The 57,671-nt window shown below is 38.6% G+C and carries 61 protein-coding genes, 1 tRNA gene, 1 other RNA gene, 1 pseudogene and 1 other annotated feature (1 of these 65 running past the window's edge); of the genes and pseudogenes, 60 read left to right on the top strand and 4 right to left on the bottom strand.

Annotated features, from left to right (window positions below; translation table 11 throughout):
* A protein-coding gene (gene radA / locus J3U54_RS00320) for a DNA repair protein RadA (RefSeq protein ID WP_267384303.1) crosses the window boundary here: on the top strand, window positions 1–863 show its 3' portion. Its footprint begins 514 nt before the window's first position; only the last 863 of its 1,377 coding nucleotides appear in the window; the start codon falls outside the window, past its left edge; its stop codon occupies window positions 861–863.
* 75 nt (window positions 864–938) lie between these two features.
* Window positions 939–2,438, top strand: coding sequence for a glutamate--tRNA ligase (gene gltX / locus J3U54_RS00315; RefSeq protein ID WP_103752441.1), 1,500 nt, complete (start codon window positions 939–941; stop codon window positions 2,436–2,438).
* A 91-nt stretch (window positions 2,439–2,529) separates the two neighbouring features.
* Here gltX and J3U54_RS00310 read toward each other — a convergent pair whose 3' ends face one another.
* Window positions 2,530–3,360: an SDR family oxidoreductase gene (locus tag J3U54_RS00310; RefSeq protein ID WP_267384299.1), complete on the bottom strand. Its 831-nt coding sequence runs from the start codon at window positions 3,358–3,360 to the stop codon at window positions 2,530–2,532.
* Between the two features lie 336 nt (window positions 3,361–3,696).
* Here J3U54_RS00310 and cysS point away from each other — a divergent pair, with 336 nt between their 5' ends.
* The 18 genes from cysS to rplL all read left to right on the top strand — a co-directional run bounded on the left by cysS (window position 3,697) and on the right by rplL (window position 16,223).
* Complete coding sequence (gene cysS, locus J3U54_RS00305) at window positions 3,697–5,121, top strand: cysteine--tRNA ligase (RefSeq protein ID WP_267384297.1); 1,425 nt, start codon at window positions 3,697–3,699, stop codon at window positions 5,119–5,121.
* The gene (locus J3U54_RS00300; RefSeq protein WP_103752444.1) at window positions 5,114–5,557 is read left to right on the top strand and encodes a Mini-ribonuclease 3; all 444 of its coding nucleotides are present in this window, start codon (window positions 5,114–5,116) and stop codon (window positions 5,555–5,557) included. The genes cysS and J3U54_RS00300 overlap by 8 nt, the downstream gene beginning before the upstream one ends.
* Window positions 5,544–6,299 (top strand): 23S rRNA (guanosine(2251)-2'-O)-methyltransferase RlmB, encoded by a 756-nt coding sequence (gene rlmB / locus J3U54_RS00295; protein WP_220232189.1) that lies wholly within the window; start codon window positions 5,544–5,546, stop codon window positions 6,297–6,299. Before J3U54_RS00300 ends, rlmB begins: the two co-directional genes overlap by 14 nt.
* A gap of 221 nt (window positions 6,300–6,520) precedes the next feature.
* Window positions 6,521–7,075, top strand: coding sequence for an RNA polymerase sigma factor (locus J3U54_RS00290; protein ID WP_103752446.1), 555 nt, complete (start codon window positions 6,521–6,523; stop codon window positions 7,073–7,075).
* Between the two features lie 72 nt (window positions 7,076–7,147).
* Complete coding sequence (locus J3U54_RS00285) at window positions 7,148–7,363, top strand: hypothetical protein (protein ID WP_103752447.1); 216 nt, start codon at window positions 7,148–7,150, stop codon at window positions 7,361–7,363.
* Between the two features lie 208 nt (window positions 7,364–7,571).
* The gene (rpmG, locus tag J3U54_RS00280) at window positions 7,572–7,721 is read left to right on the top strand and encodes a 50S ribosomal protein L33 (RefSeq protein WP_103752448.1); all 150 of its coding nucleotides are present in this window, start codon (window positions 7,572–7,574) and stop codon (window positions 7,719–7,721) included.
* A gap of 6 nt (window positions 7,722–7,727) precedes the next feature.
* Window positions 7,728–7,898: a preprotein translocase subunit SecE gene (gene secE, locus J3U54_RS00275; RefSeq protein WP_103752449.1), complete on the top strand. Its 171-nt coding sequence runs from the start codon at window positions 7,728–7,730 to the stop codon at window positions 7,896–7,898.
* Window positions 7,899–7,999: 101 nt separating this feature from the next.
* The gene (gene nusG / locus J3U54_RS00270; RefSeq protein WP_267384292.1) at window positions 8,000–8,548 is read left to right on the top strand and encodes a transcription termination/antitermination protein NusG; all 549 of its coding nucleotides are present in this window, start codon (window positions 8,000–8,002) and stop codon (window positions 8,546–8,548) included.
* Between the two features lie 126 nt (window positions 8,549–8,674).
* Window positions 8,675–9,100, top strand: coding sequence for a 50S ribosomal protein L11 (gene rplK / locus J3U54_RS00265; RefSeq protein ID WP_034980336.1), 426 nt, complete (start codon window positions 8,675–8,677; stop codon window positions 9,098–9,100).
* 71 nt (window positions 9,101–9,171) lie between these two features.
* Window positions 9,172–9,864 carry a 50S ribosomal protein L1 gene (gene rplA, locus J3U54_RS00260; protein WP_103752451.1) on the top strand — a complete coding sequence of 231 codons (693 nt, stop codon included), beginning with the start codon at window positions 9,172–9,174 and terminating at the stop codon, window positions 9,862–9,864.
* A gap of 137 nt (window positions 9,865–10,001) precedes the next feature.
* Window positions 10,002–10,868 (top strand): phosphate ABC transporter substrate-binding protein, encoded by an 867-nt coding sequence (locus tag J3U54_RS00255; protein ID WP_103752452.1) that lies wholly within the window; start codon window positions 10,002–10,004, stop codon window positions 10,866–10,868.
* Window position 10,869: 1 nt separating this feature from the next.
* Window positions 10,870–11,862, top strand: a complete 993-nt coding sequence (pstC, locus tag J3U54_RS00250; protein ID WP_267384283.1) for a phosphate ABC transporter permease subunit PstC — start codon at window positions 10,870–10,872, stop codon at window positions 11,860–11,862.
* Window positions 11,863–11,869: 7 nt separating this feature from the next.
* Complete coding sequence (gene pstA / locus J3U54_RS00245) at window positions 11,870–12,763, top strand: phosphate ABC transporter permease PstA (RefSeq protein ID WP_103752454.1); 894 nt, start codon at window positions 11,870–11,872, stop codon at window positions 12,761–12,763.
* A gap of 11 nt (window positions 12,764–12,774) precedes the next feature.
* Complete coding sequence (pstB, locus tag J3U54_RS00240) at window positions 12,775–13,575, top strand: phosphate ABC transporter ATP-binding protein PstB (protein ID WP_103752455.1); 801 nt, start codon at window positions 12,775–12,777, stop codon at window positions 13,573–13,575.
* 12 nt (window positions 13,576–13,587) lie between these two features.
* Window positions 13,588–14,343, top strand: coding sequence for a phosphate ABC transporter ATP-binding protein PstB (gene pstB / locus J3U54_RS00235; protein ID WP_103752456.1), 756 nt, complete (start codon window positions 13,588–13,590; stop codon window positions 14,341–14,343).
* A gap of 15 nt (window positions 14,344–14,358) precedes the next feature.
* Entirely contained in the window at window positions 14,359–15,105 is a 747-nt protein-coding gene (gene phoU, locus J3U54_RS00230) for a phosphate signaling complex protein PhoU (protein WP_220220000.1), read from the top strand.
* 33 nt (window positions 15,106–15,138) lie between these two features.
* Window positions 15,139–15,263 (top strand) — a sequence feature (ribosomal protein L10 leader region).
* Between the two features lie 36 nt (window positions 15,264–15,299).
* Window positions 15,300–15,809, top strand: a complete 510-nt coding sequence (gene rplJ / locus J3U54_RS00225; protein ID WP_103752458.1) for a 50S ribosomal protein L10 — start codon at window positions 15,300–15,302, stop codon at window positions 15,807–15,809.
* A 48-nt stretch (window positions 15,810–15,857) separates the two neighbouring features.
* The gene (gene rplL / locus J3U54_RS00220; RefSeq protein ID WP_103752459.1) at window positions 15,858–16,223 is read left to right on the top strand and encodes a 50S ribosomal protein L7/L12; all 366 of its coding nucleotides are present in this window, start codon (window positions 15,858–15,860) and stop codon (window positions 16,221–16,223) included.
* A 1,295-nt stretch (window positions 16,224–17,518) separates the two neighbouring features.
* Here rplL and J3U54_RS00215 read toward each other — a convergent pair.
* Window positions 17,519–17,851, bottom strand: a complete 333-nt coding sequence (locus J3U54_RS00215) for a hypothetical protein (protein WP_267384261.1) — start codon at window positions 17,849–17,851, stop codon at window positions 17,519–17,521.
* Between the two features lie 1,403 nt (window positions 17,852–19,254).
* Between J3U54_RS00215 and J3U54_RS00210 the strand changes: the two genes are divergently transcribed.
* The 23 genes and pseudogenes from J3U54_RS00210 (at window position 19,255) to tsaD (ending at window position 35,233) form a co-directional block, all read left to right on the top strand.
* Window positions 19,255–19,329, top strand: a tRNA-Phe gene (locus J3U54_RS00210).
* 71 nt (window positions 19,330–19,400) lie between these two features.
* On the top strand, window positions 19,401–20,123 hold the full coding sequence (locus tag J3U54_RS00205) for a hypothetical protein (protein ID WP_267384259.1): 723 nt from the start codon (window positions 19,401–19,403) through the stop codon (window positions 20,121–20,123).
* Window positions 20,124–20,200: 77 nt separating this feature from the next.
* A pseudogene (locus J3U54_RS00200) lies at window positions 20,201–20,302 on the top strand (helix-turn-helix domain-containing protein); the annotation flags it as partial.
* 266 nt (window positions 20,303–20,568) lie between these two features.
* Complete coding sequence (locus J3U54_RS00195; protein ID WP_267384257.1) at window positions 20,569–21,012, top strand: hypothetical protein; 444 nt, start codon at window positions 20,569–20,571, stop codon at window positions 21,010–21,012.
* Window positions 21,013–21,950: 938 nt separating this feature from the next.
* Window positions 21,951–22,853, top strand: coding sequence for a C39 family peptidase (locus J3U54_RS00190; protein WP_267384255.1), 903 nt, complete (start codon window positions 21,951–21,953; stop codon window positions 22,851–22,853).
* Window positions 22,854–22,933: 80 nt separating this feature from the next.
* The gene (locus J3U54_RS00185; RefSeq protein WP_267384253.1) at window positions 22,934–23,926 is read left to right on the top strand and encodes a C40 family peptidase; all 993 of its coding nucleotides are present in this window, start codon (window positions 22,934–22,936) and stop codon (window positions 23,924–23,926) included.
* Between the two features lie 137 nt (window positions 23,927–24,063).
* On the top strand, window positions 24,064–24,684 hold the full coding sequence (locus J3U54_RS00180; protein WP_267384251.1) for a class I SAM-dependent methyltransferase: 621 nt from the start codon (window positions 24,064–24,066) through the stop codon (window positions 24,682–24,684).
* A complete protein-coding gene (gene tadA, locus J3U54_RS00175; protein ID WP_103752464.1) occupies window positions 24,684–25,214 on the top strand; it encodes a tRNA adenosine(34) deaminase TadA in 531 nt (176 codons plus the stop codon). Before J3U54_RS00180 ends, tadA begins: the two co-directional genes overlap by 1 nt.
* Before the next feature lie 25 nt (window positions 25,215–25,239).
* An RNA gene (gene ffs, locus J3U54_RS00170) (signal recognition particle sRNA small type) lies at window positions 25,240–25,339 on the top strand.
* A gap of 53 nt (window positions 25,340–25,392) precedes the next feature.
* Window positions 25,393–27,207 (top strand): DNA polymerase III subunit gamma/tau, encoded by a 1,815-nt coding sequence (dnaX, locus tag J3U54_RS00165; RefSeq protein ID WP_267384248.1) that lies wholly within the window; start codon window positions 25,393–25,395, stop codon window positions 27,205–27,207.
* A gap of 18 nt (window positions 27,208–27,225) precedes the next feature.
* Window positions 27,226–27,555, top strand: a complete 330-nt coding sequence (locus tag J3U54_RS00160) for a YbaB/EbfC family nucleoid-associated protein (protein ID WP_103752466.1) — start codon at window positions 27,226–27,228, stop codon at window positions 27,553–27,555.
* Entirely contained in the window at window positions 27,556–28,155 is a 600-nt protein-coding gene (gene recR / locus J3U54_RS00155) for a recombination mediator RecR (protein WP_103752467.1), read from the top strand.
* Window positions 28,155–28,385, top strand: a complete 231-nt coding sequence (locus tag J3U54_RS00150; RefSeq protein WP_103752468.1) for a YaaL family protein — start codon at window positions 28,155–28,157, stop codon at window positions 28,383–28,385. Before recR ends, J3U54_RS00150 begins: the two co-directional genes overlap by 1 nt.
* Before the next feature lie 103 nt (window positions 28,386–28,488).
* Complete coding sequence (tmk, locus tag J3U54_RS00145; protein WP_103752469.1) at window positions 28,489–29,136, top strand: dTMP kinase; 648 nt, start codon at window positions 28,489–28,491, stop codon at window positions 29,134–29,136.
* 6 nt (window positions 29,137–29,142) lie between these two features.
* Window positions 29,143–29,466 (top strand): cyclic-di-AMP receptor, encoded by a 324-nt coding sequence (locus tag J3U54_RS00140; protein WP_103752470.1) that lies wholly within the window; start codon window positions 29,143–29,145, stop codon window positions 29,464–29,466.
* A complete protein-coding gene (locus tag J3U54_RS00135; protein WP_220232181.1) occupies window positions 29,466–30,326 on the top strand; it encodes a DNA polymerase III subunit delta in 861 nt (286 codons plus the stop codon). Before J3U54_RS00140 ends, J3U54_RS00135 begins: the two co-directional genes overlap by 1 nt.
* 8 nt (window positions 30,327–30,334) lie before the next feature.
* Window positions 30,335–30,673, top strand: coding sequence for a DNA replication initiation control protein YabA (gene yabA, locus J3U54_RS00130; RefSeq protein WP_103752472.1), 339 nt, complete (start codon window positions 30,335–30,337; stop codon window positions 30,671–30,673).
* 12 nt (window positions 30,674–30,685) lie between these two features.
* Window positions 30,686–31,540 carry a 16S rRNA (cytidine(1402)-2'-O)-methyltransferase gene (gene rsmI / locus J3U54_RS00125; protein WP_267384214.1) on the top strand — a complete coding sequence of 285 codons (855 nt, stop codon included), beginning with the start codon at window positions 30,686–30,688 and terminating at the stop codon, window positions 31,538–31,540.
* A 14-nt stretch (window positions 31,541–31,554) separates the two neighbouring features.
* Window positions 31,555–32,292 carry an acyl-[acyl-carrier-protein] thioesterase gene (locus J3U54_RS00120; protein ID WP_267384212.1) on the top strand — a complete coding sequence of 246 codons (738 nt, stop codon included), beginning with the start codon at window positions 31,555–31,557 and terminating at the stop codon, window positions 32,290–32,292.
* Window positions 32,293–32,344: 52 nt separating this feature from the next.
* Window positions 32,345–32,863 (top strand): folate family ECF transporter S component, encoded by a 519-nt coding sequence (locus J3U54_RS00115; protein ID WP_267384209.1) that lies wholly within the window; start codon window positions 32,345–32,347, stop codon window positions 32,861–32,863.
* Window positions 32,864–32,890: 27 nt separating this feature from the next.
* The gene (gene tsaB / locus J3U54_RS00110) at window positions 32,891–33,631 is read left to right on the top strand and encodes a tRNA (adenosine(37)-N6)-threonylcarbamoyltransferase complex dimerization subunit type 1 TsaB (RefSeq protein ID WP_103752476.1); all 741 of its coding nucleotides are present in this window, start codon (window positions 32,891–32,893) and stop codon (window positions 33,629–33,631) included.
* Window positions 33,615–34,181 (top strand): ribosomal protein S18-alanine N-acetyltransferase, encoded by a 567-nt coding sequence (rimI, locus tag J3U54_RS00105; RefSeq protein ID WP_267384204.1) that lies wholly within the window; start codon window positions 33,615–33,617, stop codon window positions 34,179–34,181. Before tsaB ends, rimI begins: the two co-directional genes overlap by 17 nt.
* 2 nt (window positions 34,182–34,183) lie before the next feature.
* Window positions 34,184–35,233, top strand: coding sequence for a tRNA (adenosine(37)-N6)-threonylcarbamoyltransferase complex transferase subunit TsaD (tsaD, locus tag J3U54_RS00100; protein WP_103752478.1), 1,050 nt, complete (start codon window positions 34,184–34,186; stop codon window positions 35,231–35,233).
* A 34-nt stretch (window positions 35,234–35,267) separates the two neighbouring features.
* On the opposite strand, the gene J3U54_RS00095 is transcribed toward tsaD, so the two are convergent.
* The gene (locus J3U54_RS00095) at window positions 35,268–35,672 is read right to left on the bottom strand and encodes a GNAT family N-acetyltransferase (RefSeq protein WP_174683350.1); all 405 of its coding nucleotides are present in this window, start codon (window positions 35,670–35,672) and stop codon (window positions 35,268–35,270) included.
* Between the two features lie 337 nt (window positions 35,673–36,009).
* On the bottom strand, window positions 36,010–37,935 hold the full coding sequence (gene abc-f, locus J3U54_RS00090) for a ribosomal protection-like ABC-F family protein (RefSeq protein WP_267384199.1): 1,926 nt from the start codon (window positions 37,933–37,935) through the stop codon (window positions 36,010–36,012).
* A gap of 313 nt (window positions 37,936–38,248) precedes the next feature.
* Here abc-f and J3U54_RS00085 point away from each other — a divergent pair, with 313 nt between their 5' ends.
* The 17 genes from J3U54_RS00085 to J3U54_RS00005 all read left to right on the top strand — a co-directional run bounded on the left by J3U54_RS00085 (window position 38,249) and on the right by J3U54_RS00005 (window position 57,548).
* Window positions 38,249–38,890 carry a redox-sensing transcriptional repressor Rex gene (locus J3U54_RS00085; protein WP_103752480.1) on the top strand — a complete coding sequence of 214 codons (642 nt, stop codon included), beginning with the start codon at window positions 38,249–38,251 and terminating at the stop codon, window positions 38,888–38,890.
* Window positions 38,891–39,071: 181 nt separating this feature from the next.
* Window positions 39,072–39,356 carry a co-chaperone GroES gene (gene groES / locus J3U54_RS00080; RefSeq protein ID WP_103752481.1) on the top strand — a complete coding sequence of 95 codons (285 nt, stop codon included), beginning with the start codon at window positions 39,072–39,074 and terminating at the stop codon, window positions 39,354–39,356.
* A gap of 16 nt (window positions 39,357–39,372) precedes the next feature.
* The gene (groL, locus tag J3U54_RS00075; RefSeq protein WP_103752482.1) at window positions 39,373–41,004 is read left to right on the top strand and encodes a chaperonin GroEL; all 1,632 of its coding nucleotides are present in this window, start codon (window positions 39,373–39,375) and stop codon (window positions 41,002–41,004) included.
* A gap of 180 nt (window positions 41,005–41,184) precedes the next feature.
* Entirely contained in the window at window positions 41,185–42,384 is a 1,200-nt protein-coding gene (locus J3U54_RS00070) for an SLAP domain-containing protein (RefSeq protein WP_103752483.1), read from the top strand.
* A gap of 190 nt (window positions 42,385–42,574) precedes the next feature.
* Window positions 42,575–43,243 (top strand): DUF969 domain-containing protein, encoded by a 669-nt coding sequence (locus tag J3U54_RS00065; protein WP_267384192.1) that lies wholly within the window; start codon window positions 42,575–42,577, stop codon window positions 43,241–43,243.
* A gap of 80 nt (window positions 43,244–43,323) precedes the next feature.
* Complete coding sequence (locus J3U54_RS00060; RefSeq protein ID WP_103752500.1) at window positions 43,324–44,235, top strand: DUF979 domain-containing protein; 912 nt, start codon at window positions 43,324–43,326, stop codon at window positions 44,233–44,235.
* Between the two features lie 20 nt (window positions 44,236–44,255).
* Window positions 44,256–44,903: a pyroglutamyl-peptidase I gene (gene pcp, locus J3U54_RS00055; RefSeq protein ID WP_103752485.1), complete on the top strand. Its 648-nt coding sequence runs from the start codon at window positions 44,256–44,258 to the stop codon at window positions 44,901–44,903.
* 173 nt (window positions 44,904–45,076) lie between these two features.
* On the top strand, window positions 45,077–47,659 hold the full coding sequence (gene mutS, locus J3U54_RS00050) for a DNA mismatch repair protein MutS (protein WP_103752501.1): 2,583 nt from the start codon (window positions 45,077–45,079) through the stop codon (window positions 47,657–47,659).
* Between the two features lie 2 nt (window positions 47,660–47,661).
* Window positions 47,662–49,554, top strand: a complete 1,893-nt coding sequence (mutL, locus tag J3U54_RS00045; protein WP_267384187.1) for a DNA mismatch repair endonuclease MutL — start codon at window positions 47,662–47,664, stop codon at window positions 49,552–49,554.
* 3 nt (window positions 49,555–49,557) lie between these two features.
* Window positions 49,558–50,142, top strand: coding sequence for a Holliday junction branch migration protein RuvA (gene ruvA, locus J3U54_RS00040; RefSeq protein ID WP_103752487.1), 585 nt, complete (start codon window positions 49,558–49,560; stop codon window positions 50,140–50,142).
* Between the two features lie 46 nt (window positions 50,143–50,188).
* Window positions 50,189–51,202, top strand: coding sequence for a Holliday junction branch migration DNA helicase RuvB (gene ruvB / locus J3U54_RS00035; RefSeq protein WP_103752502.1), 1,014 nt, complete (start codon window positions 50,189–50,191; stop codon window positions 51,200–51,202).
* Window positions 51,203–51,267: 65 nt separating this feature from the next.
* Window positions 51,268–51,711 carry a preprotein translocase subunit YajC gene (yajC, locus tag J3U54_RS00030; RefSeq protein ID WP_228706338.1) on the top strand — a complete coding sequence of 148 codons (444 nt, stop codon included), beginning with the start codon at window positions 51,268–51,270 and terminating at the stop codon, window positions 51,709–51,711.
* A 160-nt stretch (window positions 51,712–51,871) separates the two neighbouring features.
* Window positions 51,872–53,320, top strand: a complete 1,449-nt coding sequence (zwf, locus tag J3U54_RS00025; protein WP_267384178.1) for a glucose-6-phosphate dehydrogenase — start codon at window positions 51,872–51,874, stop codon at window positions 53,318–53,320.
* On the top strand, window positions 53,313–54,449 hold the full coding sequence (gene dinB, locus J3U54_RS00020; protein WP_267384176.1) for a DNA polymerase IV: 1,137 nt from the start codon (window positions 53,313–53,315) through the stop codon (window positions 54,447–54,449). The genes zwf and dinB overlap by 8 nt, the downstream gene beginning before the upstream one ends.
* 54 nt (window positions 54,450–54,503) lie before the next feature.
* A complete protein-coding gene (locus J3U54_RS00015; protein WP_103752490.1) occupies window positions 54,504–55,460 on the top strand; it encodes a DHH family phosphoesterase in 957 nt (318 codons plus the stop codon).
* Window positions 55,453–56,814, top strand: coding sequence for a DEAD/DEAH box helicase (locus J3U54_RS00010; RefSeq protein ID WP_267384173.1), 1,362 nt, complete (start codon window positions 55,453–55,455; stop codon window positions 56,812–56,814). The genes J3U54_RS00015 and J3U54_RS00010 overlap by 8 nt, the downstream gene beginning before the upstream one ends.
* Window positions 56,815–57,026: 212 nt before the next feature.
* On the top strand, window positions 57,027–57,548 hold the full coding sequence (locus tag J3U54_RS00005) for a hypothetical protein (RefSeq protein ID WP_103752492.1): 522 nt from the start codon (window positions 57,027–57,029) through the stop codon (window positions 57,546–57,548).
* The last annotated feature ends 123 nt before the right edge of the window (window positions 57,549–57,671 follow it).

Genomic DNA, 57,671 nt, shown 5'->3' with positions numbered 1-57,671 from the left:
TCGTAATCGACTCAATTCAAACAATGAACGAACCTAGTCTTGATTCAATGACCGGTTCGGCCTCGCAGGTACGTGAAGTGACCAGTGAATTAATGAAAATCGCGAAAATGGATGCGATTACGGTTTTTGTGATCGGGCACGTTACTAAAGAAGGTGCCATTGCGGGTCCCAAGATTCTTGAGCACATGGTTGACACAGTTCTGTATTTTGAAGGCGATGAGCATCATGCGTACCGGATTCTCCATTCGGTTAAAAATCGTTTTGGTGCTGCCAATGAAATCGGGATGTTTGAAATGGTCAATAAGGGGTTGCAAGAAGTAACCAACCCGTCAGCAATCTTTCTTGATGAGCGCTTGCCAAATTCAACTGGTTCGGCCATTGTCGTATCACTAGAAGGTACTCGCCCAATATTAGCTGAAATTCAGGCACTGGTTACACCAACAGCCTTTGGCTATGCGAAAAGAACAACTTCTGGAATTGACTTTAACCGCGCGGGCTTATTATTAGCGGTGCTAGAAAAAAGGGGCAATTTAATGCTCCAAAACCAGGATGTCTACTTAACAGCTACTGGTGGTATTCGGTTAAATGAACCGGCTGTCGACTTAGCAGTAGTAATGGCAATTGCTTCCAGCTATAAAAATGAAGAAATTTTACCGACAGACTGTTTTGTCGGTGAAGTTGGTTTAACCGGTGAAGTGCGTCGGGTCAATCAAATCGATGCCCGCATTAAAGAAGCTGCTAAAACAGGTTTTAAGCGCATTTTTATTCCTAAACACAACATGCGGGCTAGTCTGCAGAACCTTGGCATTGAAGTGATACCAGTGGCTAGCATCCCACAGGCATTGAAATTGGTTTTAGGATAAGCAACCATTGAACTTTTATGGTTCAACCGTTAAACTTAGTTTATTGAGATTTACTTTTTGAAAGAGGCATGAATTTTGGCAAAACAAAAAATTCGGGTAAGATATGCCCCAAGTCCAACGGGACATTTGCATATCGGTAACGCGCGTACTGCATTATTTAATTATCTATTTGCGCGCCATAATAAAGGTACTTTTGTATTAAGAATTGAAGATACCGACCAAAAGCGGAACGTTGAAGGTGGTTCTGAGTCTCAGATGGATAACCTTCGCTGGCTTGGAATTGATTGGGATGAAGGTCCTGATAAGGGCGGTGACTTTGGTCCTTACCGGCAATCAGAACGTAAAGATATTTACAATAAGTACATCAAGCAATTAATTGATGAAGGTAAAGCTTATTATTCATATAAAACTGAAGAAGAGCTTGAAGAGCAACGTGAAGAGCAGCGTGCAATGGGGATTGCACCGCACTACACCTATGAATATGAGGGCCTGACAGCTGACGAAATTGCGCAAAAGCAAGAAGAAGCTAAGGCCAAGGGCTTGAAGCCAGTTGTTCGGATTCACATTCCTGAAATGGAAACTTATTCCTGGGAAGATATTGTTAAGGGCCATTTGAGTTTTGAATCAGACACGATCGGTGGCGATTTTGTTATTCAAAAACGTGATGGTATGCCAACTTATAACTTTGCAGTTGTTATTGACGATCACTTGATGGAAATTACTCACGTGTTGCGTGGGGATGACCATGTTTCCAACACGCCAAAGCAATTAGCAGTTTATGAAGCGCTTGGCTGGGAACCACCAAAATTTGGTCACATGACATTGATTATCAATTCTGAGACTGGTAAGAAGCTTTCCAAGCGTGACGAATCAGTTTTGCAATTTATTGAGCAATACCGTGATATGGGCTATTTGCCAGATGCCATGTTTAACTTTATTACTCTTCTTGGTTGGTCACCTGTGGGCGAAAATGAGATTTTCACTCAACGTGAATTGATTAAACAATTTGACCCAGCACGATTATCAAACTCTCCTGCTGCTTTTGACCAAAAGAAGCTTGAGTGGATTAATAACCAATACATTAAGAAGGCCGATCGTGACACCTTGCTTGATTTGGCTTTGAATAACTTACAAGAAGCTGGGCTAGTTGAACAAGATCCAAATCCAGAAAAGATGGAATGGGTTCGGCAACTGGTAAATATTTACTCAGTGCAAATGTCATACACTAAGCAAATTGTTGATTTGGCCAAAATTTTCTTTGATGCACCGAAGAACTTGAGTGAAGAAGAAATCGATGAAATTCGCAAAGACGAAGCTAGACCTGTAATCGAAGAATTTAAGAAGCAAGTTGATCTGATTCCACGGTTTACTTCTCCCCAAATCATGAATGCTGTTCAAGCAACACGTCAAGAAACGGGCATTAAGGGTAGAAGACTGTTTATGCCAATCAGAATTGCAACCACTAGATCAATGGTTGGCCCTGGCATTGGTGAAGCAATGGAACTTTTAGGTAAGCAAAGAGTGATGCAGCACTTGGACTTAACCTTGAAGCAAATGAGCGAAAACGGCTTATAATACCATCTTATAATAGAAATAAAAAGCACATCATCTCGAAACGAGGTGGTGTGCTTTTGCGTTTTAGCGGTAATTTGGCTTTGGACTGGAATTAATTGTCAGCTTGCTGGCCATAAAAGTAATTTGCCGTAGCTCCGCCATCAATTAGAAAAGTTGAGCCGGTAATAAATGCACCTTGCTGTGTCATTAACAACTCCGCTACATTCGCTACTTCATCTGCAGTTCCTGGACGTCCAGCAGGGGACTGGGCAAACATTTTTCGGTAAAAGTCGCCCCTGATGCCGTTAAATTCATCTAGAGCAAGAGGCGTTACGATGATTCCGGGAGCAATTGCATTCAGTCGTGCTCCTCTTTTAGCCCAGTTAATTGCTTCTGCCATCACTCTTTTTTCATTACACCTTTTTGCTAACTGGTATGCTTGGAGCGTATCGGCGATGTTTTCTGGTTGCAGGATTGGCAATTGCAATAATTTACTGGTTGGAGTGGTAGCGAGTTGACGATCTTGCTCAGTTGTTAAGGCGTGAAGACGGTGACCAGATTGACTAGAAATAGTAATCCCAACGCCGCCTTTCGCAATAACTTTGCCTACTTCCTCAAGTAGGACCGCTGTGCCGTACAAGTCTACTTTTAAAATATCTTCGGTCTTGGCCTGACTTGGTGATAATCCGGCACCATTAACTAAAGCTTTAATTTCACCAAAGGTCGTAGCAAATTTAATGGTTTCTTTGATTGAATCTCGTGATGCTAAATCCATTTCGCTTGCTTTAGCATTAAAGCCGGCTTCTGTTAAAGTCTGTTCGAACTTTTGGGCATGTTCTAAGTTCTTGTCACCAACAATAATTTGGTAATCATCCCCTAATCTTCGTGCAATCGCAAGACTGATTTGCCCTGCACCAACAACTAGCATTACTTGTTTTTCCATCTTGGCTCCTTCAAATATTCACTGCGTAGCATGTGAAGTGCTACTGTTAGTTTAGGATTTTTAATAATTTGATTATTTTTCATTTTATGACTTAAACCATACTCGAAGGCAAGAACCATTTGTCTAATTTAGCAAAAAATAGGTTGGTAAAAGGAGAAGGGCCATCATCAAATTTGTGTGCAGTGCGTCAATTTATGGTTACCACGTGTTTTTTGAAGGTAAAAAAGCTAAGCTGGCCAGGCACAATCCGCTATTTTCTCATAGTCCATGCTAGAATATGCGCCACTTTCTGTTAAAATGAAGATAAATGTTTTTTAGAAAGGCAAGCTGGCCATCGTGAAAATTTATAATACTCTGACCAAAACAAAAGAAGAATTTCAGCCGATTCGCCCTGGACAAATTACGATGTATGTCTGTGGCCCCACTGTTTACAACTACATTCATATTGGGAACGCTCGTAGTGCCATTGCATTTGACACTATCAGACGCTATTTTGAATATCGGGGTTATCACGTTAACTTTGTTTCTAACTTTACCGATGTGGACGACAAGATGATTAATGAAGCATGGCGCGAAAAGACCACGGTGCCTGAATTAGCAGAGCGGTACATTAAAGCCTATCAAGAAGATACTGCAGCCTTAAATATTGAGCCAGCAACCAAAAATCCGCGTGCCACTCATGAAATAACGGCAATTATCAATTTTATTAAGCAACTGATTGCTCAAGGTTATGCCTATGAAGCCGATGGGGATGTTTATTATCATGCTAAAAAATTTGCGCATTATGGCGAATTAAGCAGTCAGAATATCGCTGAACTGGAAGAGGGTGCCTCCGAGCACATCAACGAAGAGGAACAAAAAAGAAAGCAGGATCCAATCGATTTTGCATTATGGAAAAAGCAGAAGCAGCCAGATGAAATTGCGTGGAATTCGCCTTGGGGCAAAGGCCGCCCAGGTTGGCACATTGAGTGTTCTGTGATGGCTACAAAGTACTTAGGCGAGACAATCGATATTCATGGCGGTGGGCAAGATTTAGAATTTCCGCACCATGAAAATGAAATCGCACAAAGTGAAGCCGCAACTGGCAAAAAATTTGTTCATTATTGGATGCATAATGGGTTTGTAACTGTTGGTGCAGAAGCAGAAAAAATGTCAAAATCGCTGCATAATTTTGTGACAGTTCATGATTTGCTGAAAACAGTTGACCCGCAAGTTCTGCGCTTCTTGATGGCTAGCGTGCAATATCGCCGCCAAATCAATTATTCCAAGGAAAACCTGCAGCAAGCAGAAATTATTTTGCAACGCTTCAAAAACACACTGAATAACTTGGAATATCGACTTAGCGATCAGACGAGCAGTGTTCAGGCAGCTGCTTTAGAAGAGGCAATTAAGAAAACGAAAACGGCATTCATCACGGCTATGGATGACGATTTTAACGTGCAAAATGCGCTAGCCGCAATTTATGATTTATTGCCAGTTGTTAATGCTAATATTGCTGCGGAAAATGCTGATAAAGAGGCTTTAAAAGAAGTAAAACAATTGCTGCATGATTGGCTGGCGGTTTTTGGTATTGAAACGACGCAGTTAACCGCAACAACAACTGCTGAAGACGAAGATGAGATTACCGCGTTGATTAAAGAACGCGAACAAGCGCGGAAAAATAAGGATTGGGCTAAAAGCGACCAATTGCGCGCGCAATTAAAAGAAATGGGAATTACAGTGGAGGACACCCCACAAGGAACAAGGTGGATACGTGAATAAAGTAAAGAAGTTAGTTGAAAGTGCTGTGAATCCGGATACGTTAAATGGCCAAACACTGGCTTATTTAGGGGATGCAGTTTATGAAATTGCAATCCGCCAGCACCTAATTAAAGGCGGAATTGTTAAACCGCAGGTTTTACAACGGCAGGCAACGCATTATGTTTCTGCGAAAGCTCAGGCAGCATTAATTACAAAACTGCAAGATGAAAATTTACTTAGTAGCGATGAAATTGCCACGTTTAAGCGAGGACGCAATTCGAAAACGTATACTAAAGCCAAAAATACCAGTTTAGCCACATACCAATTGTCCACTGGTTTTGAAGCAGTTTGGGGCTACTTGGAATTATTGAATAAAACAGACCGCATTGCCGAATTGAATGCATGGTGCATTAAGACAGTAGAGGAAGGTGGCATTGATCAATATGACTTCAAATGATAAAGATTTTGTTTTTGGTAAGCATGCAGGGCTTGATTTTCTCAAAACGCAAGACGCTGACCGCATTAATAAGGTGTTTTTACAGCAGGGAGTCCAGGAAAGTTTTGCTAATGAAGTATTTGGGTTAGCGAAAAAGAAGGGTATTATTGTCCAAACAGTCCCTAAAAATAAACTTGATCGGTTGGTTCAAGGCGGCAATCACCAAGGTTTGGTTCTAACTGTTGCTAGCTTTGAATACGCCGCTTTGGATGATTTGCTTGCTCAATTCGATCGTGACGAAAAAGAGCCATTTCTGTTAATGCTCGATTCAATTGAAGATCCGCATAACTTGGGCTCAATTTTACGGACAGCCGACGCTACCGGAGTTGACGCTATCATCATTCCTAAACGGCATGCGACCGGGTTAACTTCGGTTGTAGCTAAGACTTCAACTGGGGCAATTGATCACGTGCCAGTTGCTCGCGTTAATAACTTGGTTCAGACAAGTCAAATGCTAAAAAAACGTGGTTACTGGCTTTTTGGAACAGATATGAAGGGAACGGATTATCGTCGGTGGGACAGTAACGGTAAGACCGTGCTTGTCATCGGAAATGAGGGTAAAGGAATTTCGCGTCTGCTTAAAGAACAGATGGATCAAATGTTAACTTTGCCAATGGTCGGTCACGTCCAATCGCTCAATGCCAGTGTCGCAACCGGTGTGCTGCTCTACCAGATGCTCAATAGTCGTAATCCACTTAATTAATTAAAAAACATTCTACTGAGATAGTAGAATGTTTTTTTGTTTATTTTTACTTAGCAAATGACAGAATGATTTTTCTGCAATGCGCCTTTTCGACATTTCAACTTGCTCGTGCCAAATAAACATAGGTTCTGTCAAGTTTATGACCAATTTTTTCTATTCTTGAACCTGGGCATAACTAAATGCTCTGAAAATAGAATCAAAATGAAGGTTGAGCAAGTAAAATGAGACAGGAAGCAATTTTAATTAGAAAAATCAAAGCGGGAGACCAAGATGCATTACCAGAACTCTACAATTTATATCGCCCATTAATAAACCATGTTAAGCAGCAATATTATGTTCGTTATTATGATGAGCAGGATTGGAACCAGGAAGCCTTGATTGTGTGTCACGAAGCAGCACTAAAATATCAAGAAGGAAAAGGGACATTCGGCAGTTATTATAAAGTTCGTCTGCTTAACCGTGTTCGTTCTGTCTTACGTTATCACATGGCATATCGTAGACGAGCTTCGACACAAGCAATTTCACTGGAAACGGCAATTACCAATGGGCTGAAGCCTGTCCGCCGTCCAGCAGTTTTAGTTTCTTGTGTGCCATTATCTGAAAGCGTAGAGGAAGCTATTAGTAATCTCTCGTTGTTAGAAATATGGACTTTATTAATTATTCTTGGCGTTTATCGGCAAGAAGAAGTAATCAACTATCTAAAAGTAAGTCAGCTTACCTTAGTTCGGGCGCGTTCGCGCTTGGTCAGAAAAATGCGCGCAAGCCTATTAAAATAATATTTTAATAGCTATGGCTTTGGAAATAGGATATAATCTTTAATGTAGAATAATTTTAGGAGGTAGATTAAGATGGCAGAAGAAATAAAGACTGCATTGTTAGATCGTCACATGAAAGAAGTTTTTGACTGGAGTGATTCAGATATTCCAGTTAGAGATGCCCTTTGGGACTACTTCATGGAAAAGAATGGTAGAGATACCATGAAGACGGAAGAAGAAATGCTTCCGTTTCTCGATTATTCTGACGATAAAATCGAATCCTTCGTAAATGAAAATCTTAAGAAGTAAATCCGACTATACAATGTTCTACGCCCAGTGGTCACGCTTTGTTTGACCACTTAAAAGCAGTTGTCCGATGATGGGCAACTGTTTTTGTTTAATTGCATTAAAAGCAGATATTTTGACTAAATGGCTAGTTAATTATTTAATTTTAATTTGTACTTAATTGCGTACATTATCTTTTTTTGTTAAAATACAATAGTTTGGAAGTGAGATTATGGCAGTGAAAAAAGCATCATTAGCCTGCAGCATTTGCGGCTCGCGTAACTACTCAATCACCGCAAGCAAGAATCGCACCCAGCGGCTTGAATTAAAAAAATTCTGTAAGCATTGCGGTAAAATGACGGTGCATAAGGAAACGAGGTAAAGATTAATGATTAAGTTTTTTAAGAGTGTAGGACATGAAATGCGGTTAGTCACTTGGCCAAGTGCTAAGCAAAACCGTCATGATACGGGCATTGTAATTACTACCTCTGTCTTATTCGCTTTATTCCTTGGATTACTGGACTACTTGTTCAGTATTTTGACGCAGATGTTTATGTAAATAGCAATGATTTTCTATTCGTGATATAATGAAGTTAATTAAGAAGAACCTCTTACTTGGAGGTTTTTTTGTTTGCCAAATTTAAAAGGAGAATTTATGTAATGGTTGAAACAACTAAAAAGCAATGGTTTGTACTTCACACTTATTCAGGCTATGAAGACAAGGTTAAATCTGACCTCTTATCTCGTGCTCAAAGCATGGGAATGCAAGATTACATTTTTCGGGTAATGGTTCCTGAACAAGAGAAAATCGAGAAAGTTAACGACAAGAAAAAAGAAGTCGAAGAAAAAATCTTTCCTGGTTACGTTTTAGTTGAAATGGTTATGACCGATGAAAGCTGGTTTGTTGTTCGTAATACACCTAATGTAACTGGCTTTGTTGGTTCACATGGTGGTGGCTCTAAGCCTTCGCCTCTACTAGATGAAGAAGTTAACCGCTTATTGCGTCAACAAGGTGAGCCAGCTAAACGGCCACAAATTGACTATGAAGTTGGTGAAACCGTGACAATTATTGACGGCGCCTTTAATGGTGTTGAAGGTAAGATCACGGAAATTCAACCAGATAAGTATAAGTTGTTTGTTTCTGTTGATATGTTTGGCCGGGCAACCACTACAGAACTTGATTACGATCAAGTAAAGGAAATTAGCTAAAATTTCGTCGGATATTGCAAATCTAATTAATCGATGGTACCATATTAAGGTACTTTTATTATTGTGGGAGGAAAAGTAGGTAACTTTTCCATTCTAACCACGCACGGAATCAAGGAGGTTTTGACCGTGGCAAAAAAAGTTATTAACGTTGTCAAATTACAAATACCAGCTGGTGCTGCAACACCCGCACCTCCAGTTGGTCCTGCTTTGGGTCAAGCAGGTATTAACATTGTTGGTTTTACTAAGGACTTCAATGCTAGAACTGCTGACCAAAAAGGCATGATTATTCCTGTAGTCATTACAGTTTACGAAGATCGTTCATTCGAATTCGTTACTAAGACTCCACCAGCTCCAGTACTTCTGAAGCAAGCTGCTAAAATTGACAAGGCTTCTGGTGAACCTAATACCAAGAAAGTTGGTAAGGTAACCAAGGATCAAGTTAAGGAAATCGCTGAAACTAAGATGAAGGACCTTAACGCTGCTGATGTCGAAGCTGCTATGCGGATGATCGAAGGTACTGCTAGAAGCATGGGTATCGAAGTCGAAGACTAATCCTGTTATTTATAACAATTTAGGTGGGAGAGCCATTGGCTCGCTTGACCACATATTAAGGAGGAAATCACATGCCAAAGCATGGTAAAAAATATGTAGAAGCTGCTAAAAAAGTAGATTCAAAGAAATTATATTCAGTTGCTGAAGCAATGAAGCTTGTTAAAGAGACTTCATATGCTGGCTTTGACGCATCAGTTGAAGTTTCTTACAACTTGAGCGTTGATCCTAAGCAAGCTGACCAACAAATCCGTGGCTCAATTGTTTTGCCAAACGGTACTGGTAAGACCCAAAAGGTTATTGTCTTTGCTGAAGGTGCACAAGCTGAAGAAGCTAAGGCTGCCGGTGCTGACGAAGTTGGTTCAGACGAATTAGTTGAAAAAGTTCAAAATGGTTACTTAGACTTTGACGTTGTTGTTGCAACACCAACAATGATGGCTAAAGTTGGTCGTTTGGGTCGTGTATTAGGACCTAAAGGTTTGATGCCAAACCCTAAGACCGGTACTGTTACAATGGACATTGAAAAGGCCGTTAAGAATGTTAAGGCTGGTCAGGTTGAATACCGTGTTGACCGTCAAGCTGCTATTCATGCTGCTATCGGTAAGGTTTCATTTACTGATGAACAATTAATTGAAAACTTTGATGCACTTCGTGACGTTATTTTACGTGCACGTCCATCAGCAGCTAAGGGTCAATACATTAAGAGTGTTGCAGTTGCTGCAACCTTTGGCCCAGGGATCAAGCTTGATCCATTAAACTTGGACTAATAAATAACAATTAAAGAGCAACTCTGCCGTTTAGGCGAGTTGCTTTTTTTATCGACTTTTTGATGTTTATTATTTATCAATTGCAAAAGATTTGTTAAACTAAAGCATAATCCAATTGTCTAATTGAGGGAATTATCATGCGTAAAAATAATGTGGGCAAATTGCTGGCAATCCTTTTGTTTGTGCCGCTTTTTTTAGTTGGTTGCAGTCAAAACCGCCAAAAAATCACAATCGTAGGCTCAAGTGCTTTGCAGCCGTTAATTGAGCAAGCTGGCAATGACTATCATTTAGCCCATCTTGACAGTAATATTGTTGTCCAAGGTGGTGGCTCTGGTACCGGACTTAGTCAAGTACAAGCGGGAGCCGTCCAGGTTGGTACGTCGGATGTTTTTGCTGAAACGCAAAAGGGAATCGACGAAAAGAAACTGAAGGACTATCAAGTTGCAATCGTTGGGATTGTACCTATTGCTAATAAGGGTGTAGGGGTTAAAAATTTAACTAACCAGCAATTAGCAGATATCTTTACCGGTAAGATTAAAAACTGGCGCCAGGTTGGCGGTAAAAATCTGCCAATCATTGTCATCAACCGTTCTCGTGGTAGTGGTACTAGAACTACCTTTGAAGATTTGATTTTAAAGGGCAAGGATGCCATTAATTCACAAGAACAGGATTCTAACGGTACGGTTAAGAAAATCGTCAATTCGACGCCGGGAACCATCTCTTATATTTCCTTCCCGTATGCTAATGATGAAAACATTCAAAAAATTAGCATTAACCATGTACAGCCAGTTAATAAGAACATTCCTACTAACAAATGGCCATTATGGTCGTATGAGCATATGTACACTAAAGGAGAGCCTAACAAAGCAACGGCTGCCTTTATTAAATATGTATTGAGCAAAAAGGTCCAAAAAGATTTGGTTCCAAAGATTGGCTATCTTAGTATTCATGAAATGAAAGTTTATCGTGATAGTCAAAATAAAATTACGAAATTAGGTAATTAATATGGCTAAAAAAGAACAAGATTTGCAAGAGGTTGTTGAACAAGCGATTGCTCAGCAAAAAGTTCCTCATGTTAAGATTAAGGGCATTAATCCCCGTAATATCGATATTGCGCGGTTGACTAAGCCGTCCAAAGAAACTAGGCAGGAGCGCTGGGGCAAAGGCTTGACCGCTTTGGCAATCGCCTTAATCGGAGTCTTGATTGTGGCAATTATCGGCTTTGTTGGAATGCATGGTCTTGCCACTTTCTTTACAGATAAAGTAAATATCTTCCACTTTTTATTTTCTTCGGATTGGAATCCTAGTGCCGGTCCTGAGCACGTGGGTGCGGCAGCAATGATTGTTACTTCATTTGCAGTAACTTTACTGGCAGCAATAATTGCGACGCCTTTTGCAATTGCCGTTGCTTTATTTATGACAGAATATGAATCTGGTAAAAAGGCTAACTTTCTTCAGTCCGTGATGGAATTACTAGTTGGAATTCCATCAGTTGTTTATGGCTTTTTGGGATTAACCGTAGTCGTACCAGCTATTCGGACAATTTTTGGTGGAACTGGATTTGGCATTTTAACGGCAACATTAATCTTATTCGTAATGGTTTTACCAACGATTACGTCATTAACTGTTGATGCCTTTAAGGCAGTGCCAAAAGAATTGCGCAAATCATCCGCTGCACTTGGTGCAACCCAATGGCAAACCATTTTTCACGTTGTTTTAAGGGCTGCTCGCGCACGGATTATGACAGCGATTATTTTTGGAATGGCACGGGCCTTCGGTGAAGCTTTAGCAGTTCAAATGGCAATCGGAAATGCCGTGTTAATGCCATATAACCTAGTGAGTCCAGCTGCCACTTTAACCAGTCAGCTGACTAGTCAAATGGGTAATACCGTTATGGGCACTTTACCTAATAATGCTTTGTGGTCACTGGCATTGCTGCTTTTGATTATGTCGTTAGTGTTCAACTTTTTAGTACACTTAATTGGAAAGAAGAGTTAGTGGCATTATGAATTCAAAAAGAAATGATCGGATTGCTACTTGTGTAATTTACTTTTTAGTAGGCATCGTAATCTTACTTTTGGCCGGTATTATCGGAAATATTTTAATTTCTGGTGTTCCGCACCTATCGTGGCACTTTTTAACTTCCGTTTCTTCATCGTTTGAAGCAGGCGGTGGGATTAGAGACCAATTATTTAATTCACTTTATTTGTTATTGCTGACGCTAATAATTTCTCTCCCCATTGCTTTGGGAGCAGCAATTTACCTGGCCGAATATGCAGCTGATAACTGGTTAACGCAACTAATCAGAACAACAATTGAAATCTTGAGCTCACTGCCTTCAATTGTTGTTGGGTTATTTGGTTATTTACTGTTTGTAGTTCAATTTGGCTTAGGCTTTTCGATTATTGCTGGTGCCTTGGCACTAACTTTTTTCAATTTACCTATTTTAACTAGCAACATTGAAGAAGCCATAAAAGGTGTGCCACAAACGCAGCGTGAAGCTGGCTGGGCACTGGGGCTATCTAATTGGAAAACAATTCGTGGAGTTGTTCTACCTGCTGCTCTTCCAGGGATCATTACTGGTGTAATTCTTAGTGCTGGTCGTGTCTTCGGTGAAGCGGCCGCCCTAATTTATACGGCAGGTCAAAGTGGCTCAACGGTTGATTATTCTAATTGGAATATGTTCAGTCCAACTAGTTTTTTAAACGTAATGCGTCCTGCTGAAACTCTGGCTGTTCATATTTGGAAAGTTAATACGGAAGGAATTATTCCCGACGTTAATGTTGTTTCAGCCGCCACTTCAGCTTTACTCGTAATTGTTGTAATTATTTTTAATTTTGGCGCACGGGCTCTTGGTAATTGGCTCTATAATCGGTTAACGGCCGCTAAAATTAAATAAGGGAATTTTTTATGGAAAATTGGCAAACGCAAAAGACTTACATTAAGACTTTTCCTGAAGAAGATTGTGCCGTATACACAGAGGACTTAAGTGTCTTTTATGGCGGTACAATTCAAAAGTTGTTTGATGTTAGTCTTGGATTTAAGAAAAATACCATTACTGCTTTAATTGGTGCCTCGGGCTCTGGTAAATCAACATTTTTACGTTCTCTGAACCGGATGAATGACCGGGTTGCTCGGGTAGACGGTAAGATTATGTTTCATGATCTTGATGTTAACCAGAAAAAGATTAATGTTTATGAATTACGTAAGGCAATCGGGATGGTTTTCCAAAAACCAAATCCATTCCCGAAATCAATTCGGGAGAATATTGTTTACGCTTTAAAAGCAAATGGCCAACAGGACAAGCAAAAGTTAGACCAGATAGTTGAAGAAAGCTTGCGGGCTGCTGCTTTATGGGACGAAGTTAAAGACAAATTGGATAAAAGTGCCTTAGCTTTGTCAGGTGGACAGCAGCAGCGACTTTGTATCGCACGTGCAATTGCGTTAAAACCAGAAATTTTGCTTTTAGATGAGCCAGCAAGTGCGCTTGATCCGGTCTCAACTGCTAAGCTTGAAGATACGTTAAAGCAGTTGCGGAAAAAATACACAATGGTGATGGTTACGCATAATATGCAGCAAGCTTCTAGAATTAGTGAGTATACCGCGTTTTTCCATTTGGGACATGCACTGGAATACGATACGACTACTAACATTTTCACTAATCCGCAAGGCGAGATCACTGAGAAGTATATTCAGGGTAGTTTTGGCTAAAGGAGCGGTAAAATGACAAATATCATGGAAGCCGAGAACGTTAAATTAAGTTACGGCGATTTTGAAGCATTGCACGGAATTACGCTTGCTTTTCCAACTAAGAAACTGACGGCACTGATAGGCCCATCGGGTTGTGGTAAGTCAACTTTTTTACGGTGCTTGAACCGGATGAATGATGATATTGAAAATATTAAGATCACTGGCAAAATTTTGCTGGAAGGGCAAGATATTTATCGAACTCATTTGGATCTAGTAGCTTTAAGAAAAAAAGTAGGCATGGTTTTTCAACAACCAACACCGTTTCCGTTTTCGGTGTTTGATAATGTTGCTTATGGCTTGCGTGTCGCTGGCGTCAAAGACAAAGAGCTGATTGAACAGCGAGTAGAAGAAAGCTTGAAACAAGCAGCCATTTGGGAGGAAACCAAAGATAGCTTGCAACGAAATGCTCTTGCATTTTCTGGTGGACAGCAGCAGCGAATCTGTATTGCGCGCGCTTTAGCGGTAAGACCAGAAGTGGTTTTACTCGATGAGCCTACTTCGGCACTAGACCCAATTTCTAGCTCAGAAATTGAGGAAACCTTGATGGGGTTAAAGAAAAAATATACCTTTATCATGGTTACGCACAATTTGCAGCAAGCCAGTCGGGTATCTGATCAAGTTGCCTTTTTAATGAATGGTGAATTGATTGAATCTGGTACAACTGAGCAGATGTTCTTGGCACCAGAAAAGGAAATAACTAGTAATTATCTTAACGGCCGTTTTGGCTAATTATGGAGGTGGATTATGCACGAAATATTTTTAGACGAACTGAAAAAGCTAAACACGCAATTTATGGAAATGGGTGTCCAAGTTAATGATTTAATTGACCAGGGAACCCGGTCATTCGTCGATCACGATAAAAAGATGGCGCAGGAAATGATTGAAGAAGATAAGGTTGTGGCCAAAGAAGCAATTAAGATTGAGAAAAAAGCACTCGACCTAATGGCATTACAACAACCTGTCGCTACAGATTTTCGCGTTGTAATTAGTATTTTAAAGGCCACAACTGATTTGGAAAGAATCGGTGAAAATGCCAATAGTATTGCGGTTGAAACTGTTCGCGTTAAAGGTAACCCGCGGATTTCCGAAGTTGAAAAAATCATTTCTGGCATGACTCATCAAGTTCGGACAATGTTAATTCAAGTTTTGACTGCCTATGTTCAAGATGATGAAAACACTGCTCGGTCAATGCTTAATGGACATGAAGATGTTTACCAAGATTACCGCAAAGCCCGGCAAATGATTATTGATGGTGTTGAGCAAGATCCAAATGTTGCCGTCGCCTCGGCCAGTTACTTTGTCATCATTAGATTGTTAGAGCGAATTAGCGATCACATTGTCAACTTAGCAAGTTGGGTAATTTACAAATCATCCGGTGAACTTTTTGAACTAATTAGTGCTGATAAGAAAAAAACACAAGCGAAAAAAAGGACAAAAACTGCTAAGGCTAAGGCAACTACTAAGAAAAATAGCAAGACTAAAAAGGAATAATTGTCTTGCAATTAAATATTAATCCTGTTATAGTTAATAAAGTAAATTCTACCTAAGACTCGGGTGGCACAACGCCTTAATTTCCCGCCGAGGCCGGAAGATAATGAAGATTTTAATGCTCCATGTCTTGCTTGGCATGGAGTTTTTTTAGGCCTTATGGAATTTATTAATGAATTTTATGGAGGTGAATTCGATTGAGTAAAGCTGCTATTGCTGAAAAAGAAAAGTTCGTTGACGCATTTGCTGAAGAACTTAAATCTGCAAAAGCTATCTTAGTAATTAATTACCTTGGTTTGACTGTTGAAGAAGTTACTAACATGCGTAAGGAACTTCGTGAAAACGATGTTAAGATGAAGGTTGTTAAGAACACATACTTAAGACGTGCTGCTGCTAAGGCTGGCATTGAAGGTCTTGATGACGCTTTTGTTGGCCCTACTGCTGTTGTTTATACTGATAATGCTGATGACATCACAGAACCAGCTCGTATTGTTTCAAAATATGAAGATGATTTTGATGTAATCGACATTAAGGGTGGTATGCTAGAAGGCAAGTTGACTTCTAAAGAAGACATTAAGTCTCTTGCTGCTATTCCTGGACGCGAAGGCTTGCTATCAATGCTTGTTTCTGTATTACAAGCTCCTGTACGCAACGTCGCATACGCTGTTAAAGCTGTTGCTGATTCAAAAGATGAATCTGCTGAATAAAATATAGTAATTTATATCTAATAAAAATATTTCGGAGGATATATAAATATGGCTTTAGATACTGAAAAGATTATTGAAGACTTAAAGAATGCTTCAATTCTTGAATTAAATGACCTTGTAAAGGCTATTGAAGACGAATTTGGCGTTTCTGCTGCTGCTCCAGTTGCTGCTGCAGGTGCTGCTGGCGGTGACGCAGCTGCTAAGTCAAGCTACGATGTAGAATTGACTGAAGCTGGTCAAGAAAAGGTTAAGGTTATTAAGGTTGTTCGTGACATCACTGGACTTGGCCTTAAGGACTCAAAGGATCTTGTTGATGGCGCTCCTAAGAACGTTAAGGAAGGCGTTTCTGAAGACGAAGCTAACGACATTAAATCTAAGCTTGAAGAAGTTGGTGCTTCAGTAACTTTGAAATAGTTACGGTCCAACTGGACAAGCTAAATAAAAAGACGCGTATCTGCGAATTGCAGATGCGCGTTTTTTGTATTTTAACTTTTAGGACATTTTCTTTTTTTATTTCATCAATTTCTGAAATAGATAGAAATTGGGTTTTGTCTTTTCGAGTGTTTTTGTTATTGCCAACTATTTTAGTGCTGGGACGATTGATTTTTCACGATATATCTTATACCAATTTCAGAAATATTCTGTAAATACGGGATTTTAAACGATATTAATACCTGAGTTATGCTTAGATCTAGCTTCAGGTATCTAGTCTGTATTTCCTGCTTTTTTTTTGAACCCATCTTTAGTTTTGCTATGTCTTATATTAGCACTACCTTTCTCAAAAACGAGCTTGCCATGTTTTGCATCGTTTTGCTATATCCATATTTAGAAATTATCCCAGTTTGTATTAAAATTAAATAGACTAAAGGCGTAAACCTGAAGTCACTTTCATTAAGCTCTTAAGAATGAATTTTCCAGACCAGTTCTTAAGAGCTTTTTTGTTTGCATTTCTATTTAATATTAACTTTGAATTTTGCGGATTTAGAATCAAAATCCCCAATTGGCTTAAGTCGAAACTCAAATATACCTAATGTTTTCAAACCAAATCCTTCAAAGACAATGGCCTCTTTACCTAGCGCAATTGAATCAAGAGATGTGTGATCAACTGGGCAACTCTTTAGCTTGATATTGTCTGGTCCTTAGGCCTCCACTTTACTGCCTATAGGTAGGTTACTCCGTGCCATCATTTTTCACATGATAGGTAATATTAATCACATTTTTTGGTTTACTTTCTTCAAACTGATTACGCTCAGTGCTAGTAACAGCAGATTGGAGCGTATATTCAACCTTGCTGACTTTTACAGTGTCGCCAATTTTGTAGTAATTTAATTTTTAGTCTGCTAGCTCTTTTCGTTACTGTAGTGCCACCTTGGGTATCATTGTTAGCTCCGCTACAAGCTGTTAAATTAGTGGTTGGTAAAACAACAGCTGTTGCCATTATTAGTTTGTTCCTCATTTATTTTTCTTAAAAATTAAATTACGGTAGGTTTCATGTCGCAGGTGTTGTGGACAATTAAAAGGGGGCTTAAAGCAATTGTTTAGAATGGAGTGACAAATAATGTCGAATTTTAAGATTGTCGAAAAAACAAGAATCACACATTAGCTTAGATGAAAAAATCAAAATGTTTGATAGAAAAGTTATTGTAATTATTTAATTCCAATTTTCGTAAGCGTAATCGCTACTTTACTTAACTTGGCTGTAATATACGTTAAATAAATGGGATTAAATGGGTAGTTAATAAAGCTGTTAAAACAGATACAACAATGGGAACTAAAACGCTTTTAAATAGAAAGTTTTTAATTTCTTCATGCCTTTTTTGAAAATAGTGTTCTCCTTCAGGAGTAAGAGCGTAAGCGCAATCATTCGCATATGTAGTAAAGGTTCTAATTGCTGTATTCGAAACGATTTTAACAAGTCCCTTATTTTGAAGGTCTTTGATTAAATAAGGGTCTTTCGTAATTATTGGATCATTAGGTTTTATTACTTTGCGTTTGGCTAGTTTTTTTAGAAGAATGCGTTCAGTTCTGATAGTTTCAGTCATTTAATTACCTACTTTCATATAAATAATTTTAACAAAAGAATGGGGAGTTAAATATACAACTAACGATAGAACTTAAATGGTATCGTCTCCCAAACCTGTATCTATTTCAGCTTTAAAGTGTAGTCCTGCTAAAATTGGTCTATCTTTACGCTAATTAAATAGACTTTGTTGAATAAATTAAAGAGCTTGTTTAAGAAAGAAAATAACAATTACTTTATAATCTAATTCACCAATTAGAAAACCAATTTGGATCGCTTACTCATGTGCCAGAGAGTAATCTAACTCTAAAAAAGAATATTTGCTGCAGAAGCTGAAAGTAAACGGGTTTCACTGATTAAAGACGAGAAATTAGTTGCAGATATGCTGAATGAAGGATATGGTTTTGACAAAATTGTTGGCCAAATTGGGCTTCCAATTAAAAAGGTTCGGTACATAGCTAAAAAGCTACACATTAGCGCAAAACCACATTTCAAATATAAGGTAATAGTAAGCAAGACAGGACAGCTAATTTATTTTGAAAATTATCGAAATTAAGGCATGCTAATGCATCATGGCTGTGATTGCTTTGAATATACCAGACGTTATCTGAAAAACGAAGGGTATAAAATTGGAACGGTTACCGGAATTAATGCCTTGGAGAAAGCTTGAAAATGTGGATCAATACATCTCACACCGTAGGATTATCACGAAAGGATTAGATTAGATGGAGCAAATGGGTTTCTGGACAGATCCAGATATTAAAGCTACAGTGGAGAATGCTAATATATTTCTCTATAAACAATGCCAAAGGTTGAGCTTACGTGCTGGTGTTAGTCTATCAAGCTCTCAATTACTAATTAGTAAGTATTTAGAACTTAAAAAAGAGTGATAAGTCAGACAAGACATTCATATCGGTCATAATGCTTATTCTAAATATTGGAAAAAGCACTGTATGAGTTTGTTGAAAGCTGGAATAATGCACAAGAAGAATTCGGTTTTGATAATAAAGTTAAGTTGATAATATATCAAAAAATTCTGGAAGAATTTACAAGGAAGATTTGAGAAAATCTTGAGGAACGCAATAAGATTGAAAAATGCCAAAATAAATATAGTCGAAAGATTAGGCTAATTCTTAATTAGCTATTAAGTTTTATCATTATTAAACCACCCATTTATGTGTGTGAAAATTTGAGTCGATATCATTGGCGACAGTTACGGTAATGATTGTAGCCGGGTTTGAATCCCGACGCCGCAACTAACATACAATGACTTATGTGTTGGCCTAAGAGTGCCAGTATTAAACATAGTGAGCATTTCACGATCAACCAATATGGGAATCAAGTTATATATTTTGGGGATTGCACCTATGATTAATCGTTAAAGTTAGCATTAACAAATTAGTAATTATCTTTTTTGCTTACAATGGACAAATAGCTCAATCGGTAGGGCAGAGGAGTGAAGTTCCTTGTGCAACGGTTCGATTCCGTTTTTGTCCACCACATTTTATATTCATCAATAGAAAATTGATAAAAACGCTGGATTTTAGTACTATTATTTTGGGGTGAATATAATGAATTTCGGAACTGTTGCAGATTGGTTTAGTAGTCTATTATCTTTTTTTGCTATCATCTTTGCTTTCTGGCAAATTTGCCAACAAAAAAAGCAAATGGACGAACAAATAAGAGAGTACGAAAATGACAAAAAAAGAGAAAAAGAACTTGAAGAATTACACAATAGACCATTCTTTTCTTTGGAAATAAATGACAAACTTACTTATGGCATGAATGTTGTGTGGACAAATATAAAATATATCAAAAAACTTGCTGAATGCTTTGATAAATTGTATACATTAAAAGGAAAATTATGGTGTTACCAGGTTAAGGAAAAAGGATATATGTATGAATTGAAGAACATTTCAAAAAATTCAGCAATTAATATAACTTTAGCTATTACTTATATAGATAATTCTTCGAAAGAAAAAACTATAGCTAATAAAGATTCTATGACTGTAAACAGAGGAGTAGAGCAAAGCAAATCTATTACTTTTATGACACCGACTATGATTGAAGAAAGAAAAAAGGCAATATGGAACTGGGATAAAAAAATTTCTGTTTATTTTGCCACAGTTGATCAAAGATGGTATCGTCAGGACTGGACGGAGGAAAAACATAAAAAAGTAGAAAGCGGTTTTGCTAGTACCAAAATAGAGTATCAAGGTATTCAGCAAATTGATGCTACAGAAGTCCCTGTAAATAATGATACGGGTTTCTATTCGCTTGAAATTAAAGATTAAAGATAAAATGCGGTTAATAGCCGTATTTTTATACGCAAAATCAGGAAGTGTGAAATAATGTGACTAACCAGGAAAGAATAATAGCTGCGGAACATGACTATGAACTTGGGGTAAAGTACAAGGATATTGCTGAAAAGTACGGTGTCTCATACAACACAGTAAAGTCATGGCGCAGTCGTCAATTAGTCCTATGTATGCAACTAACATTTAAGCCAAATGGTCAACAGATCAAGTTTGAGTGTGCAAACGATCCAAGAAAGATAAAGTCACAGACATTCAGGCAAGGATTTTCCAAGTTCAAGCACTTTGAAGAAGTTACTGAATAGGTATGGAAGAAATTTGGTCAATAAACCAGTCGTTAGGACGAGGGGATGGCATTATTCATACGATTCACCCCTTCGGTAGTCCAAATTGGTAAACCAAGTAGTTAATAAAGAGCAGATACGTGAAGACACACAACCTATCTGATTATCGTGCGATGCCTAAGCAGTGGCTAAGTTGCTTGCCGACGCTAAACAGCTTGAAAAAGATAATGAGGGCATATCGGCATGAGTATCTTGGTGAGGCAACTAGTACTGGTGCAGAAGTGTTCAATAACATTACTACAAGACCTGTTAAAGATGATGAGATTGCCAGATATCAAGCTTTTAGCAATGGCAATAAAAGGACCGCCTTATTGGCAACTGTAGATTTCTTACAAAATAGTTTTTTGAAGATTGATATTAGTCCAGAAAAGCAAATGGAAAACGAGCTGTATGGTATTTCACTAAGAATTGCTAATGGTCAGTATGATAAACAAAACGTGGTAGGGCTTATAAAAGCAAACGCTATAATCAACTTTAAAATGATTGATTATGTTGTAAAGAATTCGAATATCTTTAACAAATAGATATTTTAAGGAAATCATGATAGTTTATGTATTTGATAATATTAGAATTGGGGATAATAAGCGGTGAAAAATGAATTAAATTTTAAATTTCCTTCAAATGATGAGTTAAAAAAATATGGTCGAATTCGTAGTAAACGAGAGGCTAAGCTTATTAATCAGTTTAGTGATGAACAGATTTGGAATAATAAACCCCTCGTAAAAGTCATAGAAAAGTTGAGTAAAACGTAAAGATATCGTTAAATCAAAAAAGATGAGATAGCGATTTGATATGAACCACGAACTTAGGACAACTTTGAGGTTTTTTATTATGGCTAAATTATCTAAACAAGATAAACTTTAAATCTTTGGTGGAATTATCACATTAGGCATGAAGAATTCAGTCAACGTTATGGTACTAGTACGGCTGACATTAAATATTTACTTGTTCTCATTAAGCGTTACCGCTTAGCAATTTTAGACTAATCTTAATGATTTTAAGAAACCGGCTCTTAAGCGCATATTAATTTGACATGAAACTGCCTATCAAGTATCGCTTGATTTAGGCTTTAAAAGCGCGATATGCTCCACAATTGACTATGTGAGAATCGCAAAAACGAGTAAGAAGCAGAAAAGGCTATGATTTGATGACCAAACAGGATCCAGAAATTTAACGTCTGAAAAAAGAAAATGAGTACTTGCGCCGGCAAAACTTGAAGTTTACCGTCGAGAACGAATTCATAAAAAAGATTGGAAGTAAGACGGATGCATTAATCCAACATTCTCTTCGACCTGGAAACTTAACTAGTCCAGCCTTTCGCCAAGCTTTATCAGGATAATAACTGAGCAAATAAATTAATTTTAGTAACAGGCTAAATTACGTTTTTTATTTACATAGCTACAATTACTATTGGTCATGCTTTATAATGTAAGTAATTTAGATAAATAGAAAGCGTAAACAAATGAAAAAAGGATTTTGGCTACTATTATTAACAGCAATTACGACGTTTGAGTTTGGTACGGCTAACTCTGTAAGTGCCGCAACAAATAAGCCTCAGGCGCCAAAAACGCAGGTAGTTGCTAATAAAACGGAAAAAAACCGAGCTAATTTAAGTTCAAAGTCATCTAAAACTTTAGAAGGCTGGGTAACGGAAAATGGTGCAACATCTTATTATCAAGATGGCAAAAAGGTAACTGGACAAATTAAAATCGGTAATTCATATTATTTGTTCGATAAAAACGGTCAGCGGCTGAGTGGTGTAAGAAAGACACCACATAAAGCAAGTTACAGTTATTATTTAGATGATGGCAAAAGAAGCGAGACGTCTATTGCAACACCTAAAACCCAATATTTGATTAAAAACGGCAATATTATTGGTGTAAAAAACAAGGCGGCTGCGATATCGCAGAGACCACAATTACCAACTGGGTGTGAAATGACGGCTGTAACAATGATGCTTAATTTTGCAGGTGTTCCTGTTTCGAAAACTGAAGTTGCTAATGTAACACCGAGAAGCAGTAATCCAAATAAAGGGTTTATCGGCTCACCATATAAAAAATATCCAGCAGGATATTGGGTAGCGCCTAATGGTATTAAAGGAGTTGTTAAAAAATATCTTGGAACGGCAAAAGTAATGACTGGGGCAAGTTTAACAGCAATAAAGAATAAGCTTTTGCGCTCACATTTAGTCGTCGTGTGGGTTAGTGGCATTGATGGTTTTTCCAATCACGCATTAACGTTAACTGGATATTATAAGAAACGACTTTATTACAATGATCCATGGACTGGAAAAAAAGCATCAATTAATACAAGTAATTTTATTAAACATTGGCGTGGTGATGGTTATCGGGCATTAAGTTATTAAAACCACAGCTTATAAATACTTAATTTATGATATGATAGGTTTTGGAAAATGTTAGAGTAATGAAATAAAAAGAGGAAAAAATGAAAAATAAAAGACGTATTTTTGCCAGCCTAGCCGCCATTTTTTTAGTAGCAAACATGACTACAAGTACTGTGATGGCGGCGGATATTGAAACTGCCAATGATCAGCCGTCCGCAGCGCAGTCAAACAATAATCAGGAAACTAACAAAGAGACTGAGTTTAAGCAGTTAGCAACTAAGTATAAGTGGACTGCGGGTGACAACATCACTGATCAGGTTATGCTAAATACACCAGAAAAAAGAACGGTTTATTTACAAAAATGGAACGGCAAAAAATACGTTAATTGCCAAACTTTTACAACTGATGAAACCGGTAGTTTTAAGTTAACTTTTCCTTCTAACTGGTATCGTAAATTGAAGACAACTTGGCGTTTATATGCTCCTGCAACAAATGATGCAACTGCAGCGACAAGTGATAAAATTACGATTTCGACAGTTCGCCGTTATCAAATTCCAGCTAAATATCGTCAATTGCATATGAAAGATCTCCACATTAAAGGCTTTTATTCAAGTCCCCTTGATAAAAGCCTCAACTATGCTTCAACTAGAGAGGATTACGTAAAGGCATTTATTAAGCGCGGATATCAGTATAAGAAGGCGAAAACTGCGTGGGTTAATTTCACGACTAAACAGCCAGGTACTTCCGTTGATTGCTCTGGATTGGTTATGCAATGCATGTACGCAACTGGAATTGATCCGTCGCCAGCTAATCCGCGGTGGCATGCCACACATGAATGGGGTTGCCGTTCCTTCGTTAAAAGCAAGACTTTGCAAACAGTGAGTTTAAAGCACTTAAAACGCGGAGATTTGATTTTCTATGGTCGGCCAAAGCCAGCTTGCTATCATATCGGGATTTACCTTGGTAAAAATAAAGTTCTTCATTCTTGGCCAGGAGCTGGGGTAACGGTTTGGCCAGCTAACTTTAAACGGTATTACTATGCTAAGCGGGTTTTTCCAATAACTAAAACCGTTAGTGTTCATGAAAAAAATTAAACAATTAGCTAGTTTGCTTAGGCGTAGAACCATAAGTCAACTAGTTTTTTTATTAATGATCAAGTAAACCTGTTTGCAAAAAGCGTTGTGTTCGCTAAAATTATCTAGAACAGACTGTTTTAGGAAACGAGAAAATTATGACTGAGCAAAAAAATCAAATGTATTATGCGGCTAATCCAACTACGGAGCATGATGAACACGTAGTTGACTATCATCTTGCTGGAATAGACCTAAAATTCACAACTGATGCAGGTGTTTTTTCAAAAATGCGGGTCGACTATGGTTCAGGCGTTTTAATTAAGCAGATGGCCCAAGTTTCTTTTCCCGCCAAAGGAATTTTAGATGTCGGAGCAGGTTATGGTCCTTTGGGCCTTTTTGCTGCGAAGTTTTGGCCAGAGCAAACCGTGGAGATGACCGATGTTAATGAGCGCGGTTTGGCGCTAGCAAAGAGAAATGCCACCATGAATCAAATAAGCAATGTGGCAATTTATCAGTCTAATGTTTATGAGAAGATAGCAGATGACAAAAAATTTGGGCTAATTGTGACTAATCCACCAATTCGTGCTGGTAAAAGTGTTGTTACCAGTATCTTATCGGGTGCTAAAAATCACCTGGTTAAAAATGGCAAAATTCTTGTTGTTATCCAAAAAAAGCAGGGTGAGCCAAGCGCACGTAAGCTTTTAAAAGCCACTTTTGGCAATTGCACTATCTTAGACCGGGACAAGGGTTACTATATTTTGCAGGCGGTGAATGATTAATGTCTTTTTCAAGTGAAGAAAAGAAAAAGTACATGCAATTAGCCTTTGAGCAGGCGAATAAAGCGCAAGAAAAAGGTGAAGTTCCGATTGGTGCAATTTTGGTGGATCCAGATGGTCGAGTTATTGGTAGAGGGTATAATCGGCGCGAACTCGATCAAGATGCTACGCAACATGCCGAAATGATGGCAATTAGGCAGGGATGCACTGAGCTAAATACTTGGCGATTAATCGATTGTAGCTTGTTTGTCACGCTCGAACCATGCCCAATGTGTGCTGGAGCAATTATCAATTCCAGAATAAAAAACGTCTACTTTGGCGCCTTGGATCCCAAAGCTGGTGCGGCAGGCAGTGTGGTTGACTTGTTTAGCGTCAGTAAATTTAATCATCATCCCCAGGTTATTCGCGGCTTGTACCGCGAAGAAGCTAGTCAAATGTTAAAGGATTTTTTCCGGGCAATTCGTCGTAAACAAAAATTAGCCAAAAAAGCTTTAAAAAATGAGCAGGAAATCGGAAAAGATTCCGCAAATTAGTGGAAAAATTTTGCAAAATAAGTTAGTATATCTATTGGGCAATGTTTGACCTCTGAAGCGTGTCAGGACCGGAAGGTAGCAGCACTAAGGTCGCTCAGGCATGTGCCTTTTATTAGACATTTACAAACTCTTAACTCTTTCGAAGAGTTAAGAGTTTTTTACTAGGAAAGAAATATTAATGGCTTATCAAGCGTTATACCGCAAATGGCGGCCGCGCACTTTTGACAGTGTTGTCGGCCAGGAAGATATTACCAATACTTTAAAAAATGCGATTAAGCGCGGCACTATTTCTCATGCTTTTCTTTTTGCAGGTCCGCGTGGTACCGGTAAGACATCTTGTGCTAAAATTTTTGCCAAGGCCTTAAACTGCACCAACTTGCAGGATGGCGAACCATGCAATCAATGCGCAAATTGTCTTGCTGCCGATAAGGGTGCAATGTCCGATATTATGGAAATTGATGCTGCTTCTAATAATGGTGTCGATGAGATCCGGGAGATTCGTGATAAGGTTAAATATGCGCCCACGCAGGGTAAATACAAAGTTTACATTATTGACGAGGTACATATGCTCTCGATGGGTGCCTTTAACGCTTTACTGAAGACGCTTGAAGAACCGCCAGAGCATGTGGTCTTCATCTTGGCAACTACCGAATTGCAAAAGGTGCCAGCGACGATTATTTCGCGAACACAACGTTATAATTTTAAACGTATTTCGCAGACTGACCTTGAGAAACGAATGAAGTATATTCTAGATCAAGAAAAAATCAGCTATGACGACAAGGCGATTGCGGTCATTGCGCAAGTTGCCGATGGCGGAATGCGTGATGCGTTAAGCATCCTTGATCAACTGTTAAGTTATGAAAAAGATAAGGTCGAATACGATGCTGCGCTTGAAATAACTGGCTTTGCGGCAAAAGAAAAAATTGAGCAAATATTATTGGCGATTTTGGATAGAGATGCTGGCCAAGCCTTAACTTTGGCGCAAGCGGAGCTTAAAAATGGCGCTAGTTCAAAAAACATTTTGGATGAATTAATTGATATGGCAACGGCAGCTTTAATGATCGTTAAAGCTGGCAGTGACAATCAAAGCAATTTTTTAACAGAAGATTTTATTGCTAAAATTAAGGACGTGCCTGATCAGCGTTACTTCCAATTAATTGCTTCTGCCAATACCGCTTTGAATGATTTGCGGTATACTAACCAGCAGCAGATTCCGTTAGAGGTCTTTTTGGTTGAAAGTACGGATACCCAGCAATTAAGTGCGCCAACTATTCAGGAAACTGAACCGGCTTCAGCAACTAATGATAATCAGCAAGCTAAAAACGGTTCTGACTTACAGGCCGAAGTTACGGCTTTAAAGAAGCAAATCGTTAGTTTAACGGAAAAGGTTACTCGTTTAGGTAAAAAACAAACAAGTAATAGTGACCGGATTTTTCATCTTGATAACGCAGTTTCTGGTGGCAAGATTGCTAAAGCTACGCAAGAAACTGCTAAAACTAAAAAGAAACCTAAGAAAGTCAGAAATAATAAGCATGCTGATGAACAAAATCGTAAACAGGTTTATCATGTGCTTGAAAATGCCACCAAGAAGGATTTGCAGGCAATTAAAGATGTTTGGCCTGATTTGCAGTCAGTTTTAGCTGTTTCGCAACGGGCACTGCTAGACGTTTTAGAACCAGTTGCTGCCAGTTCCGATCAGGTTGTAATGAAGTGTAAATATGCTTTGTGGTTTGAAAAAGCCAGTTCTGATGAGGATTTATTAGGTATACTGACGGATCAGATTGCTAAATTTACCAAACGTGACTACCAAATTGTTTTGGTACCAGATAGCGATTGGTTTACGGTTCGCAAAGAATTTTTGCAAACACACCGTGAAGAAATGTTAAAGCGTAAACAGGACTCTAGTGCTGACAACCCAGCAGACGACAAGGAAAACGAGGTTGTTAAGAAAGCGAAAGACCTATTTGGTGATACAGTAAACGTAAAGGATTAAAATAAAGAGGAGAAAACAATGAGTAAAAGACCTAATTTTGGTGGAATGGGCGGCATGAATATGCAACAGATGATGAAGCAGGCTAAAAAGCTGCAGGAGCAAATGGCGCAAGAGCAAGAAAATATCACTGCGCAAGAATTTGTTGGCAAGTCTGCCGATGATTTAGTTGTTGCCACATTCAGCGGAGATCGTAAACTCAAGGGGATCGATATTAATAAAGAAGCAATTGATCCTGATGACCCAGATATGTTGCAAGACTTAATTATTGATGCGGTTAATAAAGGTTTGTCAGAAATTGATCAAGCAACTCAAGCAAGTTTAGGTAAATATACGAAGGGTATGATTTAATTGCAATATCCAGCACCAATTGCGCACTTAATTGATTCATATATGAAATTACCTGGTATTGGTGAAAAAACGGCTACTCGTTTGGCTTTCTACACTTTGGATATGCCAGACACAGATGTTCATGATTTTAGTACTGCTCTAAATGAAGTAAAAGAAAAGCTTCACCGCTGCTCTATTTGCGGTAATATTACCGAGCAGGATCCGTGCGTAATTTGTAGTAATCCAAGTCGTGAACAATCAACTATTATGGTTGTTGAGCAGCCCAAAGACGTCATGGCCTTTGAAGAAATGGGCGAGTACAGTGGCTTATATCATGTTCTGCACGGTGTTTTGTCACCAATGGATGGCATTGGTCCAGAAGAAATTAACATTAAGTCACTAATTGTTCGTTTACAAAAACAGGATAAAGTGAAAGAAGTAATTTTGGCATTGAATTCTACTCCGGAAGGTGAATCAACGGCAATGTATATCAGCAAGTTGATTAAGCCTGCTGGAATTAAGGTAACCCGTTTAGCTGCGGGACTTGCTGTGGGTAGTGATATTGAATACGCAAATTCAATTACGTTAAAACGTGCAGTGCAAGGGAGAACTTCGATCTAATGGCGCATAATCAAGTTAAAAAAATGGGCGATGAGTGGCTAACAGAAACGATTGAAAAATTGCAAGAAGAGATTGCAATTGAAAAAAATCTTAATTCTACCACGCTCGACATGTCAGAAGAAAATATTATTGCAAATGAAATTTTGCTAGCCAAGTATGCTTTTTTGTATCAAGAAGCCCGTCACCGACATACAAGATTTAGTGGTTTTACCAATGCAATTTCAGAATAAAAAGCTCTTATTTAAGGGCTTTTTTATTTTCACTAAAAATTAAAAGTACGTTGGGGTGTTCATATAGGACGAACTCTTGTAAAATAGACTCATGGAGAGTTTTATGAAGAGTTATTTTATTAGTTTCGAAGGGCCAGACGGGTCCGGTAAAAGCACAGTTTTAGAACAAGTGGTTGCCCAAATTGCACCACAATTGAAAACACAATATCTAGTGACTCGTGAACCAGGTGGTTCAGTAATCGCTGAAAAAATTCGGCAGTTTATTTTAGATCCTGCTAATGAAAAAATGAGTGCAAAAACTGAAGCATTACTGTATGCTGCTTCGCGAAGCCAACATATGAAGGAAACTATTATTCCTGCTTTAAAGGCTGGTAAAGTCATCTTTTCTGATCGCTTTGTCGATAGTTCTTTGGCCTACCAAGGGGCAGGCAGAGACCTAGGGATTGCGGCCGTGAAGCAGATTAATGAGTTTGCTACTAACGGGATTGAACCCAATTTGACCATCTTTTTGGATGTTAAGCCTCAAGTCGGGTTAGCGCGGATTTCTAAAGAGCGAGCTGGTCAAGAAGACCGTTTGGAGCAAGAAAAACTAGCTTTTCATCAAAAAGTTTACCAGGGTTACCAAGAAATTAATCAGAGCTATCCTGACCGGATCAAAGTTGTGGATGCCAATCAACCGGTTAATGATGTGGTAAAAGCATGTGTTAGAATTATTGAAAATTGTATACCAAGAGAATTGCTAAAGGACTGATTTAAAATGAAGTTGATAATTGCGATTGTTCAAAAAGAAGATGCTAACCGTTTGCAGCACGCTTTTGCCAAAGAAAGTATTCGTGCAACGAAGTTAGCAACCACTGGTGGATTCTTAAGTGAAGGAAATACTACCTTTTTAATTGGAATTGAAGATAAGTTTGTCAAAAAAGTAATGCGAATTATTAAGGGCGAATCACAGGGGCGTGAGGAATACTTAAACCCTAACTTGGCAATGACTGGCTTTGATGTCAGCAGTCAGCCCGTTAAGATTACCGTTGGGGGAGCAACCTGTTTTGTGCTATCAGTGGAAGAGTTTAAACAGTTTTAATGAAAATTGATATTTCACAAAGAGGCGTTAAACAGGCCGAATTTTTACGGCATGCATTCGAACAAAAAAAGTTAGCGCATAGCTACTTATTTGTCGATGCTAACGAATTGCAGGCTCTAAATACGGCATATTGGCTAGCCTGTCTATTTAATTGTACGGGTGAAAATAAGCCAGATGGTTCGTGTCAAAATTGCCAGCAAATTATTTCTGGTAATAATCCTGACGTCTTATTAGTTACAACTGAAGGCAAACAAAGCTTAGGGATTGATCAGATTCGTGTTTTAAAAGAAGAATTAGCCAAAAGTCCCGTGCAAAGCAGTGTCCGCTTTTTCATAATTAATGATGCACAAAAATTAACGCTATCCGCTGCTAATGCTCTGCTTAATTTGCTAGAAGAGCCCATTGCACCGGTGGTAACAATTCTGATTACTAATAATGCAGATCAAATATTACCGACCGTGCGTTCACGAACACAGATTATTAATTTTTCTGCTGGACAAAAAGCTGATGGCAGGACGGCGGCTTTATTAGCAAATGGCTTTAACCAAGAAGAAATTGCTGAATTAGGTGATACAACCAACTTGGATAAAGCAGGTAAGTATTTTTACCAAGAAATGCTTGAATATAATTCTTTAGCACTTGTTAGCGCGCACAAGCTCGCTGATTTAGCTAAAGGGAAAGCGGAGCAAAATTATCTCTTGCTTTTGTTAAAAAAGATGGCTCAACAGGATTTAAATAATGGTAGCCAGCAGGCGGGGGCAAGAATGTTGAAGCATTTACTGGAAGTTGACAAGATGCGCTATAGCAATGTTGGTTTTCGCAATCTGCTTGATTATCTTGCTCTGCAATGGAAAAGGTAGGTGTTTTTATGGTAGATTCTTATTCAAAGTTAGAGCAGCTCCATGATTCAATGGTCAGTATGACTAAGACAATCGAGAGCTTAGAAAATAGTATTTTAGAAACGCTCAAAGAAAATACAGAGCTGAAAGTTGAAAATCAGTTATTACGTGAAAAAATGGATAAGATGAATAACGCACATAATAACGCAATCAAAACGCAGAGCGGTCTTGAGTCTTTACGCAAAATATATAATTCGGGCTATCACATTTGCAATATGTATTACGGCTCACACCGTGATCCAAGTTCGGATTGCATGTTTTGTTTGGATATTCTTGATAATTTTGGCGAAAAAAAGAAAGCACATTAAAGGAATGATATAATGCAGCGGCAAAGTAGTTATGCTCAAAATGAGGGGAAACTTTATTTAGTACCGACTCCGATTGGTAATTTGGAAGATATTACAATCAGGGCAAAAAGAATTCTGCAAGAAGCAGATTATATTGCGGCTGAGGATACTAGAACTAGTGGTATTCTGTTAGAAAAAATCGGTGTCCATAATCATATGCTGTCGTTTCATAAATATAATTCCAAAGAGCGCGCTCCGGAGTTAGTTAAATTAATGCAGGATGGGGCCGTTATCGCTGAGATTAGTGATGCCGGGATGCCGGTTATTTCAGATCCCGGATTTGTATTGGTTCAGGAATGTATTAAAAATGACATCCCGGTTGTCCCGTTACCGGGGGCTTCGGCTTTCACAACTGCACTGATTGCTTCCGGTTTTGACGCGCAGCCTTTTACCTATTATGGTTTTTTACCGCGAAAAGCTGGAGAACAAAAACCGTATTTTGTTCAAATGGAACAAGCTCATGGCACCTCTATTTTTTATGAAGCACCGCACCGATTAGTTAAAACTTTAAGTAATATGGCAACTGTTTTTGCACCAGAACGTGAAATTGTTGCTGCCAGGGAGCTGACTAAAATTCACGAAGAATTTATTCGGGGAACTGTTCAAGAGGTAAGTCAATATTTTTCTGAAAACCAGCCACGAGGAGAATTCGTTATTTTGGTTTCGCCCAATACTGAGCAAACTGAGCAATTGTCTTGGCCTGAATTAATTGAACTCGTTGATGAGCGTGTTGATCAGGGTGAAAGTAAAAAATCTGCCATTAAAGAAGTAGCGCAGGCAAACCAAGTTTCTAAAAATGAATTATATGATCGTTATCATCAGAAATAATGGGGATGCAAAAAATGAAGTATAGTGAACAACATCAAGTAAATTTTTATGAATGTGATGAAAATCAGCATTTAAAAATACCCGCAATGATTGATCTAATGATGAGCGTGTCCGAGCATCAATTGGATAATGGTGCGGGTAGTACTGAAGAGTTGAATAAACGTGGACTCGGATGGGTAGTTACTCAATATCATATTGATATCAAGCGCTGGCCGAAGCCAAATGAAAACATAACCTTAACAACCGATCCGGTTGGCTATAATCGTTTTTTGGAATATCGTGATTATTCGTTCAGTGATCAAGAAGGTAATGAATTGATCACTGCTCAGAGTGAATGGGTCTTATTTGACTTAGCTAAGCGGAAGCTAGTTTCGACAGACAAGGAAATGATGGCTAAAATTGGAGTTCCATTATTAAAGAAACTGCCCCGTTTTTCGCGGATTCGGTTGCAAGAAGATTATCCAATTAAGAGACAGTACCGTGTTCGTTATGATGATCTAGATACTAACCATCATTTGACTAACGGCCATTACTTTAACTGGTTTATTGACACGCTTGATCGTGATTTTCTCAAAAATCATGTAGTCAGTGCAATTGACATTAAGTTTAATCTCGAAGTTCGTTACGGTCAAAAGCCGTTTGCCTGCGTAAAACTGGTTGAAACTGATGATGAGATTAAATCTTACCACACAATTGCCGATGAAGATAAAAAGGATAAAGCCGTTTGTGAACTAACTTGGCGCAAGTTATAATGAGATAATGGTATACTATTACCAAGTTTATTAATGAAAGAAAGTGCTGCAAATGACTACAAAGGAAATGTTTAAGGTCGAATTGCGTGATCTAGTCCTTTTGGGATTTGTTGTTGCCATTAAAATTGTGCTAAGTCGGTTCACGATTGGTACAACAATTGTTCATATTGGTTTGGGCTTTATTGGTAGTGTTTTATTAGGTTATATGTTTGGTCCCGTTTGGGGTGCAGTCGGTGGCGGAATTAGCGATTTAGTTTCATCGGCCTTATTTGCTAACCAGGGGGGCTTTTTTATTGGCTTCACTTTAAGTGCTATGATTGGCCCGCTTATTTACGGTTTAATTCTGTATAAAAAACCGGTAAAAATCTGGCGGATTATATTGGCGACATTGCTGGTAACGGTAATAGTTAATTTAGGGATGAATACCTTGTGGTTGCACTTTTTGTATGGCATGGACTTCAAGGTGGCTTTGATTCAGCGAGTTCCTAAAGAAGCAATTGCACCTTGGCTAGAAATGATTATTACCTACTTTGTTTTACGGGCTCTTTCTCGTGTTAAAATTAGAAGGTAGTTTTGAGAAAGGGATAAATGATCTGAAATGAAAATTTTAAGTGTATCAACAGCAACTAATCAGTTAAGTGTAGCTTTAAATGAAGATACTACTGTGATGGTTGAAAAAAGTGAACACGATAAGCGAAATCATAGTGAACACCTTGATCCGTTAATTGCTGAAATTTTAACCGAGAATCACCTTAAGCTCAAAGACATTGACCGCTTTGCGGTGGCAATTGGACCAGGCTCTTATACAGGATTACGGATTGGGGTTACAACAATTAAGATGTTTGCCAGCATTTTGGCCAAACAAGCAGTTGGTGTATCAACTATGAAGGCTTTAGCGGCAAATTGTCAAGACACAGATACGTTGATTGTAGCAGGTATTGATGCCCGAAATGACAATTTTTTTGCAGGGGCTTATTTAAGAGAAAATGGTCAATTAGTTAATATTATCGAAGACGGTCACTATCATATTGATAAATTACTAAAAGCCGTTAAGGATTATGCTCTAACTCATAAACTGGAAAAGGTGGTTTTTGTCGGGACGGGCTTTGAAAAGCAAGAAGAAGCTATCAATAAGTTAGATTTACCGGTTAGTTTTGGTACTGATGAGCAAAATGTAATCCATGCAGGAGTTATCGGCAAATTGGCAATTGATGAGCAGCCTGTTGAGCCGGATCAGTTGCTACCAAGGTATTTGCGGCGTACGCAAGCCGAAGTAGATTGGCATAAGAAAACTGGCAAGCCGTTTGAAGCAGACAGTAACTATGTGGAAGAGGTTTAAGCAATTTTGCAATTTTTCTCGCGTAGGCAATAAATTGGTTCAACCTACATTTAGACCGTTTATGTTTACACTAGATAAACATGTTTTGCAGGTAATGCGTGCTAAAGAAAGTGATATTGCCAATCTTCTTTTTTTAGAGACTAAAACTTACGAAGGTCGTACGCCGTGGGCAGCTGAAATTTTTCAACTTGAATTGCAAAAAAAGGACTCTTTATATTTAGTCGTCTACCATAAGACGGCACTGATTGCGGTCATTGGGATGAGGCTAAATTTGGTTGAAGCACATATAACCAATCTTGCTGTTGATCCCGCCTGGCAGAAAAAGGGTCTAGGTACTTATTTGATGCAATTAATGATTGATTATGCTCGCAAATTAGGATGTCATTCGATTTCTTTAGAAGTTCGGATTGATAACGAAGTAGCTAAAAAGTTGTATCAAGGTCTTGGCTTTACCGTTAATTTTGTTAGACCAAATTATTACCAAGATTTACATAAAGATGGGTTAAACATGGTGCTTACTTTGGCACCTGATGATAAAGAAAGTGATTAGTTTTGGACAGTAAAAAAGATATCCGTATTTTAGCTTATGAAAGTTCATGTGATGAAACTTCGACTTCAGTGGTTAAAAATGGCCGTGAAGTAGAAAGTTTAATTGTGGCTACTCAGATTAAGAGTCACCAACGTTTCGGCGGGGTGGTTCCCGAAGTTGCGAGTCGCCATCACATTGAAGTAATCAGCCAGATTACGAAAGAAGCGTTGCAAAAAGCAAATGCAACTTGGAATGATATTGATGCGATTGCTGTCACTTATGGTCCAGGACTAGTTGGTGCGCTACTTATTGGTGTTAGCGCAGCAAAAGCGGCCTCAATGGCAACGGGCATTCCTTTGATTGGTGTTGATCATATAATGGGGCATATAATGGCGGCACAGTTAACTGCTGAGATTGAATACCCTGCGCTTGCACTGCAAGTTTCTGGTGGTCACACTGAAATCGTCTTATTGAAAGATCCGACTCATTTTGAAATTGTTGGTGATACCCGTGATGATGCTGCCGGTGAGGCTTATGATAAAATCGGCCGTGTTTTAGGCGTGAATTATCCAGCTGGTAAAACGATTGATGAATGGGCTCACCAGGGTAATGACACTTTTCATTTTCCTCGTGCAATGATGGAAGATGATGATTATGATTTTTCTTTTTCCGGTTTAAAGAGTGCCTTTATCAACACTTGTCACCATGCTGACCAAATTCACCAAGAATTAAATAAATTTGATTTAGCCGCAAGTTTTCAGGCTGCCGTTGTTGATGTTTTGGCACATAAAACCATCCGAGCAATTAAACAGTATCAGCCACGTACCTTTATTATGGGTGGCGGTGTTGCAGCGAATCGCGGATTACGGGAGCGGATGGAGGAAGAGATTGCTAATTTACCTCATAACATCAAGCCGAAAGTAATCTTGCCGGACTTAAAGCTCTGCGGTGATAATGCGGCGATGATCGGTGCTGCAGCTTACAACTTATACCAAGATCATCAATTTGCAGACTTGACTTTAAATGCTGATCCGTCATTAGAATTGCCGTATGCTTGCAGTATGTTAAATTAAAAGGGCTGACCATAAATGGTCAACCCTTTTTAGTTTAAAATTCTTGATAAAAAGCAACTAGCTGCCCTTGATCACACGATCTAAAACCACATTTTTCATAGAAAAAGCGTGTTTCTGGTTCGTCGATAGTCAAGAGTACTTTTTGCCGAACTGCTTGAAACTTAGTAAGAACCAACTTGACTAAGTGTGTGCCAATACCTTGTTTTTGGTATGATGGCTGAACAAGCAAATCTTGGATATAGATAATTGAGACACCATCACCAACAACGCGAATTAGTCCGACAAGTTTGTCTTCACTAATTGCTGCAATGGTTAGTAGCGAGTTGTTAATCGCTGCCTCTAGCTCAGTTGGGTTTTTAGTGTATGCGGTCCAACCAACGCTGTTATATAAATTAATTAATTGTTTTTGGTTAATATTTTGTGTTGTAATGTACTTCATTTTTATCCTCCTCAATTTATTTAAAATTTGGGAGTATAACGTAATTTTTCCATTGAGACACCTTCTTTGAATTGAGTTAATGCAATTATAAATGAAATAAGTTAAATAGCAATAAGTGCTGAACTATTTTTAAAATAAAATTGAATAAAACCAGGTATATTGCTAGTCAAACACAGAAGATGGGGCAAGCTATGCTAGTTTACGTTAATTTAGATTATCATGGTTAAATTTTAATAGGCGGTGATGCAGCAGAATGCATTTCTGGTCGTGCCGTTTGGCTGTTAACATAAGAAAAAATCCTAATTCTTTCTTGCGAATTGAATTAGGATTTTTTTTATTAATTGAATTCATCTAAATCTGTTAATGCTGTTTCCCAGTCATTATTGGCTTGCTCCAAATCAGTTTGAACATTGGTTAATTCTTCTTGTAAGGGACCAAGTTTATCAAAATTTGTCGCAATTTCTGGGTTAGCCATTTCCGTTTGAATTTGCTCTTGCTTTTGTTCAAGCTTATCAATCTTGGTTTCGATCTCTTCAACTTGACGTTCAAGCTTACGTTTTTGGGAGTCTCTTTGCTTTTGTTCTTGATATGACAACTTATTAGTTTTTAGCTCTGCACTGCCAGTTTCATTCTCATTTGTAGAAACTTCAGCCGTAGTATCAGCAGTAAACTTATTTTTTTCGTCTAAATAATAAGTGTAGTCACCCTCATAGACTTTGGCATGCTTATCTTTGATTTCGACAATTTTATTGGAAAGCTGATTGATAAAATACCGATCGTGAGAGACAAAGAGCAGCGTGCCATCAAAATGCTGTAACGCTTGTTCCAAAACTTCCTTTGCTTCTAGGTCTAAGTGGTTCGTGGGCTCGTCCATTAGTAAAAAGTTGTTGTGCTCAAGCGACAAGACCGTCAAGGTTAACCGGGCTTTTTGGCCACCGGAAAGCTGCCCAACAGTTTTATCAATATCTTTGGCGGTAAAGAGAAAACTCGCCAGAATTGATCTAACATCCCGTTCAGGCATTGTTTTGTGACGATCCCAAACGGTATCAATCACTGTTTTGCTAGGATCGAGCAGTTGGAGTTCTTGATCGTAGTAGCCGATATCAAGCGAAGCACCATACTTAATTGAGCCACCTTTAGGCTGTAAGTCCTTCATAATCGTTTTTAATAAAGTTGATTTACCAATACCATTGGCACCAATAATAGCAACACGATCACCTTTGTTAACTTGCAGTGAAATGTCTTGAACCATTGTCTTAGTCGGGTAGCCAATCGTTAGATCCCGTAAGATTAATACTTCTTTACCTGAGGGTCTTTCACTTTTGAACTTAATCCGCACCTTATTTTTGTGCTTAGGTGGTGTGATTCGTTCCATTTTCTCAAGTTGCTTGCGCCTGCTTTGCGCTCTTTTAGTTGTTTTTGCCCGAACTAAATTCTTTTGAATAAATTCCTCGTCTTTTTTAATTTTTTCTTGCTGCCGTTCGTAAGCTTCTTCTTGTTGCTGATCACGTTGCTTTCGCTGGGCAACATAATCGGAATAATTTCCTTTAAAAGCTGTTAACTTACCAAATTGTAATTCAAAAATTTGGTTAGCAAGATGATCTAAAAAGTACTGGTCGTGAGAAACAACTAAAATTGCTCCGGAATATGTTTTAAGAAAACCTTCTAGCCAGTCAAGTGTGTCTAGATCTAAATAGTTGGTCGGTTCATCGAGTAAAAGTAGCGGTGGCTTGCGTAATAGCAGTTTGACAAAGGCAAGCCGGGTTTTTTCACCGCCAGAAAGATCACCAATAATTTTAGTCCAAGTATTTTCAGGGAAGTTAAAACCATTCAAAATACTTTTAATATCCGCCTGATAGGTATATCCACCTTGTTGTTCAAAATCAAATTGCAACTGGTCATATTGTTTTAAAAGTTGCTTATCTTCCGGATGTTCGGCAATTGCTTGTTGCAAGTCGCGGATTTTTTGTCCTTTTGCAATTAATGGCGCAAAAACGGTCAGCATTTCATCCCAAATGCTCTTACTTTCATCTAAGCCATTTTCCTGCGCGATATAACCCACATCGATCCCTTTATTAATGGTAAATTCGCCGTGGGTAGCTTCTTCTTCACCCGTCATAATTTTAAGGAGTGTGGTTTTACCAACTCCATTTGGTCCTACAAGGCCAATTCTTGCATTTGAATCAATCGAGAAATTAACGTGATTGAATAGCGTATTGGCACCAAATTGTTTTTCTAAATCGTGTCCTTGTGCAATTATCATATTTTTCACCTAAAGTCTATTTTAGCATATGTGGCAAGACTGCTGGCAACTGCATGAGAAATAAGCCTTTTTTAAGTAAAATTATTTTTTCATCATTAGTAAATTGATTACGAGTATTTGCTCAGTTATTTACAAATAATTTTTTAATTACCATGTAAAGCGGGTTAATTAACAGTAAAATCGTGTTTTGTGATTGTGTTAGATTGTGAAAAAACATTTGCAAATATCAGTAAGTTATAGGTAAAATAATATTAATTGATGAGTGAATTCACAAAAAAGCTCACTAGTGATATTAAGTTGGAGGCTTTTTAAAATGGAAAAAATAAAAATACCTACAGCGACAGCGAAGAGACTGCCGCTTTACTATCGTTACCTAATTATCCTGAATGAAGCTGGTAAAGAAAAGGTTTCATCTACTGAATTATCAGAAGCAGTTCAGGTTGATAGTGCATCAATCCGTCGTGATTTTTCATATTTTGGTGCTTTGGGTAAGCGTGGGTATGGCTATGATGTCAAAAGTCTCCTATCCTTTTTTAAAAAGATTTTAAATCAAGATACTTTAACTAATGTTGCATTAGTTGGTGTAGGTAATTTGGGACACGCCTTGCTGAACTATAACTTCAAACGAAGCAATAACATCCGAATTTCCTGTGCTTTTGATATTAATCCTAAAATTACGGGCAAAATTTTGAGTGGCGTTCCTGTTTATGAAATGAGTGAATTGCAAAAGCAGCTGAGTGACCAACAGATCACCATCGCTATTTTGACAGTGCCGTCAGATTCTGCACAAAAAACAGCGGATGACATGGTCGAAGCTGGCATTAAGGGCATTATGAACTTTACGCCAATTCGGTTATCAGCCCCAACCGGGGTTAGAATTCAAAATGTTGACTTGGCGACTGAATTACAAACCCTCATTTATTTCCTTGATTCGGATAAAGATAAGAATAGATAAATTTATAAAGCCGCCGCTGCAATGGCTAAAGAAAATTAGCACTTTAAGTAAAAAAGTGCTAATTTTTTCTTGCTTTTTTTATTAAAAGGGGGTATTATCATATTTGTAAGTTAGCACTTGGTTAATAAGAGTGCTAACAAATAACAAAAATGATTTTAAATTAAAATTAGGAGGGACAAACGTGTTACAACCAATTGGTGATCGCGTGATCGTAAAAGTTAAAGAAGAAGAAGAAAAGACTGTAGGCGGAATCGTCCTTGCTTCAAATGCTAAAGAAAAGCCAACAGAAGGTGAAGTTGTTGCTGTCGGTGAAGGCAGTTATGCAGAAAACGGCAACAAGATCCCAATGTCAGTTGAAAAGGGCGACGTTGTTCTATATGACAAGTATTCTGGCACTAACGTTGAATACGAAGGTGAAAAATTCTTAGTCCTTCATGAAAAAGATATTTTGGCAGTGGTTAAGTAATTAAGGAGCGAAAATTATGGCAAAAGATATTAAATTCTCAGAAAAAGCAAGACGTTCCCTATTAAAGGGTGTTGATAAGTTAGCTGATACTGTTAAGGCAACAATCGGTCCTAAAGGTAGAAACGTTGTCTTAGAGCAATCTTATGGCAATCCTGAAATTACTAACGATGGTGTTACCATTGCTAAGTCAATTGAATTAAAAGATCACTACGAAAACATGGGTGCTAAGCTAGTTGCCGAAGCTGCACAAAAGACTAATGACATTGCTGGTGACGGTACCACTACTGCAGTTGTGTTAACTCAAGCAATCATCCGTGAAGGAATGAAGAATGTAACTGCTGGTGCTAACCCCGTAGGTGTTCGTCGCGGAATTGAAAAAGCTACCAAGGCTGTTGTTGATGAATTACATAAAGTAAGTCACACTGTTTCTTCAAAAGATCAAATTGCGCAAGTTGCTTCAGTTTCATCTGCTTCAAAAGAAGTTGGTGACTTAATCGCTGATGCAATGGAAAAAGTTGGTAACGATGGTGTTATCACAATTGAAGACTCACGTGGTATTGAAACTGAATTATCAGTAGTTGAAGGTATGCAATTCGATCGTGGTTACTTATCACAATACATGGTAACTGACAACGACAAGATGGAAGCAGATTTGGACAACCCATATGTTTTAATTACTGACAAGAAGATTTCTAACATTCAAGACATCTTGCCATTATTGCAAGAGATTGTTCAACAAGGTAAATCATTATTGATTATCGCTGACGATGTTTCTGGTGAAGCACTCCCTACTTTAGTATTGAATAAGATTCGTGGTACTTTCAACGTTGTTGCTGTTAAGGCTCCAGGCTTTGGTGACCGTCGTAAAGAACAATTACAAGATATTGCCGCTCTTACTGGTGGTACAGTTATTACCGAAGATCTTGGTCTTGAATTAAAGGACACAACGATTGATCAATTAGGTAAAGCACGTCGCATCACTGTTACTAAGGACTCAACGACTATTGTTGATGGTGCTGGTTCAGACGAAGCAATTAAAGAACGTGAAGACTCAATCAGAAGTCAAATCGAAGAAACAACTTCAGACTTTGACAAGAAGAAGTTGCAAGAACGTCTTGCTAAATTAACTGGTGGTGTAGCTGTTATTCATGTTGGTGCTGCTACTGAAACTGAGTTAAAAGAACGTCGCTACCGGATTGAAGATGCTTTGAACTCAACTCGTGCCGCTGTTGACGAAGGCTACGTAGCTGGTGGTGGTACTGCATTAGTTGACGTTATCAAGAACGTTGAAGACCTTAAAGGCGACAATGCTGATGAGCAAACTGGTATCAACATCGTTTTACGTGCATTGACTGCTCCAGTACGTCAAATTGCTGAAAACGCTGGTGAAGATGGTTCAGTTATCTTGAACAAATTACAAAGTCAAGACCCTGAAGTTGGTTACAACGCTGCTAACGGCGAATGGGAGAACATGGTTGAATCTGGTATTATTGACCCAACTAAGGTTACCCGTACTGCACTTCAAAACGCTGCTTCAATTGCCGCATTATTATTAACAACTGAAGCTGTTGTTGCTGATATTCCAGAAGACAAACCAGTAGCTGATCCTAATGCTGCCGCTGGTGCCGGTGCTCCAGGAATGATGTAATTTTAAAAAGATTAAATAAAAATCGCTCGGTTGAGCGATTTTTTTGTGTATTTGTTAATTTTACCTACTTAAATAAATATAATAACAATGCTGTTTAAAGTACCTTTACAATAAAAAGACAAAGAATTAATATTAAGTAAACTTTAATGCGATTTGTTTATTTATTGTAGGAGAAGATTAATGCTAAACAAAAGAATATTAGTAAAAAAATCTCAAAAATGGCCTTTGTGTGGCATAGTAAGTACTTTGATGGCTGTTTGCCTTTTAGGCTTAAGTGGCCAGGTAAAAGCAGATAGTAATATTACAGCTTTACCTAAAAGTCAAAATGAAAGCCAAAATGCGCTGACCGAATCAAAGTATGAGGATCCACAGCCTCAACCAGCAGGCCATGAAGTGATTATTCCCACTAATACGAATCTAGCGCATGACACTAGCTATGCAAAACAGTGTGTTTCCAACAGTCAAAATTATCCCGATACTGCTAAATTTTATTGGATAGTGAAACCACAAACTCTTATTAATGGTCAAGCAAAGGGGATTGTTGGCATTTGGATATCAAATGAAAATATATTACGTCTGAATGTGGTAGTAAAGATTGCTGGTCAAAAGCAAGCTAAATTAATGCATAACGCTTATTTATATGATCATAATGGCAAAAGAAAAAATGATTTAATCTTGCGTGCGGGTTCAACTTTGAATCTCATGGGTAGTAAAAAAATTAAACAGCGAAAATTTTGCTTGCTTGATGATGATAATTACGTTGCTCAAAATAATGTCTTCGGCGTCAACCGTAAATTGCGGCATAATGCTCGCACATATAATCAACTGGGCGAACTAATTAATAAGAAAAGCATTAAAAAGGGTACTGTTGTTAAAACTTATGGTAATCCGGTTAAAATTCGAGGTTTAAAACTATATCCAATTGCTACTGATCGCTATTTGTTAGCTACTAATTTTAAGGCCAACAATGCAAAACATGTTGCATCCCAAAAGCAGGTATCTAATAAGCAGGAAAAACGGCTCATGCACAGTAGCTACTTATATGATGAACATGGTCGACGCGTTAATGGCTTAATTTTAGCTACCGGTTCGCGTGTTAAAATTAGCAAATACCATCATTTGGCGGCTGGCCGCTTCTTCTATGCTATTGGCAATGGCTATTATGTACCTGTTCGCAACGTCACTGGTTTAAAAATGGAAAGGGTAAAAGTAGACCATCCTGTTACAGTTTATAATCGTTATGGTCGCAAAATAGGGACTATTCCGGTTAATAAGAAGATCCAAACTTACGGTGATCCCTTTAAATTAAAAGGACAACACTATTACATTGTTGGTAAAGGAAAATTAATTCGTTCACGCGAAATAACTGGGTTTGATTAAAAAGCGATCGTTAAACTTTATATAAACATGAGCAATTCCACTTGGGAATTGCTCTTTGTTTTGCAATATATTGGTATATGCAATTAGCTTTATTTATAAACAAAATTTATTAAACTGATTTGACAAGAAATTATAATAATATTAGTATGTTTAATTATTATTATTAATTTCTCACAAGGAAGGAAAATTGATGGAATATTTAAGCTTACTTGGTGTTCTAGTCATAGTCGTTGGTTTTGCCCTTGGACTGGATACCGTAGCAGTTGTTGTAATTGCAGCTTTAGTGACTGCCTTAGTTTCTGGAATTGATTTTGTTTCATTTTTGCGCATTCTAGGCAAGGGATTTATTGATAACCGGATGGTTTCGCTCTTTTTCCTAACACTACCAACTATTGGAATTATTGAAAGACATGGCCTTAAAAAGGCTTCGGTTAATTTGATTCAAAAAATCAAGAACTTAACTCCCGGGCGTATTTTTGATATTTACACGGCAATTCGTGAAATAGCTGGAGCTTTCGGAATTTCTCTTCAAGGTCAAGTCCAGTTTATCGCTCCACTGATTAATCCAATGGCTCAAGCTGCTGGAAAGGTAAACGGCGAGTTAACCGAATTAGAATCTGATCAAATTAAAGCACGTGCAGCAGCAAGTGAAAATTTTGGTAACTTCTTTGCTCAAAACTTATTTGTAGCTTCTTCAAGTGTTTTGTTAATTACCAGTACAATGAAGTCATTGGGTCATCCAATTGCTCCGTCAGGCGTTGTTTTGTATACAATCCCGATTGCAATCATCTGCTATGTTCTCTGTTTAATTTATAACCATGCATTTGATCAAAAACTTAAGAACGGAAAGGAGAAATAATGGGGACTTTTGTTAATTTTATGTGCGATAAGTTTTTTGCCTTTGTTCATTATATAGATTCTTTTGTCACACCTACTTTAATGAACAATCTATTATTGGCCTTCTTCATTATTATTGGTCTTTTCTTTTTGGCTGCCGCAAATGAATCTTGGCGTGATCGAAGTAATTCGACTCGTCTAGGAACAGGCTTGTTCTGGTTTTTGTTTGCACTTTTATTTTGTGTTGGGCAGTGGCTACCAAACGAAATTAATGGGGCATTCTTATTAATCATTGCCTTATTATCACTATTCAAGCAAGTTCGTGTAGGTCATATTAAGGAATTACCGGAAGAGGTTGCAGACAAGACTGTTAAGCGAATTGGTAATTGGATTTTTCTTCCAAGTATTTTGCTGGCAGTTTTAGCTCTTCTAATTGGTCAGTTTACTAAATTAGGTGGTCAAATTGGTATTGGAATTGCTGCAGTAGTATCATTAATTGTTGCAATGATTCTGACCAAATCGAATGTTAAGGTTGCTTATGAGGATACTCAGCGGATGGTTCGTTCTGTTGGTTCAGCTGGTATCTTACCGCAATTACTTGCCACACTTGGTGTTGTCTTTACTGCTTCTGGTGTGGGCCAGGTAACTGCTAAAGCTATCTCAGGCCTTTTCCCAGTTGGAAATCGCCTACTTGGTGTAATTCTTTACTGTGTTGCAATGGCGGTGTTTACTGCAATTATGGGTAACGCATTTGCTGCTTTTGCCGTTATTACTGCTGGTATTGGTATTCCATTTGTTGTTGCCCAAGGTGGTTCGCCGGTGGTTGTTGCTGCTTTAGGAATGACGGCCGGTTATTGTGGCACGCTAATGACGCCAATGGCTGCTAATTTTAACACTTTGCCAGTAGCATTAATGGAGATGAAAGATCCGTTGGGAGTGATTAAGCAACAATACCCAATCGCACTTTGTATGTTAATCGTACACATCGTTTTGATGTATTTCTTAGCTTTTTAGTTTTTAGAAAAGAGAAAACAATGAAAATTTTAGTAACAGGTTTTGATCCTTTTGGTGATGATAAGATTAATCCAGCTATTGAGGCTGTTAAAGGCTTACCCGATCAGATTGCTGGAGCCGAAATCGTTAAAGTAGAAATTCCAACAGTGTTTGGTGATTGTGCAACTGTTGTTCATGATGCCATTGCGCGGGAAAAGCCAGATTATGTTTTAAATATTGGCCAAGCTGGCGGTCGGTTTGCCTTAACTCCTGAACGGGTAGCCATCAATTTTGATGATGGTCGAATTGCTGACAATAAGGGTTATCAGCCCATTGCTACGCCAATTCATGAAGACGGACAGAATGCTTACTTTACACAATTGCCAGTTAAAGCAATGGTTAAGGCTATTCGTGAAGCAGGCTTGCCAGCACTTGTTTCAACAACGGCTGGGACATTCGTTTGCAACCATATTATGTATCAAGTTCAATATATGATTGACAAAGAATTCCATGACTTAAAAGCAGGTTTCATGCACATTCCGTTTTTACCAGAGCAAGTCGTTGCTCGTCCTGAAACACCAAGTCTTAGTTTGGCAGATGATGTTAAGGGAATTACGGCCGCAATTACTGCAATCGTTGAAATGGACGGCAAGCCTGATTTGCAAAGTGTTGAAGGTCATATTGCTTAGTTTTAACCTTACTTTGTGAAAGCTAGAAGATAGCAATTTTGCATTTTTAATTAATAGAAAAAATAAGATCGTTTAATTGCGGTCTTTTTTCTTTTGAATCGGTGTTTAGCGTATAATGATAAAAGTAAAGTAGAAAAGAAGAGGAATAAATGGCGAAAGCAAACTTAACTCCAATGATGGAGCAATATCATGAAATTAAAAAGCAATATCCCGATGCTTTTCTTTTTTATCGCGTCGGTGATTTTTACGAATTATTTGAGGATGATGCAGTTAAGGGTGCCCAGATTCTTGAGCTGACTTTAACTCACCGGTCTAACAAAACTGAGAATCCAATCCCAATGGCTGGAGTCCCTCACGTTGCGGTTGATTCTTATGTTGACACCTTAGTTGAAAAGGGCTATAAAGTTGCACTTTGTGAACAATTAGAGGATCCCAAAGAGGCTAAGGGAATGGTTAAGCGGGGAATTATTCAGCTAGTAACCCCTGGAACTTTAATGAACGATAAGCCAAGTGAGGCCAAGGAATCTAATTACTTAACTTCTGTAGTAACCACCAAGAACTGCTTTGGTTTAGCATACAGCGACTTATCAACCGGTGAAATCTTTGCTACCCACTTAAAAACTTTTGCAGCAGTTTCTAATGAATTGTTGTCGTTGAGGACGCGAGAAGTTGTCTATAATGGTCATCTTAATGCATCTGACAGCGATTTTTTACATAAAGCTAATATTACTGTTTCAGAGCCAGCAGAGTTGACCGGTAAACATGCGGAAATATCTTATGCCCAGCAAAATTTGACTAATCAGGCTGAAAAAGATGCTGTTAAGCAGCTTGTAGGCTATTTACTCCAGACTCAAAGACGTAGCTTAGCGCACTTGCAAATTGCTAAAAGCTATGAAGTAAGCCAATATTTACAGATGTCGCATACTGTACGCGATAATTTGGAACTGACTGCTTCAGCTAAGACTGGTAAGAAGATGGGCTCGTTATTTTGGGTGCTCGATAAAACGCATACTGCAATGGGTGGGCGGCTATTAAAGCAGTGGCTTGCTCGACCATTATTATCTGTAGAGGAATTAACTAAGCGGCAAGAAATGGTTCAGGCCTTGCTTGATGGCTACTTTACCCGTGAAAATGTGAATGACGCGCTAAAGGGTGTTTATGATCTAGAGCGTTTAACTGGTCGGATTGCCTTTGGTAATGTCAATGCCAGGGAATTATTACAGCTTGCTCATTCACTTCAAGCCGTACCGTCTATTTTAAGTTCGTTAAAAGAGTCTGATAGTGCTATTTTGCAAAAATTTGCGTCAGAGATTGACCCTTTAAGTGGAATTGCCGATTTGATCAGTTCTACAATTGTGGATCAGCCACCAGTTTTAACAACTGAAGGGGGACTTATTCGCAATAATGTTGACCAACAACTAGATCGTTACCGGGATGCCATGAATAATGGTAAAAAGTGGCTAACTGAGATGGAGCAAACCGAACGACAAAAAACGGGAATTGATAACCTTAAAGTCGGTTACAACAAGGTTTTTGGCTACTATATCCAGGTAACAAATTCGAATAAAAATAAGGTACCACTTGATCGCTATACCAGAAAGCAAACTTTGACAAACGCTGAGCGTTACATTACACCCGAACTAAAGGAACACGAAAACTTAATTTTAGAAGCCCAAACTAAGTCAACTGATCTGGAATACGAGTTATTTGTTAAATTGCGTGAGGAAGTAAAGAAATATATTTCTGCTCTGCAAAAACTAGCTGGTCAAATTGCTGCTTTAGATGTTTTTTGTTCCTTTGCCCAAGTAGCTGAAGAAAATAATTATTGCCGACCAAAATTTCACACATCTAATCAGAATGTTAAAGTTGTTTTAGGCAGGCACCCAGTTGTTGAAAAGGTAATGAAGGCTGGTTCGTACATCCCCAATGATGTCAGACTTGACCAAGATACGGATATTTACTTAATTACTGGTCCTAATATGTCCGGTAAAAGTACATACATGCGGCAAATGGCTTTAATTGCAGTGATGGCCCAAGTAGGCTCTTTTGTTCCGGCCGATAGTGCTGAGCTGCCAATTTTTGATCAGATTTTTACCAGAATTGGTGCTGCTGATGACTTAATTTCTGGTCAAAGTACTTTTATGGTTGAAATGACTGAGGCAAATGAAGCCTTACAAAATGCCACTAAGAGAAGTCTGGTCTTATTCGATGAAATTGGTCGTGGGACAGCTACCTATGATGGAATGGCTTTAGCTGGCGCAATCGTGCAGTATTTGCATGATGAAGTAGGGGCAAAAGTGTTATTTGCAACGCACTTCCATGAACTGACTGATCTTGAGCAAACATTGCCAAGGCTAAAGAACATTCATGTTGGTGCAACTGAAGAAAACGGCAAACTAATTTTTCTCCATAAAATTTTGCCAGGCCCAGCTGACCAAAGTTACGGTATTCATGTTGCTCAACTTGCTGGCTTACCCCGCAAGGTTTTACGCAAAGCGACAAAATTATTAAACCGTCTAGAAGCCCAAGGCAGCAATTTAGGACCGACCTCGGCACAGCTTGATTTATTTAGTAGCAATGAGGAGCCAGAAACTGTGACAGATCAGGAGCTGGCACCAAGTACTGAAACTGAACTGTCAGACAAGGAAAAAGATGTTTTGGATGAAATATCTAATCTGTATTTAGCTGATCAAACGCCACTTCAAGTTATGCAACTGGTGGAAAACTGGCAGGATGATTTAAAGGATGAGAAATAATCATGGCCCAAATTCACGAATTATCGGTTAATCTGTCTAATCAAATCGCGGCTGGAGAAGTAATTGAACGTCCAGCCAGTGTAGTTAAGGAATTGCTGGAAAATGCAATTGATGCCAAAAGTACGCGAATTCGGATTGATTTTATTGATGCCGGTTTAAAACAAATTATTGTTCAGGATAACGGAACGGGGATACCAAGTGATCAGATTGATCTTGCTTTTACCCGGCATGCTACAAGTAAAATAAGTAACGAGCATGATTTGTTTAATGTTGGTACACTTGGCTTTCGGGGCGAAGCCCTAGCATCAATCGCAGCCGTAAGTCATGTTGAGATCTTAACTAATTCCGGTGGAGCTAGTGGCACGCGGGCCGAATTTGCGGCTGGCGTTAAAAAAGCACAAGAAGAAGCGGCAGCTACCAAGGGCACACAAATCACAGTTAAAGATTTATTTTACAATACGCCCGCTAGGCTTAAATACCTGCGTAGCCCCAGAACCGAAATTATGAAAATTGTTGATATCGTCAACCGCATAGCTTTGGGTTACCCTGATATCGCGCTAACGCTAATGAATGAAGGTCGTGTATTGCTGCGAACAGCGGGTAATGGCAATCTGCAACAAACTGTTTCAAGTGTCTATGGGCGTTCAATTGCTGAAAAAATGCTGCCATTTAAGAGTAGCGACAATGATTTTGAAGTAACCGGATTAATTTCCAAGCCGGGTTTAACGAGATCGACACGCAATTTTATCTCAATTTTGCTTAACGGTCGCTATATCAATAATTTTCAGCTAGCTACCGCGGTAATGGATGGTTATGGTACTAACTTAGCGGCAAAGCATTATCCAATCGCTGTGATCAAGATTAAAGTTGACCCCTTATTAGTTGATGTAAACGTTCATCCCACAAAGAAAGAGGTGCGCTTATCTAAGGAAACCGAACTCAGTCGGTTAATCACTAATGCAATTAGTAGCGCTCTTTTAGCCAGGGATGTTCAAGCCGATGCCATTGGCAATTTGACTAACACCAAAGAAGAAACGCGAATGGATCAGTTGAAATTCAACCTCAATAAAAATGTGGTTGAAACTAAGAGACCTGACCAGGCTGAAAATACTCGCGATGAAGTTCATGAAACTGAACCAGCTGCGATTGAGTCAGTTGCACCATCAAAGTATGTCGACTTAAATATTCCCCGAGAAGATGATCGTTATTTAGTTACGAAAACGTGGCCAGAAAATGTGAACCAGCAAGTACAACTTACGCCTTTTTCACATTCAGATTTACACGAGGATGTAATTTCTACCGGGGATGAATTACTTGCTAGCAGCTTACCCGAGCTAAGTTTAGTAGGTCAAACTAATACTTATTTGATTGCTGTCAGTGGGGAAGACCTTTACTTAATCGATCAGGTTGCAGCGCGAAGATTGCTTGCTTTTAAAAAAATAAGCCGTGAAATTGCAGGACAAAAAATTAACCAACAAGGTCTGCTAACGCCAATGATTCTGGAATTTGGCAGTCTAGATTTTATTCAGATCAAAGATCAATTAGAAGAAATCAAGCAAATTGGGCTGTTTCTTGAGGAATTTGGCCAAGATACCTTTATTCTACGTTCATATCCTACTTGGCTTGAAGGCGATATTGAGCATTCTGTCAGGGCAATTTTGGACAGTTACCTCAACGTTGACCAAACTGATTCGGCCAACTTGATTAAACGAATTGCCAGTGAGCAGGCACAGAGGATTGTTCCGGGTAAAAAGAAACTATCAAGTGCTGAGTGTGGCGATCTACTGACCAATCTGCGTCAGGTCAATGACCCATATCATGATGCTAAAGGAAATGTGGTTATTGTCCGGTTACGCGAAAATAACTTACGCAAAATGTTTAAAAAGGATGAATAAAGCATGTACGAATATTTGGCAGGAATAATAACGGAGATTAAACCTGACTACATTGTTATTGACGTTAATGGTGTGGGCTATAAAGTGTATAGTCCGACACCTTTTGCATATCAGGAAAAGCAGAAGGCCCGTGTTTACATTGAGCAAATTGTGCGGGATACTGGCATCACCTTATTTGGTTTTCAGACCGAAGAAGATAAAGGTTTATTTTTAAAATTACTGAGTGTTAGCGGGATTGGACCTAAATCGGCGTTGGCAATTATGGCTGCCGAAAATAGCAATTCGCTAGCCGAAGCAATTGAACAAGGAGAGGTTAAGTACCTGACCCGCTTTCCTGGTGTTGGGAAAAAGACGGCCTCGCAGATTGTGCTAGATTTAAAAGGAAAACTGGGCGATTATGTTCAGCGCGTTGACCAACTTCCTGATCAAGAAGTCTCACCAGAGTTAAATGATGCCTTATTGGCCCTTCTGGCTCTAGGCTATACTAAAAAAGAAGTCGATCGCATTACGCCGCTTTTGGCTAAAGAACAAGCGACAACGGCTGATCAATATATTAAAAAGGGTTTGGCTCTTCTCTTAAAGAAGTAATTCTTGTTATAATGGACTTAGTGTTTACTTAAAGGAAGTGAAACAGATAGTGGACGAAGATAATTCAATTGTTTCTGGCCAAATTCAGGGACCAAAAGAAGAACAGACAGAATTTTCATTACGCCCGCAGAATCTACAAGAGTACTTGGGTCAAGAGCGGGTTAAAAAAGAAATGGCAGTTTATATTAAAGCTGCCAAAAAGCGTGATGAAGCCCTCGACCACGTTTTACTTTATGGCCCACCGGGATTGGGAAAGACGACTCTGGCTTTTGTGATTGCGAATGAATTGGGCGTAAAGTTAAAAAGTACCAGTGGACCAGCAATCGAAAAAGCTGGCGATTTAGTGGCGCTTTTAACCGACCTTGATCCGGGCGACATTTTATTTATTGACGAAATCCACCGCTTACCTAAACCAATAGAAGAAGTTTTGTATTCAGCGATGGAAGACTTTTACGTCGATATCGTGATTGGTGAGGGACAAACAACCCATGCGGTTCATGTTCCGCTACCGCCATTCACATTAGTTGGTGCAACTACATTAGCCGGCCAATTATCAGCACCATTAAGAGATCGTTTTGGGATTGTCGAGCACTTACAATATTATAATGTGACGGAACTTGAAAAAATTATTCAGCGCTCCAGTAGTGTTTTTAATATTGAGATTGCTTCACAAGCTGCACATGAACTGGCAAGAAGGTCACGGGGAACGCCACGGGTAGCTAACCGCTTATTACGGCGCGTGCGTGATTTTGCACAGGTCAAAGGTGAAGACGTGATTTCTTACGAGACAACAAGAGATTCCTTAAAGCAGTTGCAAGTTGATGATGAAGGATTAGATCAGACAGATCGTAAAATTTTACGGGTAATTATTGAAAATTATCATGGTGGCCCAGTTGGCGTGCGCACGATAGCTGCCAATGCGGGTGAAGATGTTGAAACGGTCGAATCGCTATATGAACCTTATTTACTGCAACATGGCTTTTTATTAATGACGCCACGTGGACGAATGGTCACTGAGAAAGCTTATGTGCAATTAGGCTTACCAATTCCCGGGCAGTAGTGCAATTCTGTGCTAGTTTTTGTATAATTAAGTAATTGATATTTTTAAGACAATGAGGTGTAAATTTGAATACTTTATTTTTAGCGGCCAATAATGGTAATGGCATGGGTAACATGTGGACAATTATTATTTTTGTTGTGTTAATTGCCCTAATGTACTTCACAATGATTAAGCCGCAGAAAAAGCAACAACAAAAGAAAATGGAAATGATGAATGAGCTTAAAAAAGGCGACAATGTCATCATGATTGATGGTCTCCATGGTAAAGTTGATTCCGTTAATTCTAAGGACAAAACAATTGTTTTGGATGCAGATGGAATTTACCTAACATTTAGCCGGATGGCAGTTCAACAGATAATACCTGCTGCGCCAGAAGCTGAAGAAGCTACACCAGCTAAAGAAACTGCGGCAGAAGAAAAATCTGCTGCACCTGCCGATAAGCCCGCTCAAAAAGAGCCTGCTGATACGCCAAGCAGTGAAAACAAGGATGATCACTCATCTGAAGAATAATAACTAACAAGATGTCTATAAAAAGGCATCTTTTTTATTGCAGTCGTTTTTTGACTTAAGTTCCACTTATTTTTCTAATAAAGGTTGTTTAAAACTAAAGTTTGACTGGAAAATATTATAAAATAGAGTTAACATACCTGATTTTGGAAAGGATTTTCTCATGAAAAATATACCTGTTATTATGATTATCTTCGGTGGAAGTGGCGATTTGGCCCACCGTAAACTTTACCCTGCGCTGTTTAATTTGTATGAGCAAGGTTTAATTCACGATAACTTTGCTGTTATTGGTACGGCTAGGCGCCCTTGGTCACATGATTATCTTCGGCAGCAGGTCAGCGATGCCGTTCATGAGACACACGATGAGGTTAATGAAAATGATCTAGCTGCTTTTACTAGTCATTTTTATTACCAGTCCCATGATGTTACCAATGTTGAACACTATGAAACGCTGAAAAATTTAGCTGGCGATCTTGATAACCGTTATAGTGCTCAGGGAAACCGCATTTTCTACATGGCAATGGCTCCCCGCTTTTTTGGTACAATTGCGCAGCATATCAACGATCAGAATTTGACTAGCACTGGTTTTAACCGAATAGTAGTAGAAAAGCCATTTGGTCGTGATTTAGCCTCTGCAGAAGAATTGAATAAGCAGATAACTGCTTCATTTGATGAAAATGATATCTTCCGAATTGATCATTATCTTGGTAAGGAAATGGTTCAAAATATTTTGCCGCTTCGTTTTACCAATCCGTTGATAAAAAACATTTGGAATAGTGCCACAATTAAGAATATTCAAGTGACTTTGGCAGAGCATTTGGGAGTTGAGGCCCGTGGTGGCTATTACGAAACCTCTGGTGCTTTGCGTGATATGGTCCAAAACCATATTTTTCAAATCATTACTTTACTAGCGATGCCTGAACCAAAGGATTTAACTTCTAAAAGTATCCATGAGGCTAAGCAGGAATTGCTTGATAGTATGATTGTGCCAGATGAACAAGAGATTGCGCAGCATTTCGTCCGGGGACAATATTTAGGTAGCGATATGACTTTTGGTTACCGGCAAGAACCTAATGTAGCCGAAGACTCGAATACCGAAACTTTTGTCGCTGGCGAAGTGAAATTTAAAAAGGGTCCAGTTGCCAACATGCCAATTTATTTTAGAACTGGAAAAGAATTGCGCGAAAAAACTAACCGAATTGATATTGTGCTCAAACACATCTGTACACCATACGGACAAGCGCACTCCAACAACATTTCGATTATTATTGATCCCGATATGCAAATTTTTATAACGATTAATGGCAAAAAAATTACGGAGCCAGGCATTCGACGTGAAAACCTAGATTACTTATTTTCAAAGCAAGAACAAGAAAAGGTACCTGATGGCTATGAACGTCTTCTTCACGACGTTTTTGTCAACGATTCCACCAACTTTACGCACTGGAGTGAATTGAAAAATTACTGGAAATTTATTGATGTTGTGGAAGAGGCATGGCAAAAAGAAAATGAAGAAGGTAAGCAGATAAACCAGTATTTGCCGTATCGGATGGGGCCAAAGGCCGCAAATGAGATTTTTGAATCGCCAACTGAACGTTGGATTTATGAATAATTATAGCGACGGCTTGTTGCCGGAAAATGATTTACATCGAAAAATCATTCACATTGATATGGATGCTTTTTATGCCTCAGTTGAAACGCGTGATCATCCTAATTTAAGGAATAAGGCGCTCGTAATCGGACAAGATCCGCGGCAAAATCATGGTCATGGGGTAGTAGCTACGGCCAATTATGTTGCCCGTAAATATGGCGTTCATTCTGCAATGCCATCAATTAAGGCCTTTAGATTAGTACCGAAAAGCAAACTAGTATTTATGAAACCAGATTTTGCCAAATATCGCCGTGTTTCGGCAGAAATCCATGAAATGATGCATGAAGTTACGGACGTAGTTGAATCAATTGCTCTGGACGAAGCATATCTTGATGTGACTGAGAATAAAATGGGGCAAGATTCCACCCTTCAAATCGCTATTGATTTACAAAATAGAATCAGAAAAGAAGTTGGCCTAAATTGCTCATTCGGGGCAACTTATAATAAATTTCTAGCTAAGATGGGTTCGGAATATTCTAAGCCATTTGGACGGACAGTTATTTTGCCTAGTGAGTCACGTGGCTTTTTGGCTCGGCAAAAAATTAGCCGTTTTCATGGCATTGGACCAAAAACAGAACAGAGACTGGCTGAGCTGGGCGTGTACACTGGCCAAGGCTTGCAGCAAATGCACGTGCGTGAATTAATCAAGCATTTTAACAGAATGGGTTATCAGATGGCAGAGCATGCTAATGGGATTGATTTGTCACCTGTTGTGCCCGATGATGAGCGTAATCGAAAATCAATTGGGGTCGAGCGAACATATGAGCCATGTGTATATAATGAGCAGACAGCTTTGACCAATATCAGAAATTATGTTAATGAAGTAGCTAAGAAATTGCAGGAGCTTAATCTGTTTGCTAGTACAGTTGTTTTAAAAATTCGTAATAACGATTTTGAAACTGTTACAAAGAGGCAGAAATTAGAGCATGCAACTAATAATCCATTGGATATTTATGAATCTGCCAGAGACTTATTCAATCCGCTTTCTGAGTCATTTTTAAATGATGGAATAAGACTTTTAGGTGTTACCGCTACCGATTTTACCGAGGCTGAATTTGAAAATATTGCTCTGGATTTATTTTCAAATTAACGAAAAATATCTGTTAAACTAATTGAGTACTTTGAAAATTGTGAAGGAGACAAAATGAACACTTTCCCAAAAATATATGAAAAAATTGAGCAGTATCCGACTATTATTCTGCACCGTCATACTAGTCCAGATCCCGATGCGTTGGGATCACAAGCCGGGCTTGCACGTTCTTTAAGACTTAAATTTCCAGACAAGAAGATCTTATGTGCAGGTGAAAATGATGAGGGGGATCTAACTTGGATTAACACCATGGATAAGGTGACTGAAGAAGATTATCAGGGGGCTTTAGTCATTACTACTGATACTGGTAATACGGCTCGAATTGCTAATAAAATGTACAGCAAGGGTGATTTTTTAATTAAAATTGATCATCACCCCGATGTTGAACCATATGCTGATCTAAGCTTTGTTGATGATGAGGCTCCAGCAGCTTCCCAAATCGTGGCCGATTTTATTCTTGAAGAAAATCTGCCGCTGACTGCGGAGGTTGCATATCCGCTATATGCTGGTATTGTCGGCGATACTGGCCGCTTCATGTATCCTGAAACTTCGGTGCATACTTTTAACGTTGTTGCCAAACTGACAGCGACTGGGATTAATATTAATGAAATTGCCCGCAATATTAGCGATGTAACCTTTGCGCAGGCAAAACTGCAGGCTGAAGTACTTGAATACATGAAAGTTGATCCGAGTGGGGCAGCATATGCAATATTGTCACGGGATGCATTGCATAAATTAGGCGTGGATTCCGACCAGGCGTCCTGTACGGTATCTACCCCAGGAAGAATTAAAGACATTATTGCTTGGAACGTATTTGTTGAAAAGCCTGATGGCACTTTTAGAGTACATTACCGTTCTAAGGGTCCAATTATTAATGAATTAGCTGCAAAGCATGACGGTGGTGGTCATGCTTTAGCCAGTGGGGCAAATGCTAAAGACATGGACGAAGTTAAGCAAATCTTTGCAGAATTAGTTCAGGTAACTAAGGAATATCAAGAAAAAAATGAATAATATTTTTACTAATGAAAACATTAAGCTAGCGATTAGGCAGGGATTAGCCAAGATACATTTCACTGAGCCAACGAAGGTGCAGGAAAAGGTAATTCCTGTTTTATTAGCACACAAAAATGCCGTTGTGCAGGCGGTAACCGGTTCAGGTAAGACCCATTCCTTTTTAATTCCGGTTCTAAATGAGATTGACGAAAAGCTTGAGTATCCTCAGGCTATTTTGACTGCACCAAGTCGTGAACTGTCAGAGCAGCTTTACCAAGTTGCCCGTGAGTTACGTGATGCTGCTGGGCTAAATATTTCAATTGCTCATTTTGCCGGCGGCAGTGATCGTGAGCGGCAGCTTAAAAAAATTGACAATCATAAACCGCAAGTAGTTATTGCGACTCCTGGACGTTTACATGATTTTGTTGAAAAGAAAATCTTACTTTTAGATTATGTTAAAGACTTTGTCATTGATGAAGCAGATATGACCTTAGATATGGGCTTTTTAGCCGATATTGATTTTATTGCGCAAAGATTGCCAAAAGACACCACTTTGGCTGCCTTTTCAGCAACGATTCCGGTAAAACTAGCAAACTTTTTGCGCAAATATATGTCTAAGCCGGAGCAAATTGTAATTGACAACCCAGCAGTAATTTCGCCAACCATTAAAAATGATTTACTTGATATTGGCTCCAAAAATAGAAAAGCAGTCCTGCATCAATTGTTAACTTTGGGTCAGCCCTATTTGGCTGTTATTTTTGCTAATACAAAGCAAACAGTTGATGATTTAACCCGCTACTTGCAGGATCAGGGACTAAAAGTGGCGAAAATTCATGGTGGAATCACTGAACGGGAAAGAAAACGGACATTGCGAGAGGTTGAAGCAGGTCAGTATCAGTACGTGGTCGCAACTGATTTGGCAGCACGTGGTTTAGATATAGCTGGAGTTAGCTTAGTCGTTAATTATGAAATTCCCCGTGATTTAGAGTTTGTCATTCACCGTATCGGACGAACTGGCCGGAATGGGTTAGCTGGACATGCCGTTACTTTGATTAAAGCAGAAGAAATGAATCGCATTGCTAGTCTAGAAAAAATGGGGATTCACTTTGATTTTGTTGAAATAAAAAACGGAGAGTTGGTTCCTCGTAAGCATTATCACAGTCGTAATGAGCGAAATAATTCCTCGTACGCAATTGATAATCGGGTAAACGGCTACGTTAAAAAGGCAAAAAAGAAACGTAAACCTGGTTATAAAAAGAAGATTAAACGAGTTATTCAACAAGATAAGGCGCAAAAAAATAAAATTGAACAGCGTCATAAAATTCGGAAAGCAAAACAGCAACGGAAGAAGCGACGTGAAGATCGCTCATAAAATAAAAAAGCACAATCATCTTTTGATGATTGTGCTTTTTATTATGTAAAATTGTATTTTTTGCTATTGCTAATAGCGGACAGAGAAAGCTTTTTGTCGAAAAATTATTAGTAAAAAACAATTTTACAATAATTTTTTAATGAAATGTATTGTATGATAGCGTTTTTATTGCTATATTATTTATCATATTATAAGAAAAAGGAAGGACAGAAATGATAAGAAATAAATTTGAAGAAGTTTTATTAGCTAAACTTTCAGGTCACATTGTTAAGAAATATACCGTAGTTGAATTTTGCAAGGAGTCAAAGATTGAGCGAAGCTATTTTTATACACGGTATGAGAATATTTGTGATCTGTTTGCTTCAGTTATGGCCTTGCAACTCAGACGAGAATTACGTGGAGAGAAAAATGAAAAATTAAACAGTATCTTTTTCCGTATGTTAGAAAAAATAAAAAATGATAAGTATTTTTTCTTAAACATTATCCTTATTTCAAAAGATTCAGGTACCTACTTTGAAATTTTACAAAAGGAAATGGCGACTGCAATCGAAAATTATATGCGTCCACGAGGAGCATTTTCCGTAAGACAAGTTAATTTGGTAGCTAGCGGGATATACGCAATTATTTATAATTGGATTTTACATAGATGTAAATACGATATCAGGGATGTGTACCAGTGCATTAACTTGCTTTTAAAAAATATTGATCGAACGGAAACAGACTCTAAAGATTAGGGCGTAAGAGAAGAATGTTAGCACTAACATTCTTTTTTTCGTAAAAAAGACTTGCAAAAGTAAAAAAGAGTTGCTAATATTAATAACTGTCGTCGGGCGCAAGGCAAGAGCCAAGCGGAAGGC

This window comes from Lactobacillus sp. B4007 (genome assembly GCF_026535895.1).
In the GTDB taxonomy this organism is placed as follows: Bacteria; Bacillota; Bacilli; order Lactobacillales; family Lactobacillaceae; genus Lactobacillus; species Lactobacillus panisapium.
Note: the sequence above shows the minus strand (reverse complement) of the source record. Positions and strands in the feature narration are given on the sequence as shown.

What these genes read in the sequence shown, in the direction of transcription:
- J3U54_RS00205 (WP_267384259.1), top strand. Translation starts at nt 19,401, where the DNA reads ATGAATTTCGGAACTGTTGCAGATTGGTTTAGTAGTCTATTATCTTTT.
- J3U54_RS00065 (WP_267384192.1), top strand. Translation starts at nt 42,575, where the DNA reads ATGGAATATTTAAGCTTACTTGGTGTTCTAGTCATAGTCGTTGGTTTT.
- yabA (WP_103752472.1), top strand. Translation starts at nt 30,335, where the DNA reads ATGGTAGATTCTTATTCAAAGTTAGAGCAGCTCCATGATTCAATGGTC.
- J3U54_RS00160 (WP_103752466.1), top strand. Translation starts at nt 27,226, where the DNA reads ATGAGTAAAAGACCTAATTTTGGTGGAATGGGCGGCATGAATATGCAA.
- J3U54_RS00060 (WP_103752500.1), top strand. Translation starts at nt 43,324, where the DNA reads ATGAACAATCTATTATTGGCCTTCTTCATTATTATTGGTCTTTTCTTT.
- J3U54_RS00120 (WP_267384212.1), top strand. Translation starts at nt 31,555, where the DNA reads ATGAAGTATAGTGAACAACATCAAGTAAATTTTTATGAATGTGATGAA.
- J3U54_RS00085 (WP_103752480.1), top strand. Translation starts at nt 38,249, where the DNA reads ATGGAAAAAATAAAAATACCTACAGCGACAGCGAAGAGACTGCCGCTT.
- J3U54_RS00255 (WP_103752452.1), top strand. Translation starts at nt 10,002, where the DNA reads ATGCGTAAAAATAATGTGGGCAAATTGCTGGCAATCCTTTTGTTTGTG.
- J3U54_RS00015 (WP_103752490.1), top strand. Translation starts at nt 54,504, where the DNA reads ATGAACACTTTCCCAAAAATATATGAAAAAATTGAGCAGTATCCGACT.
- J3U54_RS00005 (WP_103752492.1), top strand. Translation starts at nt 57,027, where the DNA reads ATGATAAGAAATAAATTTGAAGAAGTTTTATTAGCTAAACTTTCAGGT.
- J3U54_RS00190 (WP_267384255.1), top strand. Translation starts at nt 21,951, where the DNA reads ATGAAAAAAGGATTTTGGCTACTATTATTAACAGCAATTACGACGTTT.
- dnaX (WP_267384248.1), top strand. Translation starts at nt 25,393, where the DNA reads ATGGCTTATCAAGCGTTATACCGCAAATGGCGGCCGCGCACTTTTGAC.
- mutL (WP_267384187.1), top strand. Translation starts at nt 47,662, where the DNA reads ATGGCCCAAATTCACGAATTATCGGTTAATCTGTCTAATCAAATCGCG.
- pcp (WP_103752485.1), top strand. Translation starts at nt 44,256, where the DNA reads ATGAAAATTTTAGTAACAGGTTTTGATCCTTTTGGTGATGATAAGATT.
- J3U54_RS00135 (WP_220232181.1), top strand. Translation starts at nt 29,466, where the DNA reads ATGAAAATTGATATTTCACAAAGAGGCGTTAAACAGGCCGAATTTTTA.
- dinB (WP_267384176.1), top strand. Translation starts at nt 53,313, where the DNA reads ATGAATAATTATAGCGACGGCTTGTTGCCGGAAAATGATTTACATCGA.
- J3U54_RS00115 (WP_267384209.1), top strand. Translation starts at nt 32,345, where the DNA reads ATGACTACAAAGGAAATGTTTAAGGTCGAATTGCGTGATCTAGTCCTT.
- tadA (WP_103752464.1), top strand. Translation starts at nt 24,684, where the DNA reads ATGTCTTTTTCAAGTGAAGAAAAGAAAAAGTACATGCAATTAGCCTTT.
- secE (WP_103752449.1), top strand. Translation starts at nt 7,728, where the DNA reads ATGATTAAGTTTTTTAAGAGTGTAGGACATGAAATGCGGTTAGTCACT.
- pstB (WP_103752456.1), top strand. Translation starts at nt 13,588, where the DNA reads ATGACAAATATCATGGAAGCCGAGAACGTTAAATTAAGTTACGGCGAT.
- nusG (WP_267384292.1), top strand. Translation starts at nt 8,000, where the DNA reads ATGGTTGAAACAACTAAAAAGCAATGGTTTGTACTTCACACTTATTCA.
- J3U54_RS00215 (WP_267384261.1), bottom strand. Translation starts at nt 17,851, where the DNA reads ATGACTGAAACTATCAGAACTGAACGCATTCTTCTAAAAAAACTAGCC.
- zwf (WP_267384178.1), top strand. Translation starts at nt 51,872, where the DNA reads ATGAAAAATATACCTGTTATTATGATTATCTTCGGTGGAAGTGGCGAT.
- J3U54_RS00310 (WP_267384299.1), bottom strand. Translation starts at nt 3,360, where the DNA reads ATGGAAAAACAAGTAATGCTAGTTGTTGGTGCAGGGCAAATCAGTCTT.
- tsaB (WP_103752476.1), top strand. Translation starts at nt 32,891, where the DNA reads ATGAAAATTTTAAGTGTATCAACAGCAACTAATCAGTTAAGTGTAGCT.
- rpmG (WP_103752448.1), top strand. Translation starts at nt 7,572, where the DNA reads ATGGCAGTGAAAAAAGCATCATTAGCCTGCAGCATTTGCGGCTCGCGT.
- J3U54_RS00285 (WP_103752447.1), top strand. Translation starts at nt 7,148, where the DNA reads ATGGCAGAAGAAATAAAGACTGCATTGTTAGATCGTCACATGAAAGAA.
- rlmB (WP_220232189.1), top strand. Translation starts at nt 5,544, where the DNA reads ATGACTTCAAATGATAAAGATTTTGTTTTTGGTAAGCATGCAGGGCTT.
- J3U54_RS00150 (WP_103752468.1), top strand. Translation starts at nt 28,155, where the DNA reads ATGGCGCATAATCAAGTTAAAAAAATGGGCGATGAGTGGCTAACAGAA.
- J3U54_RS00070 (WP_103752483.1), top strand. Translation starts at nt 41,185, where the DNA reads ATGCTAAACAAAAGAATATTAGTAAAAAAATCTCAAAAATGGCCTTTG.
- rsmI (WP_267384214.1), top strand. Translation starts at nt 30,686, where the DNA reads ATGCAGCGGCAAAGTAGTTATGCTCAAAATGAGGGGAAACTTTATTTA.
- J3U54_RS00140 (WP_103752470.1), top strand. Translation starts at nt 29,143, where the DNA reads ATGAAGTTGATAATTGCGATTGTTCAAAAAGAAGATGCTAACCGTTTG.
- pstC (WP_267384283.1), top strand. Translation starts at nt 10,870, where the DNA reads ATGGCTAAAAAAGAACAAGATTTGCAAGAGGTTGTTGAACAAGCGATT.
- J3U54_RS00290 (WP_103752446.1), top strand. Translation starts at nt 6,521, where the DNA reads ATGAGACAGGAAGCAATTTTAATTAGAAAAATCAAAGCGGGAGACCAA.
- abc-f (WP_267384199.1), bottom strand. Translation starts at nt 37,935, where the DNA reads ATGATAATTGCACAAGGACACGATTTAGAAAAACAATTTGGTGCCAAT.
- rimI (WP_267384204.1), top strand. Translation starts at nt 33,615, where the DNA reads ATGTGGAAGAGGTTTAAGCAATTTTGCAATTTTTCTCGCGTAGGCAAT.
- tmk (WP_103752469.1), top strand. Translation starts at nt 28,489, where the DNA reads ATGAAGAGTTATTTTATTAGTTTCGAAGGGCCAGACGGGTCCGGTAAA.
- rplA (WP_103752451.1), top strand. Translation starts at nt 9,172, where the DNA reads ATGCCAAAGCATGGTAAAAAATATGTAGAAGCTGCTAAAAAAGTAGAT.
- ruvA (WP_103752487.1), top strand. Translation starts at nt 49,558, where the DNA reads ATGTACGAATATTTGGCAGGAATAATAACGGAGATTAAACCTGACTAC.
- pstB (WP_103752455.1), top strand. Translation starts at nt 12,775, where the DNA reads ATGGAAAATTGGCAAACGCAAAAGACTTACATTAAGACTTTTCCTGAA.
- phoU (WP_220220000.1), top strand. Translation starts at nt 14,359, where the DNA reads ATGCACGAAATATTTTTAGACGAACTGAAAAAGCTAAACACGCAATTT.
- J3U54_RS00180 (WP_267384251.1), top strand. Translation starts at nt 24,064, where the DNA reads ATGACTGAGCAAAAAAATCAAATGTATTATGCGGCTAATCCAACTACG.
- pstA (WP_103752454.1), top strand. Translation starts at nt 11,870, where the DNA reads ATGAATTCAAAAAGAAATGATCGGATTGCTACTTGTGTAATTTACTTT.
- J3U54_RS00095 (WP_174683350.1), bottom strand. Translation starts at nt 35,672, where the DNA reads ATGAAGTACATTACAACACAAAATATTAACCAAAAACAATTAATTAAT.
- J3U54_RS00185 (WP_267384253.1), top strand. Translation starts at nt 22,934, where the DNA reads ATGAAAAATAAAAGACGTATTTTTGCCAGCCTAGCCGCCATTTTTTTA.
- rplL (WP_103752459.1), top strand. Translation starts at nt 15,858, where the DNA reads ATGGCTTTAGATACTGAAAAGATTATTGAAGACTTAAAGAATGCTTCA.
- mutS (WP_103752501.1), top strand. Translation starts at nt 45,077, where the DNA reads ATGATGGAGCAATATCATGAAATTAAAAAGCAATATCCCGATGCTTTT.
- groL (WP_103752482.1), top strand. Translation starts at nt 39,373, where the DNA reads ATGGCAAAAGATATTAAATTCTCAGAAAAAGCAAGACGTTCCCTATTA.
- J3U54_RS00010 (WP_267384173.1), top strand. Translation starts at nt 55,453, where the DNA reads ATGAATAATATTTTTACTAATGAAAACATTAAGCTAGCGATTAGGCAG.